This is a genomic window from Terriglobia bacterium, assembly GCA_020073185.1.
GTDB lineage: Bacteria > Acidobacteriota > Terriglobia > Terriglobales > Acidobacteriaceae > JAIQGF01.
On sequence record JAIQFT010000001.1, the window covers coordinates 1 to 57,671 of the forward strand.

The 57,671-nt window shown below is 62.0% G+C and carries 52 protein-coding genes; 23 read left to right on the plus strand and 29 right to left on the minus strand.

Features of this window, described 5'->3' with window-relative positions; translation table 11 throughout:
- Window positions 1-209 (minus strand): transposase (locus tag LAN64_00005; GenBank protein ID MBZ5566209.1); only part of this gene is annotated, 209 nt, incomplete at its 3' end.
- Window positions 210-514: 305 nt separating this feature from the next.
- Between LAN64_00005 and LAN64_00010 the strand changes: the two genes are divergently transcribed.
- Window positions 515-994: a hypothetical protein gene (locus LAN64_00010; GenBank protein MBZ5566210.1), complete on the plus strand. Its 480-nt coding sequence runs from the start codon at window positions 515-517 to the stop codon at window positions 992-994.
- An 827-nt stretch (window positions 995-1,821) separates the two neighbouring features.
- On the opposite strand, the gene cmk is transcribed toward LAN64_00010, so the two are convergent.
- The 3 genes from cmk to mutL form a co-directional block, all read right to left on the minus strand.
- Window positions 1,822-2,502 carry a (d)CMP kinase gene (cmk, locus tag LAN64_00015; protein ID MBZ5566211.1) on the minus strand — a complete coding sequence of 227 codons (681 nt, stop codon included), beginning with the start codon at window positions 2,500-2,502 and terminating at the stop codon, window positions 1,822-1,824.
- 181 nt (window positions 2,503-2,683) lie between these two features.
- On the minus strand, window positions 2,684-3,559 hold the full coding sequence (locus tag LAN64_00020; GenBank protein MBZ5566212.1) for a hypothetical protein: 876 nt from the start codon (window positions 3,557-3,559) through the stop codon (window positions 2,684-2,686).
- A 46-nt stretch (window positions 3,560-3,605) separates the two neighbouring features.
- On the minus strand, window positions 3,606-5,645 hold the full coding sequence (gene mutL, locus LAN64_00025; GenBank protein MBZ5566213.1) for a DNA mismatch repair endonuclease MutL: 2,040 nt from the start codon (window positions 5,643-5,645) through the stop codon (window positions 3,606-3,608).
- Window positions 5,646-6,535: 890 nt separating this feature from the next.
- Between mutL and LAN64_00030 the strand changes: the two genes are divergently transcribed.
- Window positions 6,536-7,633 (plus strand): RES family NAD+ phosphorylase, encoded by a 1,098-nt coding sequence (locus LAN64_00030; protein ID MBZ5566214.1) that lies wholly within the window; start codon window positions 6,536-6,538, stop codon window positions 7,631-7,633.
- Between the two features lie 133 nt (window positions 7,634-7,766).
- On the opposite strand, the gene LAN64_00035 is transcribed toward LAN64_00030, so the two are convergent.
- The 3 genes from LAN64_00035 to LAN64_00045 form a co-directional block, all read right to left on the minus strand.
- Complete coding sequence (locus LAN64_00035; GenBank protein ID MBZ5566215.1) at window positions 7,767-8,093, minus strand: hypothetical protein; 327 nt, start codon at window positions 8,091-8,093, stop codon at window positions 7,767-7,769.
- 82 nt (window positions 8,094-8,175) lie between these two features.
- Window positions 8,176-9,810: a methylmalonyl-CoA mutase family protein gene (locus tag LAN64_00040; protein ID MBZ5566216.1), complete on the minus strand. Its 1,635-nt coding sequence runs from the start codon at window positions 9,808-9,810 to the stop codon at window positions 8,176-8,178.
- A 106-nt stretch (window positions 9,811-9,916) separates the two neighbouring features.
- On the minus strand, window positions 9,917-10,252 hold the full coding sequence (locus LAN64_00045) for a hypothetical protein (protein MBZ5566217.1): 336 nt from the start codon (window positions 10,250-10,252) through the stop codon (window positions 9,917-9,919).
- 170 nt (window positions 10,253-10,422) lie between these two features.
- On the opposite strand from LAN64_00045, the gene LAN64_00050 reads away from it, so the two are divergent.
- Both LAN64_00050 and glgC read left to right on the plus strand, forming a co-directional pair.
- The gene (locus tag LAN64_00050) at window positions 10,423-10,680 is read left to right on the plus strand and encodes a hypothetical protein (protein ID MBZ5566218.1); all 258 of its coding nucleotides are present in this window, start codon (window positions 10,423-10,425) and stop codon (window positions 10,678-10,680) included.
- A gap of 156 nt (window positions 10,681-10,836) precedes the next feature.
- Window positions 10,837-12,087, plus strand: coding sequence for a glucose-1-phosphate adenylyltransferase (gene glgC, locus LAN64_00055; protein ID MBZ5566219.1), 1,251 nt, complete (start codon window positions 10,837-10,839; stop codon window positions 12,085-12,087).
- A 76-nt stretch (window positions 12,088-12,163) separates the two neighbouring features.
- Here glgC and LAN64_00060 read toward each other — a convergent pair whose 3' ends face one another.
- The 4 genes from LAN64_00060 to LAN64_00075 all read right to left on the minus strand — a co-directional run bounded on the left by LAN64_00060 (window position 12,164) and on the right by LAN64_00075 (window position 14,439).
- Window positions 12,164-12,430, minus strand: a complete 267-nt coding sequence (locus tag LAN64_00060) for a hypothetical protein (GenBank protein ID MBZ5566220.1) — start codon at window positions 12,428-12,430, stop codon at window positions 12,164-12,166.
- A 109-nt stretch (window positions 12,431-12,539) separates the two neighbouring features.
- A complete protein-coding gene (locus LAN64_00065) occupies window positions 12,540-13,067 on the minus strand; it encodes a GNAT family N-acetyltransferase (GenBank protein ID MBZ5566221.1) in 528 nt (175 codons plus the stop codon).
- A complete protein-coding gene (locus LAN64_00070) occupies window positions 13,068-13,469 on the minus strand; it encodes a hypothetical protein (GenBank protein ID MBZ5566222.1) in 402 nt (133 codons plus the stop codon).
- Window positions 13,470-13,719: 250 nt separating this feature from the next.
- Entirely contained in the window at window positions 13,720-14,439 is a 720-nt protein-coding gene (locus LAN64_00075; GenBank protein MBZ5566223.1) for an energy transducer TonB, read from the minus strand.
- 147 nt (window positions 14,440-14,586) lie between these two features.
- Here LAN64_00075 and LAN64_00080 point away from each other — a divergent pair, with 147 nt between their 5' ends.
- The 5 genes from LAN64_00080 to LAN64_00100 are packed head-to-tail and all read left to right on the plus strand — an operon-like array spanning window position 14,587 to window position 18,434.
- The gene (locus LAN64_00080) at window positions 14,587-15,186 is read left to right on the plus strand and encodes a sigma-70 family RNA polymerase sigma factor (protein MBZ5566224.1); all 600 of its coding nucleotides are present in this window, start codon (window positions 14,587-14,589) and stop codon (window positions 15,184-15,186) included.
- The gene (locus tag LAN64_00085) at window positions 15,186-15,914 is read left to right on the plus strand and encodes a zf-HC2 domain-containing protein (GenBank protein MBZ5566225.1); all 729 of its coding nucleotides are present in this window, start codon (window positions 15,186-15,188) and stop codon (window positions 15,912-15,914) included. The genes LAN64_00080 and LAN64_00085 overlap by 1 nt, the downstream gene beginning before the upstream one ends.
- A complete protein-coding gene (locus LAN64_00090) occupies window positions 15,911-16,603 on the plus strand; it encodes a B-box zinc finger protein (GenBank protein ID MBZ5566226.1) in 693 nt (230 codons plus the stop codon). The genes LAN64_00085 and LAN64_00090 overlap by 4 nt, the downstream gene beginning before the upstream one ends.
- Window positions 16,604-16,651: 48 nt before the next feature.
- Window positions 16,652-16,906: a DUF5668 domain-containing protein gene (locus tag LAN64_00095; protein MBZ5566227.1), complete on the plus strand. Its 255-nt coding sequence runs from the start codon at window positions 16,652-16,654 to the stop codon at window positions 16,904-16,906.
- Complete coding sequence (locus tag LAN64_00100) at window positions 16,899-18,434, plus strand: DUF4097 family beta strand repeat-containing protein (GenBank protein MBZ5566228.1); 1,536 nt, start codon at window positions 16,899-16,901, stop codon at window positions 18,432-18,434. Before LAN64_00095 ends, LAN64_00100 begins: the two co-directional genes overlap by 8 nt.
- Before the next feature lie 76 nt (window positions 18,435-18,510).
- On the opposite strand, the gene LAN64_00105 is transcribed toward LAN64_00100, so the two are convergent.
- Window positions 18,511-19,047 (minus strand): hemerythrin domain-containing protein, encoded by a 537-nt coding sequence (locus tag LAN64_00105; GenBank protein ID MBZ5566229.1) that lies wholly within the window; start codon window positions 19,045-19,047, stop codon window positions 18,511-18,513.
- A gap of 294 nt (window positions 19,048-19,341) precedes the next feature.
- Here LAN64_00105 and LAN64_00110 point away from each other — a divergent pair, with 294 nt between their 5' ends.
- Genes LAN64_00110 through LAN64_00120 form a run of 3 tightly spaced genes read left to right on the plus strand, consistent with a single transcriptional unit; the run spans window position 19,342 to window position 20,938 of the window.
- Window positions 19,342-19,530 carry a hypothetical protein gene (locus LAN64_00110; protein MBZ5566230.1) on the plus strand — a complete coding sequence of 63 codons (189 nt, stop codon included), beginning with the start codon at window positions 19,342-19,344 and terminating at the stop codon, window positions 19,528-19,530.
- Window positions 19,530-20,423, plus strand: a complete 894-nt coding sequence (locus LAN64_00115) for a 3-hydroxyacyl-CoA dehydrogenase (GenBank protein ID MBZ5566231.1) — start codon at window positions 19,530-19,532, stop codon at window positions 20,421-20,423. The genes LAN64_00110 and LAN64_00115 overlap by 1 nt, the downstream gene beginning before the upstream one ends.
- 20 nt (window positions 20,424-20,443) lie before the next feature.
- On the plus strand, window positions 20,444-20,938 hold the full coding sequence (locus LAN64_00120; GenBank protein MBZ5566232.1) for a hypothetical protein: 495 nt from the start codon (window positions 20,444-20,446) through the stop codon (window positions 20,936-20,938).
- 6 nt (window positions 20,939-20,944) lie between these two features.
- Here LAN64_00120 and LAN64_00125 read toward each other — a convergent pair whose 3' ends face one another.
- Window positions 20,945-22,384 carry an amino acid decarboxylase gene (locus LAN64_00125; protein MBZ5566233.1) on the minus strand — a complete coding sequence of 480 codons (1,440 nt, stop codon included), beginning with the start codon at window positions 22,382-22,384 and terminating at the stop codon, window positions 20,945-20,947.
- A 129-nt stretch (window positions 22,385-22,513) separates the two neighbouring features.
- Between LAN64_00125 and LAN64_00130 the strand changes: the two genes are divergently transcribed.
- Together LAN64_00130 and LAN64_00135 are read left to right on the plus strand one after the other, a co-directional pair.
- Entirely contained in the window at window positions 22,514-22,837 is a 324-nt protein-coding gene (locus LAN64_00130; protein MBZ5566234.1) for a hypothetical protein, read from the plus strand.
- Window positions 22,834-23,973, plus strand: coding sequence for an SAM-dependent methyltransferase (locus LAN64_00135; protein ID MBZ5566235.1), 1,140 nt, complete (start codon window positions 22,834-22,836; stop codon window positions 23,971-23,973). The genes LAN64_00130 and LAN64_00135 overlap by 4 nt, the downstream gene beginning before the upstream one ends.
- 110 nt (window positions 23,974-24,083) lie before the next feature.
- Here LAN64_00135 and LAN64_00140 read toward each other — a convergent pair whose 3' ends face one another.
- Complete coding sequence (locus tag LAN64_00140; protein ID MBZ5566236.1) at window positions 24,084-26,159, minus strand: tetratricopeptide repeat protein; 2,076 nt, start codon at window positions 26,157-26,159, stop codon at window positions 24,084-24,086.
- 353 nt (window positions 26,160-26,512) lie between these two features.
- Between LAN64_00140 and LAN64_00145 the strand changes: the two genes are divergently transcribed.
- Entirely contained in the window at window positions 26,513-27,532 is a 1,020-nt protein-coding gene (locus LAN64_00145; protein ID MBZ5566237.1) for a VWA domain-containing protein, read from the plus strand.
- A gap of 67 nt (window positions 27,533-27,599) precedes the next feature.
- On the opposite strand, the gene lpxB is transcribed toward LAN64_00145, so the two are convergent.
- From lpxB to LAN64_00160, 3 genes are read right to left on the minus strand one after another with little or no spacing between them, the layout of a single operon-like run.
- On the minus strand, window positions 27,600-28,727 hold the full coding sequence (gene lpxB, locus LAN64_00150) for a lipid-A-disaccharide synthase (GenBank protein ID MBZ5566238.1): 1,128 nt from the start codon (window positions 28,725-28,727) through the stop codon (window positions 27,600-27,602).
- Window positions 28,728-28,749: 22 nt separating this feature from the next.
- Window positions 28,750-29,448 carry a CoA transferase subunit A gene (locus LAN64_00155; protein ID MBZ5566239.1) on the minus strand — a complete coding sequence of 233 codons (699 nt, stop codon included), beginning with the start codon at window positions 29,446-29,448 and terminating at the stop codon, window positions 28,750-28,752.
- Complete coding sequence (locus tag LAN64_00160) at window positions 29,445-30,860, minus strand: aminotransferase class III-fold pyridoxal phosphate-dependent enzyme (GenBank protein ID MBZ5566240.1); 1,416 nt, start codon at window positions 30,858-30,860, stop codon at window positions 29,445-29,447. Before LAN64_00160 ends, LAN64_00155 begins: the two co-directional genes overlap by 4 nt.
- A gap of 87 nt (window positions 30,861-30,947) precedes the next feature.
- On the opposite strand from LAN64_00160, the gene LAN64_00165 reads away from it, so the two are divergent.
- Window positions 30,948-33,146, plus strand: coding sequence for a M28 family metallopeptidase (locus LAN64_00165; protein ID MBZ5566241.1), 2,199 nt, complete (start codon window positions 30,948-30,950; stop codon window positions 33,144-33,146).
- Here LAN64_00165 and LAN64_00170 read toward each other — a convergent pair.
- Window positions 33,130-35,124 (minus strand): ABC transporter ATP-binding protein/permease, encoded by a 1,995-nt coding sequence (locus LAN64_00170; protein ID MBZ5566242.1) that lies wholly within the window; start codon window positions 35,122-35,124, stop codon window positions 33,130-33,132. The genes LAN64_00165 and LAN64_00170 overlap by 17 nt on opposite strands.
- Before the next feature lie 147 nt (window positions 35,125-35,271).
- Here LAN64_00170 and LAN64_00175 point away from each other — a divergent pair, with 147 nt between their 5' ends.
- The 3 genes from LAN64_00175 (at window position 35,272) to LAN64_00185 (ending at window position 38,499) form a co-directional block, all read left to right on the plus strand.
- Complete coding sequence (locus LAN64_00175; protein ID MBZ5566243.1) at window positions 35,272-36,633, plus strand: coproporphyrinogen III oxidase family protein; 1,362 nt, start codon at window positions 35,272-35,274, stop codon at window positions 36,631-36,633.
- A gap of 219 nt (window positions 36,634-36,852) precedes the next feature.
- Window positions 36,853-37,938: an aminotransferase class I/II-fold pyridoxal phosphate-dependent enzyme gene (locus tag LAN64_00180; protein MBZ5566244.1), complete on the plus strand. Its 1,086-nt coding sequence runs from the start codon at window positions 36,853-36,855 to the stop codon at window positions 37,936-37,938.
- A 102-nt stretch (window positions 37,939-38,040) separates the two neighbouring features.
- The gene (locus LAN64_00185; GenBank protein ID MBZ5566245.1) at window positions 38,041-38,499 is read left to right on the plus strand and encodes an SRPBCC family protein; all 459 of its coding nucleotides are present in this window, start codon (window positions 38,041-38,043) and stop codon (window positions 38,497-38,499) included.
- Window positions 38,500-38,538: 39 nt separating this feature from the next.
- Here LAN64_00185 and LAN64_00190 read toward each other — a convergent pair whose 3' ends face one another.
- The 8 genes from LAN64_00190 to LAN64_00225 are packed head-to-tail and all read right to left on the minus strand — an operon-like array spanning window position 38,539 to window position 46,437.
- On the minus strand, window positions 38,539-39,012 hold the full coding sequence (locus LAN64_00190) for a chemotaxis protein CheX (GenBank protein ID MBZ5566246.1): 474 nt from the start codon (window positions 39,010-39,012) through the stop codon (window positions 38,539-38,541).
- Complete coding sequence (locus tag LAN64_00195) at window positions 39,009-39,455, minus strand: response regulator (protein ID MBZ5566247.1); 447 nt, start codon at window positions 39,453-39,455, stop codon at window positions 39,009-39,011. The genes LAN64_00190 and LAN64_00195 overlap by 4 nt, the downstream gene beginning before the upstream one ends.
- A 25-nt stretch (window positions 39,456-39,480) precedes the next feature.
- On the minus strand, window positions 39,481-40,530 hold the full coding sequence (locus tag LAN64_00200) for a chemotaxis response regulator protein-glutamate methylesterase (GenBank protein MBZ5566248.1): 1,050 nt from the start codon (window positions 40,528-40,530) through the stop codon (window positions 39,481-39,483).
- A gap of 41 nt (window positions 40,531-40,571) precedes the next feature.
- The gene (locus tag LAN64_00205) at window positions 40,572-42,677 is read right to left on the minus strand and encodes a chemotaxis protein CheA (GenBank protein ID MBZ5566249.1); all 2,106 of its coding nucleotides are present in this window, start codon (window positions 42,675-42,677) and stop codon (window positions 40,572-40,574) included.
- Window positions 42,674-43,552: a protein-glutamate O-methyltransferase CheR gene (locus LAN64_00210; GenBank protein MBZ5566250.1), complete on the minus strand. Its 879-nt coding sequence runs from the start codon at window positions 43,550-43,552 to the stop codon at window positions 42,674-42,676. Before LAN64_00210 ends, LAN64_00205 begins: the two co-directional genes overlap by 4 nt.
- 32 nt (window positions 43,553-43,584) lie before the next feature.
- Window positions 43,585-44,040 (minus strand): chemotaxis protein CheW, encoded by a 456-nt coding sequence (locus tag LAN64_00215; GenBank protein MBZ5566251.1) that lies wholly within the window; start codon window positions 44,038-44,040, stop codon window positions 43,585-43,587.
- Between the two features lie 9 nt (window positions 44,041-44,049).
- A complete protein-coding gene (locus LAN64_00220) occupies window positions 44,050-46,050 on the minus strand; it encodes a HAMP domain-containing protein (protein ID MBZ5566252.1) in 2,001 nt (666 codons plus the stop codon).
- Between the two features lie 27 nt (window positions 46,051-46,077).
- Complete coding sequence (locus LAN64_00225; protein MBZ5566253.1) at window positions 46,078-46,437, minus strand: energy transducer TonB; 360 nt, start codon at window positions 46,435-46,437, stop codon at window positions 46,078-46,080.
- Between the two features lie 295 nt (window positions 46,438-46,732).
- Between LAN64_00225 and LAN64_00230 the strand changes: the two genes are divergently transcribed.
- From LAN64_00230 to LAN64_00240, 3 genes are read left to right on the plus strand one after another with little or no spacing between them, the layout of a single operon-like run.
- Window positions 46,733-49,549, plus strand: a complete 2,817-nt coding sequence (locus tag LAN64_00230; protein ID MBZ5566254.1) for a PAS domain S-box protein — start codon at window positions 46,733-46,735, stop codon at window positions 49,547-49,549.
- Complete coding sequence (locus LAN64_00235; protein ID MBZ5566255.1) at window positions 49,546-49,935, plus strand: response regulator; 390 nt, start codon at window positions 49,546-49,548, stop codon at window positions 49,933-49,935. The genes LAN64_00230 and LAN64_00235 overlap by 4 nt, the downstream gene beginning before the upstream one ends.
- Window positions 49,932-51,362: a sigma-54 dependent transcriptional regulator gene (locus tag LAN64_00240; protein MBZ5566256.1), complete on the plus strand. Its 1,431-nt coding sequence runs from the start codon at window positions 49,932-49,934 to the stop codon at window positions 51,360-51,362. The genes LAN64_00235 and LAN64_00240 overlap by 4 nt, the downstream gene beginning before the upstream one ends.
- Window positions 51,363-51,559: 197 nt before the next feature.
- On the opposite strand, the gene LAN64_00245 is transcribed toward LAN64_00240, so the two are convergent.
- Window positions 51,560-53,281 (minus strand): winged helix-turn-helix domain-containing protein, encoded by a 1,722-nt coding sequence (locus tag LAN64_00245; protein MBZ5566257.1) that lies wholly within the window; start codon window positions 53,279-53,281, stop codon window positions 51,560-51,562.
- A 298-nt stretch (window positions 53,282-53,579) separates the two neighbouring features.
- On the opposite strand from LAN64_00245, the gene LAN64_00250 reads away from it, so the two are divergent.
- Entirely contained in the window at window positions 53,580-54,206 is a 627-nt protein-coding gene (locus LAN64_00250; protein ID MBZ5566258.1) for a hypothetical protein, read from the plus strand.
- Between the two features lie 129 nt (window positions 54,207-54,335).
- On the opposite strand, the gene LAN64_00255 is transcribed toward LAN64_00250, so the two are convergent.
- Together LAN64_00255 and LAN64_00260 are read right to left on the minus strand one after the other, a co-directional pair.
- Entirely contained in the window at window positions 54,336-56,366 is a 2,031-nt protein-coding gene (locus LAN64_00255; GenBank protein MBZ5566259.1) for a hypothetical protein, read from the minus strand.
- Window positions 56,278-57,075, minus strand: coding sequence for a hypothetical protein (locus LAN64_00260; protein ID MBZ5566260.1), 798 nt, complete (start codon window positions 57,073-57,075; stop codon window positions 56,278-56,280). Before LAN64_00260 ends, LAN64_00255 begins: the two co-directional genes overlap by 89 nt.
- Window positions 57,076-57,671: the final 596 nt, after the last annotated feature.

The window sequence follows — 57,671 nt, forward strand, 5'->3', positions numbered from 1 at the left end:
TCCAGTGCACGCAGCCTCCGCGCCTCGCTCACCTCCATGCCGCCGTACTTCGCCTTCCAGCGGTACAGGCTGCCACGCGTGATCCCGTGCCGCCGGCACAGTTCGCCGGGCTCTACCCCCGCTTCGGACTCCTTCAGCACCGCGATGATCTGTTCTTCGCTGAATCGACTCTTGCGCACGACTCCTCCTCCTTGCCCCGAGCGGGGCATCGTAAATGGAGAAGTCACATTTCCAATGGACTAATTCTTGGGGAGCAGGTCAGTTTTGTATCGATCGATGCATCAACTTCGGCGATCCCGAGGAAGAGATAACCAATTGTCTAATTTATTATCACTGTGATGACTATTACAATACATGTGTCGCCAATTGCCCCTAGCAGTTGTTATGACGTTTAGGCCTGACCATTCCTCGCGCTCTTGAGTTCAGACGCGAGGAATGCTCGTCTCTTCAGATTCTCGGGACCGGGGGGCCTGTATGGCAGACAATCTGTAGTGCGATAGGAAGGCTGATCAGGATGAGACGTCTCGAAGTTGCAGCGAATATACTGTTGATCATTGTTACGATTATGGTAGGTTTTACCTTAGTTGTTAATTATCGTGCTCGGCGGCCAGTGTCCAGGCCATCACTAACAGGGCGAGAGCTTCCAATTCATGACATCGCATGGTCTGACTACTCTCGTACCTTGGTGCTGATTCTAAGGAAGGAGTGTCGCTTCTGCCGCGAAAGCTCGCCTTTCTACCGTCGCCTTGTCTTGCAAGCCCATGCAAGACATGTGCGCGTAATTGCGATTTTGCCGGACTCGCCAGCGGATGCGCGCCTGTATCTTGCTGGAGAGGAGATTGCAGTGGATTGTATCGTACAATTACGAGCAAATGATGTTCGCGTAGCAGGAACACCAACGCTACTTACGGTGAATCGGCAGGGCGTCGTCGAAAAGGAGTGGGTAGGTAAAGTGCCTTCGGAAAAAGAGGAAGAAGTTATCCGGTCCTTGTGAGAGCGTGCTCCTTCGTGCTGGACGTGTGGGTCCCAATTGCTAACGGCACAGCGCCACTGGCCGTGTAACCCGACTCTAACGGACTGTCGGTGCATTCACGGTGGTAGCTGGGCGGAACGGAATGAAGTTATGCACAGTGTCTGTATCTTGCTATTGTTGTCGGTAATGCAGCAGGCGTCTAGTCTGACGAGCGACAGTATTTACGCCGAGGTTCAGAAGGAGATTTCCTCGAGCCGTTCGCATGTAGGCGATGCTGTCCAAATGACCGTGTTGGAGGAAACACACGTAAGTGATGTCATTCTTCCTGCCGGCGCGAAACTCAGTGGCAGAGTAGTCACTGCGCGTAAGCGAAGCGCCGGCTCTCCTGCTATGCTTTCGGTGTCCATTGATGAGGCCACGTGGGAGACCGGCCATATGGCTCTGAACGCTAGAATCTCGCTATTAGAGCTGATGGGAATGCGCAGACGGGAGCAGCCCGTAATGCCTTATCTCCGAGGTAGGGGAGGGGTAGCAGTCCCATCGGCTGCAGCAAACTTTGACGATGATCCTGCGATCGTCCCCAAGGATTGTCGCGTGGAGGCCGTCGGGATGGAGGGTTCAGACATTGCAGCGGTGTGCCGCAAGCGCGAAGTCGTGTTGAAACGAGGTGCTCGTGTCTACCTCAAACACACCAGTCTGGGCACGAATTGATCGCTCGTGTATCTCCGGCGGCGGGTGGGCGAGTGCCGTACCTTGACCCGGGTGGGAGACGAGCGGCAGACCTGACGAGGGCGTCGGCCGAGCGCACAAGGGAACTGGAACCGGGAAAACGAGAACTAAAACTGAATTTACTCCCTGATCGCCTTCCTTACCAACTCCACCGCCCGCTTTACCACCTGATCGATGGTGAGGTGTGTCGAATCCAAAATCACCGCGTCCGGCGCGGGTACCAGCGGCGACGCCGCGCGCGTCCGGTCGCGCTGGTCGCGTTGTTGCAGCTCCGCCGCCACCGTCTTTGCCTTGCCCGCATCCGCTCCGCGCTGCTTCAAGCGCCGTTCCACGCGCACGTCGGGCGTGGCCTCCAGGAATATCTTCACCTCGGCCTTGGGGAACACTACGGTTCCGATGTCGCGCCCTTCCATGATGACACCACCCCGCTTGCCCATCTCGCGCTGCCGATCCACCATCCATGCCCTCACCGCCGGATGCACCGATACCCGCGACGCCGCCTCGGTCACATCGCGCTCCCGAATCCGCGCGCTGACGTCGGCGCCATCGAGCAGCACGCGGTTTCCGTCCAGCCGCGGCTTCAAACTGATGCGCGAATTCCGGGCCAGTTCCAACAGCGCGCTATCGTCGTCGAACGACACATCGTTTTGGATCGCCTTGAGCCCCAGTGCGCGGTACATCGCCCCACTCTCCAGGTTCACGTACCCGAGTTTGCGCGCCAGTCGCGCCGCAATCGTGCTCTTGCCGGCTCCCGCCGGCCCATCAATCGCGATCGTTAGCTTGCCTTTCTTGCTCGCCATCTCAGTAAAGGGTAGTCCGTAGTCGGTAGTCCGTAGTCCGGGGTGGACAGGGCGTACGTTACGGACTACGAGCTACGGCTAACAGCTACGGTAGAGATGTAGTCCGAAGTCGGTAGTCCGTTGTCCGGGATGAACAGGGTGTACGTTCCGGACTACCGGCTACGGGCTATGGACTACCCCCCTAGCCCCTGACTGTCCGCCGAGGCCTGGCCACATACGCCTCTCGCTGCGGCGCCACCTGCAACATGCTCTTTTTTCCGACCGTAACAAAACTCAACTCGCGCGCCGCCAGCAGCGCATTCACCGACTCCTTCACCCGCGACTTCGGCACCAGCCGCCCGAAAAATTCCTCGACCTCAGCGCTCTCCGCCGCCACCACCGTCTCCAGATACTTCGACAGGAGCCCCGACAGCGCCTCCGGTTGGGACATGTGGAGCCCGCGCTGCACCTGCTCCGGCGCCCAGCGATACAGCGCATCCCACTTCGCGCCTTCTTCCGGCGTGTAGTCCACGCGCGTGATGCGCAGCCGCGACCACAACTCGTTCAGCGCCCGGTCCAGCGCCGGCGCCGATGGCTCACCGCCGACTAGCTCGCGCAATTGCGGCTTGGAAACCCCGCCATGTGCGCGGATTACCTCGAAGGCGTCGCGCGCCAGCGGTGAGTATTCCGCGCGCGCGCCCGGCGTCGGCATGTGCCGCGGGTTCTTGTCGCCGACCACGCCATACAAGTACGGAAACACTGCCGCCGAGACCAGCCATCCCGCCTCGCCGAACACGTTCGCCTCGAACGCCGTCTTCTCGCGCAGCAAGCGGACCATCATCTCCGTCGCCTCGCGCGCTCGCGGATCGGCAAACGCCTGCCTCACCGTCGGCAGGTCATCGTCGATGCCGGCGTACGCGCCCAGAAACGTCGGCGCCAGCACCGGCGGTTTGGTCGGGTACAGCAGGCACATTCCAACCGTCTCCACGAACGCGCGCGCCTCCTCCAGCGTGCGCGCGCCGCGCCCGTCAAGACCCCATTTCTGGCGGCGTAGTTGGTGGAGTTCCTGTTCCGTCATGGAGTGTTCTGGCGATCGTGCGATCCGCCCCGCGATCGCCGGATCGTCAGATCCTCTTGAACGCTTTCTGAATGTCCTTCACAGAATACCGCAACACCACCGGCCTTCCGTGAGGGCACGACATCGGACATTCGGTTTTGGCCAGTTCGCGCAGCAGCCACTCCATCTTCTCCGTCGTCAGCGGGGTATTGACCTTGATGGCGGCGTGGCACGCGATAGACGCAGCGATTCGGGTGCGCGCGATCTCCAGGTTCAGCGCCTGCTCCTCACGCTCGAACTGCGTCAGCAACTCGTGCAGCATGCGCTCCACGTCGCTGGCGTCCACCCCGGCGGGCGCGGTCTTCACCGCAATGGTGCGCGAGCCGAAAGGCTCCGCGTCGAAGCCGTTGTGCCGCAGCTCATCGCAGATTTCCGCGAAGATCGCCTGCTGCTGCGGCGACAACTCAATGATCAGAGGCATCAACAATCGCTGCGACTCCACCCGCTCCGCCGCGCGCTGCCGCAGCACTTTCTCGAACAGCACGCGCTCGTGCGCCACGTGCTGATCCACAATCCACAGCCCCTCTTCGTTCACCGCCAGAATGAACGACTCGCGCACCTGGCCCAGCGGCTTCAGCGATTCGAAGGGCGGCGCATCGCTTGGCGGCGGCTCGGAAATCTCGCGCGAACATCCCCCATCCGGCACCACGGCCCGCGATCCGAAACGCGCCACCGGCACGGCCGCATTCGCCTCGACATCGAGCGAACCCCGAAACTCCAGGCGCTGCGAAACCGGCGGCAGCGCCGGGGCGCTCAGCGCAAAATCCGCGTCCGCCTGCGTGATCGCGAGATCGTCGGGGTAGGGACGTGCGGATGCCGTAGCCGCCGGTGTCAACCCCGGCGACGCCGTCGGCTGCGCCGTAATTTCCCGCGTGAATTGCGGCACCGGGCGCGCCTTCATCAGCGCCGCCCGCACCGAGTCGCGCACAAAGTCGTGCACTACCGACTGCTGCCGGAACCGCACCTCCACCTTCGACGGGTGCACGTTCACGTCCAACTCGCCGCTCGGCATCTCCAGAAACAACAGCACCACCGGGTACACCGTCGGCGGCAAAATATTGCGATACGACTCCGTCAGCGCGTGCTGCACCACCTTGTCGCGGATCAGGCGTCCGTTGACGAACACGAACATCGAGTTCCGGTTCAGCTTCTGGATTTCCGGCTTGGACGCAAACCCGTGCAGCCGCAGCTCACCCGGCGTGGCGCGGGCGCCCTCGCCCGCGTCATCTTCTTCCTTGCGCGCCCACGGCGGTGGCTGCGGAAGTCCCACCCGCGCCAGCGGCAGCATCGCCGCCAGCGGCAGCAGTTGGTCGAGCGTCTCGCGCCCGAACACCTGGTAAATCCGTTCCTGGTGCGACGCCACCGGCGCCGCGATCAGCATCGCGTTCACCGACGAGTGCAGCTCGAAATGCTTGTCCGGATGCGCCAGCGCGTAGTGCGTTACCAGCGACGCGATCTGCGCCAGTTCGGTGGATTCCGCGCGCAGGAACTTCCGCCGCGCCGGCACGTTGAAGAACAGATCGCGCACCGTAATCGACGTCCCCGCCGGCAGTCCAGCTTCCTCCACCTTCAGGATTTTTCCCCCGGCGATCTCGATCACCGTGCCCGTTGGTGCCATCGATCGTGCCGTTGGTGCTGTGGGTGCTGTCGGTGTCCCATATCTGCCCGGTTTTGGCAGATGTGGGTCTGCGCGACTCTCCGCCGCACAGGTTTCCAGCCGTAATCTTGAAACCGACGCGATCGACGGCAGTGCCTCGCCCCTGAACCCCAGCGTCGCCACCGTCAGCAGGTCATCGGCAGTCCGGATCTTCGATGTGGCGTGCCGCTCAAATGCCAGCAGGGCATCGTCGCGCACCATCCCGCAGCCGTCGTCGGTAACCTGGATCAGCTTCTTGCCGCCACCCTCCACTTGCACCCGAATGCGCTGCGCGCCCGCGTCCAGCGCGTTTTCCAGCAACTCCTTCACCACCGACGCCGGACGCTCCACTACCTCGCCGGCGGCGATCTTGTTGGCAACGTGTTCCGGGAGAACGTGAATGCGGCCCATGGCAAGAGTGTGTCCCGCATCGGGCGCATTGGCCGATGCGGGCGGTCATCCGCAGATTATCTGAAAACACCCTGACTTTCGAGTTTCAGTTTCGGTGTTCGCTAGTCAGTGATCTGGTCGGCCCGGCAGAAAGCCGCATTCTGCGGCGAACTTCATGGCCGCGTGTGATTGCTTCAACCTAAACCTACATAAGTAGTAATTACATTCAATCAAACTATCAACGTAGTAATCGCAGATGCTGCGCGAACTGTCGGTTCCACCTGCGTATCGAGTCCCGCTACCGGTAATCTGCTGAAAGTTAAGGACCCGCGATCTTCGCACCCTCCGAATTTCCGGCGCAGAAGCGGTGATCAACAGAAGTTTTGGCATAACAGGGCCGGGTGAGACGCCACAAATCGCGGCCACAGCCGGAAGGAATTGAGTATGAACGGCACGTTGCAACTGTAACCGGTATATGGGTGTTTCGGCGGTGATAATTTCGAGGCCACCCTAAGCAAATCCCCGGACGCGGCACCCGGCGATGCGGCCTCGCGTGTGCTCAGCGCGCACCGCGCGATCGAGAGCAGCCCGGGGCTGGCCCTGGTCGGCGAAAAGCGAGACCGCAGGTGTTGATTGGGCGCTCTCGCACCCGACACGGGGTCGGGTGTCCGCATTGAAGAATCATGGCCGAGGCAATAGGCCGAATCGATGGTTGGTCCAGCGACCGTAGGGTGATTCGCAACGTGGATTCTGCCAGATGTCTCCAGACCTCAACCACGGACGCACAGCGGTGCTTACGCACCGCCCAGGATCAGTGTGCTCTTGACAACGCCTTCGCTCTTATCGAGGGCCAGCCCCCCTTTTGAAAACTGAAGGTGTGTGCTGCGCCCCTTGCAAGCGATAATTCCGCAATGGAAAGCAAGAACCCATCGCTCCCAGACCTGGGTAACCTCTACGTCAACTTTACAAAGGACGTCTCCCTGCTACATGAGCAAGTCTGTTCCGATTGCTTCGCTGACCACGGCTTGCGAGTAACTGCGACGATTTACGGTGAAATTGCCGAGTCGCAGTGCCCGCGTTGTGGGTCCACCACTGGACGCCGATTGAATTCCTCCGTGTTGGGCTATGTAGTTCAGAAGTTCTTCGTGGATGGCACAAGACCTGGCAGGCACATGCCAGCCGTACTGATCCCAGGTACCTCGTGGCCCGATGACGACATCATCTTTACACCACAACTCCGACGCGATTACGAGTTGTTGAAGCAGCTCACGGGTTTTCAGCTAATGCGCAGCGCACCTGATCTTATTCCGATGGGGATCACTCCCCTTCGTCTCACGCTCGAAACTTGCCTTGGAATTCATGATTGGGGCGACATGGCAGAACCGAAAAGTGCAGCAGAGGCTTTCGCTGAAGTGCTCGATTTCCCGGTAGAGTACACGCTTGCACCAACACAGCTAGTTTTCCGCGTTAGGCTCTCACCCCGGACGCCGTCCGAACCTGGGGAGTACGATTCGCCGCCTGTAACCTCTGCGAGAGCGAACCGATTGAACCGCGACGGCTTTCGTGTGTTCTATGGCGCGCTGGATTTCGAGACGTGCGTTTTCGAAGTCAAACCCTCGCTTGAGCAGATTGTGCACGAGGACATCTATGTTGCAACCCTGAGGGCGCGGCGACCATTAAAACTGTTTGATCTGTTGAATTTCCCGTTCGACCTCGATGGACTCAACGGCCCAGGAAGCATGTACCATTTCTTGCGCAGCCTATTTTTTCCTGCCGATCATGATTACCGGATCACTCAGGAACTGGGCGAACGGATTGCAGCGAGGGGTTACGAGGGAATTCTGTACCCTAGCGGTTTTTCTTACGTGCGAAGTGCGAGTGCGTACCCGAACGTGGCATTATTCGGATCACCACTCGCAAGTGGAGCCGTGATTTTAGTCTCGATAAACCGTTTATGTTTTAGGGATATCGCCTACTCGTGCAATCTCGGTCCAGTAGTCGTCGAGTGACGAACCACTATGCCGCCGTTGCCGCTGGCTTTCCCGGCGCTATTTCGTCGAGCTTCATTGTGCAAACCCAACCCACTATTGCACCCCATATTTCGCCCGCATATTTTGAGGCGGTGGGCCATCAAGTGAATGATCAGTAGTTACCCAAAATTGCGCGCAAACAGTAGTACTCGTTCAGCAGTTCTCCTGGGATTTCTCGCGGCGGTTTGCTGGCTGTTAGCGGTTCCGGCGGGTTTGGGAACAACTGCTCTCGAAGTTCATCTACTCTCGCTTTAATCTGCAGCAACGTATCGTCATCCCGGGACAGACCGTAATCTGCGACGAGCTTGTTGATCTGATTCTGCAACAGCTGAACTTCTTTCGCATCGGCACCCGCACCTTGCGCGGTCAGTACTTTAACCTGTGCTGTCGTGAACGCATCACAAATCTTGCCTAATTTTTTCTTGAGTTCCGGGTTCACGAAATACCTCCATGACGGTGCGCCAGCTTACGATATGCACGCTACCAAGGCCTCGAGTTGCTTTCGTCTGCGCGCAAAGAGCCTAAATCACCACCGCTTCCTTGTACTCCCCAAACACCCGCCGCAGCGTGTCGCTGATTTCGCCCACGGTCGCGTAGCTCTCCACGGCGGTAATGATGGCGGGCATCAGGTTGGTGCCGGAGTGGGCGGCGTCCTCCACGGCTCTTAGGGAAGTCTCCCACGGGCCTTTATCGCGGCGGGCGCGCAGTTCGCGCAGGCGCTCCACCTGCTGCCGCTCCAGGTCTTCGTTGGCGTGGAAAATGTCGATCGGTTTTTCCTGCTCTTGCTCGAAGCGGTTGACCCCGACCACGACTTGCTCCAGTCGGTCCACTGCCTGCTGATACTCGTAAGCGGCGTTCTGGATTTCCTGCTGCACGAAGCCGCGCTCGATCGCCTTCAGCGTGCCACCCATGGCATCAATCTTGTCGAGGTAGCTGAGAGCCTGCTTCTCGATCTCGTTGGTCAGCGATTCGACGTAATACGACCCGGCGAGCGGGTCAATGGTCTGCGGCACGCCGCTTTCGTAGGCGATGATCTGCTGCGTGCGCAGTGCCACCCGCACGGCCTGCTCGGTCGGCAGCGACAGCGCTTCGTCGTAGGAATTGGTATGCAGCGACTGCGTGCCGCCCAACACCGCCGCCAGCGCCTGCAACGCGGTGCGCACGATGTTGTTTTCCGGCTGCTGTGCAGTCAGGCTGGAGCCGGCGGTCTGGGTGTGGAAGCGCAGCATCCAGGAGCGCGGATTCCTGGCGCCGAACTGCTCGCGCATAATGCGAGCCCACATGCGGCGCGCGGCGCGAAACTTCGCCACCTCTTCCAGGAAATTGCTCATCGAGTTGAAGAAGAACGAGAGGCGCGGGGCGAATTTGTCCACGTCGAGTCCGGCGTCAATCGCGGCCTGCACGTAGGCCATGCCGTTCGCGAGCGTGAATGCGACCTCCTGCACCGCGGTGGATCCGGCCTCGCGCATGTGATAGCCGCTGATGGAAATGGTGTTCCACTCGGGCACGTGCTGGTTGGCGTAGGCGAAGATGTCGGTGACGATGCGCATCGCCTGTTTCAGCGGATAAATGTAGGTCCCGCGCGCGATGTACTCCTTGAGAATGTCGTTCTGCACCGTGCCGCCGAGCTTGCGGGGATCGCTGCCCTGGCGCTTGGCCACCGCGATGTACAGCGCCAGCAGGATCGCCGCCGTCGCGTTGATGGTCATCGAGGTAGTGATTTTTTCCAGCGGGATGCCGTCGAAGAGGCGCTGCATGTCCTCGATGGAATCAATCGCGACGCCGACCTTGCCGACTTCTCCCATCGCCATGGGGCTGTCGGAGTCCATGCCGATCTGGGTGGGCAGGTCGAAGGCGACGCTCAGCCCGGTGGTGCCGGCGTCGAGCAGGTACTTGTAACGTTTGTTGGACTCCTCGGCGTCTCCCATGCCGGCGTACTGGCGCATGGTCCACAGTCGGCCGCGGTACATGGTGGTCTGCACCCCGCGGGTGTAGGGATACTGGCCGGGATAGCCGACGTCGCGGTCGTAGTCCAGGCCGGATAGATCGGCGGGCGTGTAGAGCGGGTGAACGGAGATGTGGGAAGAGGTTTGCTGGTCGGAGGTTTTCGGCGGGCCGGTTTTCTTTATCTCGGGGAGAACATCTTTGTCGGCCATCACAACACCTCGCTTGGAGTCCCGTCAGGGACGGCCCGCTAGTAGCCCAACACGGCAGTGCTGGGTAAGCTCTATTCGGTGTGCCGAGTCCCGCAGGGACGACACGTTATCCGCTGCGTCGCCTCGCTCTCCAGAACGAGCTCACGCCAAACCACAAGAACACCAGGGCAAAGCACGCGGCCAAGGCCATCCTGCCCGGGCCGAACTTTCCTGCCTGCCAGGCGTGATACTCGCGCCAGCACGCCACGCCACCCGCCAGGGCGAAAAACAGAAAAAAGACCCCTGTAATTTCCAGCCATAGCAGGTGGAGCACGCGCCCGAAGTGCCGCAACGTGATCTGCAGGGCGGACCAGCCGGCGCGCAGCCATCGGTTCTGTCCGGCCTGGCGCGCCGCCACGCGTCCGAAGATGCCCAGCTTGCGGGCGGTAGAGATCCCTGGCACGGACACATTCTAGCAGCGTGTAACCCGCGACCTGGGTCATAAATCACATAACCGTGTGATGCAGCCGGGCATCCAATCAATGAGGCGCACGCGGCAAGGCGGCAAACCTCCTGTGGATGACAGCGCGTGCCTGAAAAGGGGTTCTCGTGGACCAGCAACTGAAACAACTGATGAAAGAGCTCGGCGAAGCCATCAACGAATCACTCTCGGAGAGCGAACCCATTGCCGAGGCGATTTCCAAGATCAAGGCCGGCGGCTATGACGTGTTCCTGGTGCTGGAGGCGACCATCGGGTTCAACAAGAAAGAAGAACCGGGGGAACGGCCGTCACTGGTCCCCACGCGTCACGGCGAACCCGATTTCAAGATCAATGCGCAGGACGCGAAGTTCTTGAAGTCGCTGCGCATCCGCATTGACGACGCGGCGTGAACCATCGGCGATCCCGCGGTCTGTGACATGGTGAGCGAAAAGCCGGCCTTCGCCCGATCACCGGATCATCCAATCATCCGATTCGTTGTGCTACTATCAGACTCTCGCGTAGGGCTTCCTGACCGCCATTAACCAGACCTGATTCGGGATGATGCCATGAAAGACACCCTTGGAGTCCTGTTGGCAGGAGGGGCAGGTGAGCGCCTCTATCCCCTGACGCGGGACCGCGCCAAGCCGGCGGTGACCTTTGGCGGCATCTATCGCATCATCGACATTACGTTATCGAACTGCATCAATTCCGACATGCGGAAGGTGTACATCCTGACGCAGTACAAGGCGCTGTCGCTGAACCGCCACATCCGCGAGGGCTGGAACATCGTGGCGCGAGATTTGGGCGAATTCGTCGAGATCCTGCCGCCGATGAAACGGGTCAGCGAGAACTGGTATTTGGGCACGGCCGACGCGGTCTATCAGAACATTTATTCCATCGGCGCAGAGCAGCCCAAGCACGTGCTCATCCTGTCGGGCGACCATATTTACAAAATGGACTACTCGCGGATGCAGCGCCAACACCTCGAGTCGGGCGCGGACGTGACGCTGGCGACGATTCTGATCGAGCCGGAGGAGACCTACCGGTTCGGGGTGGTCGACATCGACCGCGAGGGCAGGATTGTCGGGTTCCATGAGAAGCCGCAGGTCACCGACATCCGCTCGCCGTATGAGCCGCGCAAGGTATCGGCTTCGATGGGCGTGTACCTGTTTAACACCGACGTGCTCATCCCGGTGCTGCTCAAGGACGCGGAGGACCAGAGCTCGTCGCATGATTTCGGGCACGACATTCTGCCCAAGATGATGGAAGACTACCGCGTGTACTCGTTCAACTTCATCGATGAGAACAAGAAGGAAGCGCTGTACTGGCGCGACGTGGGAACGATGGAGGCTTACTACGAGGCCAACATGGACCTGGTGGCGGTGTCGCCGGTGTTCAACCTCTACGATTCGAGCTGGCCGATCCGCACCCACCAGCGGCAGTATCCGCCCGCCAAGTTCGTCTTCTCCGATCCCGGGCGCCTGGGCGCGGCGTTTGATTCGATCGTGTCGTCGGGGTGCATCGTTTCCGGCGGCACGGTGCGCAACTGCATCATCTCGCCGGATGTGCGCGTGAACTCGTATTGCGAGATTGACAGCAGCATCATCTTCAGCCACGTCAACATCGGCCGCCATTGCCGCATCCGGCGGGCGATTGTGGATCGCGACGTGCATATTCCCGAGGGCACCATCATCGGCTACGACACCGAAGCCGACCGCCAACGGTATTTCGTTACCGACAGCGGGATCACCGTGGTGACCCGCGACTACTCGCTCTTCGAAAGCCCGGTCACGGTGGATTATTTCACCTTGGAATAGCTTCAACTCTCAGCCTTCGGCTTACGGCAATCCGCTACCGGCGCCGCATTCGCTAGGAGGATCCGGCCATCGTCAGCTATCTCCGCCGCACTTCAACCGAAACCTGGGGCACGCTGTTCCCGTCGGCCATGTTGCACGGCATCTGGTCAAGCAGGCGCAAGGTGCCGGCTTTATCCTCGAAGACCAAGCCGGACTTGGAAAGGCCTTTGAACTCTCCCCAATCCCGCGGCACCACCACCACGCAAGGTGACCCTAGCATTTGCGGCGTTGCCTTCAGTTCATGAATGCCGATGGTGCCCGCAATCGCGAGCATCCCGATACCCAGTGCCCAACGCAGTCTCATAAGAAATTACCTCCCGATGATCTTGCTCAGTGTATCGCTTCACGGTCCGTCACGAACTCATGTACACACGTACTCATGGGCTCATTGGGAGGGGGCAGTTCCGTTGCTCTCATTCTGTGCCGAGCGATTCAGACGCGGCCTTGACAGTCCTCATGTCCAGGTACATTCGTGCCGACCCGCCCTTGCTGCCCTCGATGGGGATGAAGCCGTAGCGTTGATACCACGCCACGGCGGTGGGGTACGCGTCCACAAGAATGCAGCGGCACCCAACTTGCTCGGAGATGCGCAAGCTCAGCTTTAGAGCCTCTGACAAGAGAGCATGTCCCAAGCCTCGCCTGGCAAAATGGCGGTCCACGGCCAAGCGGGCCAGCAGAATCATCGGGAGGTCATAGGCGGGGAGTCCGCGGACATATTTTCTCGGCATGGCGTTCCGTGGAACGCTCGACATAGCCAGCGTGAAGTAACCGATGACTGCCGCCGGTGCGATCTCCTCAATGGCGACATAGGTAACGCCGATCGAGCTCTTCTGCTGATTGTTCCAGGCGTGTTTCTTTAAATAGTTATTGAGGGGTTCGTCGCCGCAGTCGAAACCTTCGACCGAATCTCTCTCCTGCAATCGCCGGATGACAGTTGCCAACTATCTGCCCCTCATTGCGCGAAGTAGAGCTACAGTCGGTTCGGCAGGTCCTGCACTGGCAAGTTGGGAGAGACTGTCCAACTCCTTCTCGGTCCAGTCGATCCTGACATGCGGCAGTGCGGTTTCGGGCGCTACTCTTTCCAGACGAGGAAGTACCAGCACCTTTCTCTCGCCGGTGGCGCTTTCGCTGACGATTTTGTTTCCCCGCTTGCGTTCGGAAACGGCCCATTGGAATAAGGCAACCGCCTCGGTCAGGAAATCGGAGTTGCTGGCTAGCTGCAATTCATCCTTCAGGGCACGAACCGTCTTGTCCTCAAAAGGCGCCAGATCGGCCTGGAACTTCGGCTTGCGGGCGGACTTGCCGCGCTGTTTCGTCCTTCGGTGCTGAGCCGTGGAGGGCATCTTGACTCTCCTTTAACTCCTAAAATAATACATTCTGGATGCAAAAGCGAGTACTAAGGATCGGTCGCCGCCTTCTCGCTCTGAGCCCTGGGGCGACGAAGGTGGGGCGGCCACGGACCCAGGAGCGACACCGTCAAGCAAGCGTCAGAAGAAGACTGCGGGGGAGACGTGAAAGCGGGCGCTTCAATTGCCGGATCTGTTCCTTGGCGAGTTCTCGTTTTGCCTCGATTACAATCGGCCTGGCTCAGCACTACCGCAGCGTGAAATGGACGGTAATCTGCGTCTGCACGTTTACCGCTTCACCTTTAAGAAGAAAAGGCTTGTAGCGCCATTGCTGTACCGCGCTCACCGCAGCCGGGATAAGTTCCGGGGGGCCACTGATTGGCTCAAGCTCGTGCACCGCCCCGTCTTTTCCGATGACAGCGCGCAACACTACCGTTCCCTGAATTCCCTTACTTCTTGCCTTTGGCGGGTACACCGGGCTGACCTGGTGGATCAGCCTTCCCTGGGCAACTCCCGCTTCGATCGGAACACGTGAAGCTTCTCCGGCAGGTGAAGTCGCCGGAGTTACCGGTTTTTCCTCCTGCATGTCCTTTGTGGTTCCCGGGAACCCGAAATTGAAAGCTTTTTGCGCGCGCACCGGTATTACCGTTCCGTTCAAAACGTATGGCTTGTACTTCCATTTCTTCACCGTGGTGACCACGGCGCCTGTCAGCATTGGATCGCCGGAAATGACGTCCACCCTCTCTACCTCGCCCGAGGTGGAAACAATGAATTGCACCACTACTTGGCCCTGCACTCCTGCATCTCTTGCTTCTGAGGGATAAGGCGGACTAGGCGTCTTGATCGGCTCCAGGGCTCCTACGCTGACGAACAACGGCGAAGGGTTCACCGGTTCGCTTTGGGCAGCAGCCAATGCGGTGAGCGCAAGGAACACCAATACCGCCGAAATGCCTCTTATGCTTGTCACCGAGAATGCGTCTTATACCACAGGTGTCATCGTTCAAACCTGCTAAAATCCTCTGTTTTCCCTCTATTTGCGGGCGGAACATTCTGGTCCAGCGCTGCGTATTTATCCCCAGGGGTCGTGTGACCAGGGGTTCCGCAGGAGTGCTGGTTGGACGACAATCAAGTCGTGGCCTCTCTGGTCCGTCGCTGCGCCGCTGGCGACGCGGTCGCGTGGGAGGAGATTGTCCAGCGCTTCAACCGCCGTATCTACAACATTTGTTATAGGTTTACGGGCTCGCAGCACGACGCCGAGGACCTCGCCCAGGAGGTCTTCATCAAGATTTACCGCACCCTGAAAAGCTACGACACGGACAAAGGAGCGTTCATGACCTGGGTGGCGACCCTGACCCGCAACCTCCTGGTGGACCATTTCCGCAAGAGCAAGCAGGACCGGGTGACCGATTCCATGGACGAGCCGATCACGGCGGAACAGGACTCGATAAGCGTGGCCGAGCGGCTGGAAGACGTCGGGCCATCCCCCGACGCTCGGCTGCAGACCCGCGAGACCCAGGAAATGGTGCACAAAGCCCTGCAGAAGCTGTCCCCGGAGCTGCGCGAGGCGGTCATCCTGCGCGACCTGCAGGACCTGGACTACCGCGAAATCGCCCTCGCCCTGAAGGTTCCCGAGGGAACGGTCAAATCCCGCATTAATCGGGGCCGGACGGAACTTGCACGGCTGCTATCACGTACTTATAGGCAGGTGACCTGATGTCCGAGGAGAGCAAATCCGGAATGCAGTGCCTGGAGTTCGACGCCCTGCTCAGCGAGGCGATTGACGGCACGTTGAGCGGCGCCGAGCTGGAGCAGTTCGAAACACATCGCAAGTCGTGTGCGAGCTGCGGGCCGATGTTCGCCGAAGCCCAGCACGGCATGCATTTGCTGCGCGGGCTGGCGGAGGTGGAGCCTCCGGCAAACTTCGTGCACAACATCCTGACGGCGACCATCGGGCGCACGGAAACCGCGGTCCAGACGGAGCGTCCGCGGGAAAGCTGGTGGCAGAAGCTCCGCAGTGGCCTTCGGCCGGTGCTCGGCCCGGTGTTGCAGCCCAAGTTCGCCATGTCGTTCGCCATGGCGTTCTTCTCGATTTCGCTGGTGCTCAGCCTGGCGGGAGTGAAGCTGGGCAATGTGCGCCATCTTGATCTGAGCCCCAACGCCATCATGCGTGGCGCCTACGAGGCACAGGCCCGGGTGGTGAAGTACTACGAGAACATCCGGTTTGTTTACGAGATCGAATCGCGCGTGCAGGAGTTGAAGCGCGCGACCACGCCGGAGGAGAGCAATCCGCCGGCGGAGAGAGAGAAAGACCGCAAAGACCGCAGCGACAAACCTGATCGCAAGTATCAGAACTACAGCCGGGAGCAGGAGGCCGTCACCATGGCGCGCTTATTCGATTCCCCTCCGCTGGCTGACCAGGTTTTCGCCAGGAGAAACTCATGAATTGCACCGTCCATCCCGACGTCGCCGCCACATCGTATTGCCGCACCTGCGGCAAGCCGATGTGCGACAAGTGCTCGCACTCGGTGCGCGGCGTCGTCTACTGTGAAGACTGCATCGCGACCCGGCTGCACGACACCATGCCGGCGGCTGCGACCATCGTGCCGGGCGCTCCGGGCACTCCGGTGGCTCCGATGGTCGTAACCAGCGGCCCCAGCCCGGGGCTGGCCGGCGTGCTCGCTGGATTCTTTCCCTTCGGCGTGGGCGCGGTCTATAACGGCCAGTACGCCAAGGGCCTGGCGCACATGCTGATCTTTGTCGCGCTGGTGTTCGGCGCTTCGCAGACGGGTGACACCTACGGGCCGATCTTTGGACTCGGTATCGCGTTTTTCTATATCTACCAGATCATCGATTCCGTCCGTTCCGCGCACGCTATTCGCGCCGGGCAGCCCGCGCCCGATCCTTTCGGGTTAGCGAAAGCGTTCGGCAGCGGCGAGCGCGTCGACTTCAACCGCGTACCGGTCGGAGCGCTGGTGCTCATCGGCCTGGGCATTCTGTTCCTGCTGAACACCCTGGGACTGTTCCATACCTACTGGATCCACCGGCTGTGGCCACTGATCCTGATCGCCATCGGAGTGTGGCTGTTCGTGAAGCGCTTCTCACCCCCGGGCGGCGCAACGAGGGAGATGTAGAGGAGGCGAACCATGGATACCTATCAGCCCAACCGAAGTTGCTACTGCATGCGTTGCCGGAGCCGCGGCCTGATGGGGCCGGTGGTGCTGGTCACCCTGGGCGTGCTGTTTATGTTGAACGAATTTGATGTCGCCTCTTTCCACCGCACCTGGCCTGTCCTCCTCATCGTGATCGGCCTGGTCAAAGTGCTGGCCGGAAACCTGGACACTGCGGGACACGTTGAATACAGCGCGCCGCCTCCTCCCGGAACTCCGCCGGCGCCTCCACAGAATCCTGAAACGCGGCAGGTGGACCATGTCTAGCCCCGCACCGCAGATGCACTATCATCGTCGCCGCTCGCTGGCCGGGCCGATCGTGCTGATCACCCTCGGGGTGATCTTCCTGCTCGGCAACATGCGTATGATCTCCTGGCCGTCGCTGCGGCATTACTTCGCGCTCTACTGGCCGGTGCTGCTTATCCTGTGGGGCGCGGTCAAGCTGCTGGAGCACTGGCGCGACAACCGCGAAGGCGTGCCCTCGCGGGGCATCGGCGCCGGGGGCGTAGTGCTGATCATCTTCCTCGTCCTGTTCGGCATGGGTTTCACCGCCACCGACCGCTTCAATTGGGGAGCGTTGCGCAATGAAGCCGATCTTGACGGCGATTTCGGCAGCCTGTTCGGGAACTCCTACACCTACAGCGCGACCGTGGAGCAGCCCTTTGCCGCCGGTATCGACCTGCGCGTCGTGTCCGATCGCGGCGACGTAGTGGTAAGCAACTGGACCGAACCGAAAATCAAGGTGGTAGTGCACAAGAAGGTGGTCGCCGAGAGCGAAGAGCAGGCGAAGAAAGTCGACAGCCAGACGCAGCCGAATTTCAACACTGCGGGCACGGTGATGACCCTGAATGCCAACACTGGTGGCGCAAGCAACCATTCCGTCGCCAGTGATCTGGAGATTTACCTGCCGCCGAAGGCCAACGTCGAGATTTCCACCCGCCGCGGCGATGTCCGGATTGCCGCGCGTCAGGGAAGCATCACCACCAACTCGCGTGGCGACGTGACCGTCTCCGACAACGCGGGCAACGTCAACATCAGCCTGCGGCGCGGCAACGTGCGCGCGTCCAACATCAAAGGCGATGTCACCGTGGACGGCCGCGTGGATGACACCACCATCAGCGACGTTAGCGGGCAGGTGCGGCTGAGCGGCGATTTCTTCGGGCAGATGAATTTGTCGAAGGTCGGCAACGGCGTCAGCTTCCACTCCTCGCGCACCGACATGCAATTGGCGAAGCTGGACGGCGACTTGGTGATGGAGTCGGGCGACTTGCGTGCCAACGCCATTGTCGGCCCCATGCACCTGGCCACCCGCGCCAAAGACATCCACCTGGAGAACGTCTCCGGCAGCCTGAAGGTGGACAACACCAACGGCATGGTCGAGCTGCGCGCCGGCAAGAACCTAGGCGACGTGGAGATCAACAACCAGCGCGGCACGCTCCAGGTGACGCTACCCAAGAACGGCCCCTTCCAACTTGACGCGCACACTACGCGCGGCGATATCGCCAGCGAATTCTCCTCCATCCAGGTCAGAAGCGAGCGCAACTCGCAGTACGCCAGCGGAAGCGTCGGCAACGGCGGCCCGCAGGTGAAGCTGACGAATGATCGTGGCGATGTGCAGATTCGGCAATCCTCGGGGCTGCCGTTCGCACCCGTGCCGCCGCAAACTCCGAAGGCGCCGAGCGCGCCGGGCGTGCAGCGCGGCGCACTCGTCCGCCCCGGACGCGTCGTCGTTTACCGGGACCAGCGTACGTCGGTCAAGAGCGAACCGCGCAACTACGAAGAGGGAACGCTGTAGGCCCAGGACTACCGCGGTTCCGCGGTGTAGCCGCATGTCCCACGGTGGAAGCACCGGCCTTTTAGGCCCGCGTTGATCAGCGGCTATTTTTTTCTGGTCTCAACGCACAGCTTGCGCCGGGCATTCCGCTGTGCAGGAAATACGAATCTAGTTCCGCGCCCGCCTTCGCCAATTCCTCGCCCGAGAAAAATTCCTGTATGCCCTCGAATAGCCGGCGTTCTTCCTTGCGCACGTGGGCCGCGAGGCTGGCGGCGAAGAGCTGAAGCTCGGGCACGGAGAGACGTCCCGCGGCAGCGGAGGCGGCGTACTGGCGCAGGGACGCGTGCTCGATGCGCAGCTCATCCACCAGGTCACGCAGCGACGGCGCGCGCTCGGCGAATGGGAACAGCACCTTCTCTTCGGCCTCGAAGTGGAAGCGGATTTCGCTCTCGAACAGCCGCGCGATCTCCTGTTGCCAGTGCTGCGCGGCATCCCCGGCACGCGCCGCTTTTGCGCGTGCTGGGGTGGTGAGGTCGGGTTTCTCCAACCGCAGCCCGCGCTCGATCTGCACGCACAGCGCGAGCGCGTGCTGATGCTGGTGGGAAAGCGGGATAAGGTTGCGGTCGCGCAGCATGTGTCTATTATGCCCGTTCCGTCGCCTATGAGATTCCGGGATTTCTCATACGAAATTCCTGGCACCGGCGTGCCGCGCTACTTTCATTCAGAGGACGCAGAGAAAAACCTGTATCCTCTGTTTCCTCCGTGTCTTCCTCGGTGACCCTGTGGCTAAGCCTGAAGCCTGTGCTGCCGCTTTACTAAACCCGCCCGCACAGCGGAGAATGGTCGTTTCCTTAAGCGCCCGCAGCGCCGTGTGCCGCGGGCTTGCCATCATCAATCGTCAATCCAGCCCAGAAAGAGGATGCCACTTATGCCCGCAACCGGTGAACTGATCCGGATGATGAACTATGTTGACGACATAACCGCCACCTTGCGCCGTGTCATCGCCAATGTCCCGTACATGACCGATGATGAAAAGAGGCGGCTGGCCGAGTACATGCGCAAGGCCGACCCCAGCTTCGATGGCCTGATGCAGCGGCTGGAGAAGGAGTCCACGTAATGGAGGTCCGCTCCGTCGCGGTGATCGGCGCCGGGATCATGGGACGCGGCATTGCGCATGCTGCCGCGCTCGGCGGCTATCGCACGATTCTCGAAGACATTCTGCCCAGCGCCCTGCGCCGCGCCGGCGATGAAATCCGCACCCACCTGGACAAGGCGGTCGAACTCGGCAAAGTCACCGCCGGCGAAGCACAGGACGCGATGGGCCGCATCGAGTACGCCGGCGCGGTGGAGGAGGCCGCGCGCGCCGCCGACCTGGTCATCGAGGCCGTCCCCGAGGAGCTGGAGTCGAAGATCGAGATCTTCACCCTGCTCGACAAAATCTGCCGCCCGCATACCATTCTCGCCTCCAACACCTCTTCGCTCAGCATCACCGAAATTGCCTCCGTTACTTACCGGCCGGAAAAGTGCGTCGGCATGCACTTCTTCAACCCGGTACACAAAATGAAGCTGCTGGAGATTGTGCGCGCGCTGGAGACCAGCGACGACACGCTCAGCACTGCGGTCGAGGTCGGCCGGCGGATGAAAAAAGAAGTTGTGGTGATCAAGGAGTCGCCGGGATTTGTCACCAGCCGCATCAATGCCATGATCGGCAACGAGGCGTTCAGCATGTTGCAGGAAGGCATTGCCAGTGCCGAGGACATCGACAAGGCCGTCAAACTCGGGCTCAACCACCCCATGGGTCCGTTCGAACTAGTGGACCTGGTGGGTCTGGACACCCGTCTGCACATCCTCGAGTACCTGCACAAGACGCTCGGCGAAAAATACCGGCCGGCGCCGCTGCTGGTGCAATACGTCAAAGCCGGGCGCCTGGGACGCAAGGCGGGACGCGGGGTTTTCACCTACTCCGAGGAAACGCCCCGCCCGGCGGAGGCGGCCACGGAAACGAAGTAGAACGGCCGAGAGAACACGCAATGGGTTTTCATTGGAAGAAGCTCTGGATCATTTTGCCCATATTGTTTTGCGCCTTCTCCCTGCTGTTTATACTGAGGTTTGTCGCATTCGAGGGGCTGGGTATCATCCGGAAGTTCATGGAGTCCCCGGCCGGGGATGTGCATCGGTACCACATTGAGAAGATGATGACTTGGGAATGCCTTCCCGAACTGACGGCTCTCCAACAGAAGACTGGAGATGTGGTGCCAGGCGGACAAGCGGTGCGGTTTCGTTTCGTCGAAGACCCTCATTACGAGGTTGTTCAATTTGGGCGAGGGCTGTGCGATCGGCTAAAGGGTGCTTCCAAGCCCGCGGTTTCCGTTGACTTTAGAGCATGGGGCAGTTCGAAACACGGCCTGATTGGGTTCAATCCCGAATCCGTGGATGGTCAGCCGATCATAAACGCGGGTGGGATGGGCTCAGCAGGGTCGACCGATGCAATCGGTCCGCATCCTCTTTCGAAACCGTTCAAATGAACATCGCTACTGTCGGGGCAGTTTTTCCTGCAACAGCTCCCACGCCCTCTGCACGTCGTCCCACGTCGTTCCCAGGTTCCCGATCGCCAGCCGCAGGGCCACCTGTCCGTGAAGCACGGTATGCGAGAGAAAGACTTCGCCGGTAGAGTTCACCGCCTCCATCAGAGCGCTGTTTTGCTCGTTGGTTCCTTTGTAACGGAAGCAAACCACGGAAAAGGGCACGGGCGCGACCACCTCGAAGTGCGGATTGCGCCGGACCAGATCCTCAAACCGTTTGGCCCACGCGATATGCGAGCGCAGGATTGCCTGCATGCGCTCGCGTCCAAAGTAGCGCAGGATGAACCACAACTTGAGCGCGCGGAAGCGCCGTCCCAGCGGCACGCCGAGGTCGGAGGCGGTCAGGTTCAGTGCGCCCGGGCCGCCGGCGGCTCGCAGGTAGTCCGGAATCAGCGAGAACGCGCGTCGCAGAATCTCCGGGCGCCGCGTATAGAAGGCGCTCAAGTCCACGGGTGTGAACAGCCATTTGTGCGCATTCACCACCAGCGAGTGCGCGCGCTCGGCGCCGCGCAGAATGTGCTGATATTCGGGCAGGATCGCTGCCGCGCCCGCATAGGCGCAATCAATGTGCAGCCAGAGGCCATATTTTTCCGCGATATCGGCCATGGCAGAGACCGGGTCCACGCTGGTAGTGGATGTGGTTCCGACCGTCGCCACCACACAGAACGGACGCTTGCCGTCGGCGAGGTCCTTCTCGATTGCCTCCACCAACGCCTCCGGGCGCAGCCGGAATTCAGCGTCAGAAGGGATTTTGCGCACGTTGTTCTGCCCGACGCCGAGGGCGATTGCGCCCTTCTCCACCGACGCGTGCGATTCCTGCGAGGTGTACAGCGTCAGGATCGGCCGCGCACCATCGGTACGCACGCTTGGGTCGGCCATATCGCGAGCGGCGGCGATCGCGTGCAGTGTGCTGATCGACGCAGTGTCATAAATGATGCCGAAGTAGTCGTCGGGCAGGCCCATCCACTGTCTCAGCCAGCCCAGCGCCACCTGCTCTAGTTCGGAAATCGCTGGTGAACTCTTCCAACTCAAGCCGTTGGTGTTCAGCGCCGCCGCCAGCGCCTCGGCGAGGATCGCGGGTGCGGAACCGGTGCAGGCAAAGTACGCCATGAAACGTGGATGGTTCCAGTGCGTAACCGCCGGCAGAACGACGCTCTCAAAATCCTTGAGAATCGCGCTGTAGGGTTCGCCCTTATCGGGCGCGGAGCGCGGCAGCGCGTCCGTCAATTCTCCCGGCTTGACCTTGGGCAGCACCGGGTAATCGCGCGTGTGCTCCAGGTAGTGTGCGATCCAGTCAACGACTTCGTGGCCGGCGCGGCGGAAATCCTCGACGTAGGCGGTCCAGTCTTGCTCCTGCGTGGCGGCCGCGCCCGGGTGAGTGCTCGACATAAGGGCTCCTGAATGCTGGGCGAAAACTACTCATTGTAAGTCAGCCGCCGCGTGGGTAGTCGGTAGCCCGCAGCCCGCAGTCCGGACTACCGACTACGGGCTACCCTACGAGCACGGTAAAATCGCTTCGTGGCTTCTGCGCCGAATCCGCGCCTGCAACGCGTCCTCGACCAACTTCGCTTGTACGAGCATCCGCTGCTGGTGTTCGACGCGCGCCAACAGGGAGACGGCGTGGAGGTGATCATCAACTTCCGCAATCCCGCGGTGCCGGTGCATACCTACTACTTCACCATGCATCCGCGCGACCTCGACCACGCACAATTCGAGTGGACCTTTCAGAACCAGTTCTTCGCCTGCCTGCACGATTACCTGATTGAGATGTTCGTGCGCACGCCGCAAACCCAGATAGCCGACGCGCGCGTCCGTGCGCTCGAAGAGGACATCGGCAGTTGACCCTCCGCGAGTACATCGAGCGGGAAATCCGCGAGCGCGGACCGCTTCCGTTCTCTCGTTACATGGCACTGTGCCTCTCCGGCGCACCTGCCGGCGATCCGCCCGGATTCTATTCCCGTGCGCGAGAACAATTCGGCAAAGCGGGAGACTTCTACACTTCCAGCGACGTGCACGCCGTTTTCGGGCGCCTGCTGGCGCGGCAGTTCGACGAGATGTGGCGCGCGCTGGATTCTCCGCCACGCATTGATCTGGTCGAGCTCGGGCCGGGGCGCGGTTTGCTCGCGCAGGACGTGCTCGACTGGACCGCCAGGAAATTCCCCCATTTTGCTCTCGCTCTGCGCTACACGCTGGTCGAGGGTTCGCCCGAACTGGCGCGGCGATTGCAGGAGCGCTTCGCGGATCGCATCGCGCGCGGCAAAGTGGAGGTGCTAACCGGCTTCGACGATTTTCGCCGCCACTATGACCATGCCATCGTCTTCGCCAACGAATTCTTCGACGCGCTTCCGGTGGAAATCGTCTCCGATCGCGGGCAGGTGTACGTCGGAGCGGCGAAGGGACGGTTCGAGGAGATATTTCGGCCGCTGGCGCCCGAGGTTGACGAGTTCCTCGACCGCTACGGCGTGCGTCCGGAAGCCGGCGAGCGCGTCGAAGCCTGTACCGAAGCTGTCTCATGGATGAAAAGACTGGCTGCCGTCATGCGGCGCGGGTTCGCCGTCTTCATTGATTACGGCTACACGCGCGAAGAGCAGCTTGCCGGCCGCCATCGCGACACCCTGATGACTTACCGCCGGCACCAGGCGGGAACCAACCCCTACGAAGCGCCCGGCGAGCAGGACATCACGGCGCACGTAAACTTCACCGCGCTTAGCGAGTCCAGCGCCGCCCTTGGCTTCGATCCCCTGGCGCTGGTGACGCAGGCGCAATTCTTGATGGGCATCGGCGAAGAGAATCAATTCGCCGACGCGTTCGAAGAATGCCAACTGCCGCAGGAGCGGGCCAAGGTCGCTCTGCAACTGAAGCACATCGCGACGCCGGTGGGAATGGGAGAGGTCTTCGACGTGCTGGTTCTTGGGCGAGGCGTTACTAAGGAAACCGCGAGAGGTTTAAGCGGACTGAAATTTGCGAAGGGTTCGTGATACGGAAGGTAGGTCGAGAGAATAGATCCTTTGCGCGTGCGCTGGAAAGCATGGCGTACGCGCTTTGCTCCCGAACTCACAATGAAACTGGCTGGAATTGAAACTGAAACTTACTGTCCCTCTTTCGCCGCTTCCTTCCGTTGATATGGCGCCGAGAGATATTTCCGCGCTTCTTCCATGGCGCCCTGGGTGTTGTCGTTGGTCTGTAGCGCCAGGCGATACTCGTTAGTGGCGCGGTCGCGCTGCCCGGTCACGTCAAAAATCTTGCCGAGTTGGATGTGGCTCCAGACTTCAGTCCAGCGCGGTTCGCCATCGCCATCCAGCGACTCGCGATAAGCGTTCGCGGAGGCCTGGTAATTCTTCTGCAAAAAGAACACCTCGGCGATGCGGTAATGCGCCAGCGAGCTGTTCTTGTTGGCGTCGAGCGCCTTCTGGAACTCCTGCAGCGCGGCGGCCAGGTCACCCTGCTCCACCAGGCCCTGGCCGCGCATGATGGAAGCGCGCACCTTCAGCTCGGTTGAGTTCTTGAGCACGCGGTTGTCGGGATCGATCACGATCCGCCGCGGCTTGCCGAACGTCTCCACCTGAAACGCGGAATTCGTGCCCACTACCTCGATGCGCTTGCTCTCGCTCTGGCCGTCGGTGTCGATCTTCAATTCCACCGGCATGCGGAACAGGTCGAGGTCCTGCGCAATCTCGCCCACCACCCTGAAACCCTTGGCGACACGGTACACCGTGTATTTGGCCTTAAACTCGGGTGCGCCGGTGGAGTCGATCCACTGCGAGAAGAACCACGTCAGTTGTTGGCCGTAGTTCTGCTCCGCGAGCTTGCGAAAATCGTCCACCGTCGCGGGCTTGCCCCCGTACTGCTGCAAGAACGTGCGTATAGTCTTGTCAAACGCAGCGTCGCCGATCACCCAGCGCAGCATGTTGAGGATGATGGCTCCCTTGTCGGTGACCAGCGCCTGGAACTCCGGCGCGAAGGTGTCGAGACGCCCGACGCTGGACAGGGGCACGGTGTCGTAGGCCAGCGCCCCCACTTCCAGGTCCTTGATCGCCTCGTTAAACGCTGCCTCCCCCGCCGCCGACTCGACGTAGCGCGCTTCCGCGTAGCGCGCGAAGCCGTCACTCAGCCACCAGTCGCTCTTGGTCGCGGGGCTGACGTCGGCGCCCCACCACTGATGCGCGATGGTGTTGGCCAGCAGGCGATAGTTCAATTTCCCCGTCAACGAGCGCGACGATATCGCCGCAACTTCCGGCGCCCACGCGCTGGGAACGGTGTCGTCGGGAATTTCCACGATGTTCAGATTGTTCGTCAGCGGCGGGCCCAGGTTCGCGCTGAAGAACTGGAACTCGCGCACCGCCGTTTCGGTGTAGTTGGACACCAGGTCCTTGTGCGCCGGCTTGAGGAACACGCGTAGATTCAGCCCGACCGCGTTGCTGCTGCTTTCATCGAACTTGCCCGCGATGATCGTTCCCGGGAAGCTCGGTTTGTCCCAGGCGAAGGTGAAGGTCTTGCCGCCTGGCAGGGCGGGCAACTGCGGTTCGGGCGCTGGCACAGCCGCGCGTCCGCGCGCGCGCGCTGGCAGAGGCTCCTTCACCGGACGCGCGGGCGCAGTCGCCGCAGCGGAACCCTGCGCGCCACTGCCGATCACGCTCCATCCCGCGGGCACGGTGATCTTCATCGTGGCCGTGAAACGGTTAGTGCCGTAGCCGCTCAGCGGGAACCAGCGCCCGGCGTACAGCAGGTAGCTGGTGTCGTCGCCGACGTAGGCGAGCTTTAGCCCTTGCACCGGGCTGTCCTCGCCGGAGGAAAGCGTGCCTTCGTAATCGATCTGCAGCGTGGTGCTGGCGTCCTTCGCCAACCCGCTGGGCAGCGCGATGCGGATGGAATTGTCCTGCGTGATGCGTTCGGCGGAGAGCGCGTGTCCCTCGCCGTCGGTGATGCGTGTCGGGCGCAGCGCGTTGTGCAGCTCGAAGGTGGCGAAGCTGAGGTCTTCCAGCGCGGTGAACTTGACGCGCGTGTGGGCGATCAGGCGGTGCGTTTTCGGCTGCAGCTCGGCTTCGATCTGGTAATCCTCCACCCGCAGGCGCGCTCGCTCGGCGGCCGCGGCGGGCAGCGCCAGCGCCGCAACGCAGACCAGTAAGGTAAGGGCGCGCCTTAGGGGACGTGGTGCTAAGAGCATGAAAAATCTCCGGTCCCGCTGATTTTCGATGAACAGGCGGGCAGAAAAGATGCGCTCAGCCCAGTTCCGGGCAGAGCGGCTGGCATTACGAACGGATGTGTCCGACTGCTGAATAGGGGAAAATAAACATCTGAGCGGCTGCTGGCCCACTACTACTCTAACCCAGCCGAGCCCCGTTCGTCGCGCTGCGCCCGAGGATTCAGCGGCGCTGAGTTGTGGGTTCGTCCCAAATTCCTTGTCAGGAGCGCGGAACGGAGTAAAATTCGGGCACGCTATCTGTGGGGTTCTCCACGGTCTTGATTTCGGCCTTGTAATCGTTCAGCCCCCCGGCTGTCTTCTGGGAGGAAGTCGGAATGCCCTTTCTGACCAAGTTCCGCGCATGGGCGCAGATCGCGTGCCTGCTTGCGTTCGGGGTGATTTCATTCGCGCAGGCGCCACCGGCCTCCCAGGACACTCTTCTGCCGCCTGAGAACCCGCCCACAGCGCTGGCGTTGCCGCAAGACGACACCATCCGCACGCGCGTGGACGAAGTCAACGTGATGTTCACCGTCGTCAACCGCGCCGGCAAGTTCGTGAGCAATCTTTCGCTCAGCGACCTCGACGTGCTCGACAACCAGCGCGCCCCGGAGCGGATCAGCTACTTCCAGCAGCAGAGCGACCTGCCGTTGCGCGTCGGGTTGCTGCTGGATTTGAGCTCTTCTGTGACCGGCCGTTTCGAATACGAAAAAAAGGCCGCCATTACCTTCCTGCAAAAAGTGCTGCGGCCAGATGTGGACGAGGCATTCCTGGTAGGCTTCGCCAGCAACGTGAACTTGCTGCAGGATTTCACCGGTGACGTCGGCGCCCTGTCGCGGGCGGTGCGGCGCATGAAACTGGGGGGCGACACGCGGCTGTACGATGCCATCCGCTTCGCGTCGGCGAAGCTGAGCACCGCTTCCGGTCCGCCACTGATGCGGCGCGCCATCATCATCATCAGCGACGGCGAGGACACGCGCAGCAAGACGCTCATGTACGACGCCATTCAATCGGCGCTGCACGCCGAAACCGTGGTCCTGGCTCTCAGCTCTAACGACCTGACCGATCGTGAATACCCGCACGGGGAAGCTGTTCTGGATTTGCTCACGCGTCCCACCGGGGGCGGAGTTCTGCCGGCGCACAGCAACTCCCAAATTGGCCGCGCGTTCGACAAAGTCAAGGAAACGCTCCACAACCAATACGCCATCGGATACAAGCCGGCCGAGTTCAAGCCCGATGGAAGGTTTCACGCCATCGAAATCGTGGCCCGGGCCAAGCGACTGCGCGTGCAGTGCCGCCGCGGATACTTCGCGCGGCGCGAAGACCAGGAGAGCGCTTTTCACGCAACCGCCCCGTGAGCGGACGGGAAAGACACTCTGGCGCGGTGCACCCGGTTCTTCAGTCTGCCATCTTCAATCTGAATTCTTAAATTCGGCGGACCGCCGCCAGCACCGCTTCGGCCGCGCGGTCTGAGGCGGTAGACGACCCTGCCGGTGCGGCCAGTTTCGCGCGCACCTCTTTCAATCCACCGAGCATCGTTTGCCGCGCGGGGCCGTCGGGAAGGATTTCGTTCATGCGCGCAACGATGTTTTCGGCAGTGAAGTTGTCCTGCACCAGTTCGGGGATTACTTCGCGTCCGGCGATCAGGTTGGGCATGGCGAAGAAGGGGACACTCACCAGCGGACGGCCGAGTTTCCAGGTCAGCGGCGTTACCCGATAAACCATCACGAAGGGTGTGCCGATGAGCGCCGCTTCCACGGTTGCGGTGCCGCTCGCCACCACCGCCGCGCGAGCTTGCGAAAGCGCCAGGCGCGCGTCGCTTTCCAGCTTGAGATTTATGCCGGGGTCCTGCCCGACCACGCGGTGAATCAGGTCGACCATCCATTTTGAGCTGACGGTGGATGCGACGGGAATGATGAACTGGTATTGCTTGCCCAGCGCGCGCGCCGCGTGCAGCATCGCCGGGAGATTGAGCGCGATCTCTTTCTTGCGGCTTCCCGGCAGCAGCGCAATCGGGATTTGCGGCGAGCGCAGCGGCGGTGCCGGTCCGGGTGCGGGCAGGTCGGCCAACGGATGTCCGACGTACTCGGCTTCAACCCCGCGCTCCCGATACCATCGCTCTTCAAATGGAAAAATCACCAGCATCTTGCGCACGTGGCGCTTGATCTGCTCGATGCGCTTGGGCCGCCACGCCCAGAGCTGCGGGCTGATGTAATAGACGACTGGAATGCCGCGCGCGTGCAGTTCGCGCGCCAGGCGGAGGTTCCAGTCGGGGAAATCAATGAGCACCGCAGCGTCGGGTTTCTGCGCATCCACCGCGCGCAGCAGCCTGCGAAATTCGCCCCAGATTTTCGGTAGGCGCGTGGCCACCTCGGCGATGCCGACGACGGCTATGTCCTTCGCGTCCACCGCCGTGCGGCAGCCCGCCGCGCGCATGGCCTCGCCGCCGACGCCGGAGCAGTCAAGTTCCGGCTCGCGTTTTTTCAGGGCGGCGATGAGCTGCGCGCCATAACTTTCGCCGGAGGCTTCCCCGGCCGAGATCAGCAGTCTCACGGTTCCTGAAGCATAGCAGCAGCTAGCTTGCCCTCCGCACCGTCCGCTTCTCGATCAACTTCTCGTACGACGGCCCCTGGATGATGCGCTGTACGTAGATGCCTGGCGTGTGTACCTGGTCGGGATTCAATTCTCCTACCGGAACTAACTGCTCGACTTCGGCGATGGTGACTTTGGCCGCGGCAGCCATTTCCGGATTGAAGTTGCGCGCCGTTTTGCGGTAGACGAGGTTGCCGTGCGCGTCGCCCTTCCATGCCTTTACCAGCGCGAAGTCGGCGCGCAGCGCGGTTTCCAGCAGGTAACGCTGGCCGTCAAAGTCACGGGGTTCCTTGCCCTGTTCTACGACCGTGCCAACCCCGGTAGGAGTGTAAAACGCGGCGATGCCCGCCCCTGCCGAGCGTATGCGCTCGATGAAGGTGCCCTGCGGGATGACCTCCAGCTCGATTTCGCCGCGCGCCAGCAGCTCCTGGAGAAGCTGGTTGTCGCCCATGAACGTGCCGATATGTTTGCGGATCTGACCATTGCGCAGCAGCAGTCCGACGCCGAATCCCTGCACTCCGACGTTGTTGCTGATGGTGGTGAGTTTGCGCGCGCCCCGGCGCACCAGCGCGGCGATCAGATTTTCGGGAATGCCGCACAGGCCGAAGCCGCCCATCATCACGCTGCAACCGTCGGCGATGTTGGCGACGGCCTGGTCGGCGCTGGCAAAAACTTTATTCACGACGCCTGGACCTCATAGATAGCGCGGCGCAATTCGGCGATGCCGTCGCGGATTTCATCGGGCGATGCGACCGCCGGCGGCGCCAACAGCAAGTGGTCGCCGCGCGTGCCGTCCACGCACCCCTGCATAGGGTAAACCAGCACCCCGCGCCGCTGGGCGGCTTCGAAAACGCGCGCCGAGAACACGGATTCCGGATCGTAGGGCGTCTTGCTCTGCCGGTCGGCGACAAATTCCACGCCCCACAGCAGCCCCAGCCCGCGCACGTCGCCGACGCAGTCGCAATCGCGCAGCGTCTGAAGGGCCGCGGCGAATTCCGATGCCAGCGAGCCGGGGGCGTTGCTATCGGCAGCCTCGACGAGCCGAAGTTCCCGGACTCGGTTCAGCACCGCGCGTCCTGCCGCGACCGAGACGGGATGCGCGTTGTAGGTAAGCCCGTGAATGAAAGCGCCGGAACCGGCGGCGATTGCCTCGACCACGCGGCGCGAAGCAATGACCGCGCCCAGCGGCGCATATCCCGCCGCAAGCCCCTTGCCGGCGACGACGATGTCCGGCGCGGTTGCCGCGGTTGCCCCACCCTTATCGGTCGCCGGCCTTGCGACCGATAGGGTGGGGACATTGTCCCAATGCTCCCACGCAAGATTCCGCCCGGTGCGTCCGCATCCGGTCATGACCTCGTCGGCGATCCAAAGCAGGCCGTGAGCATTGCAGATGCGCCGGATTTCCTGCAAGTAGCCGCCCGGCGGGACGGCTGCGCCCAGTGTCGCGCCCGAAATAGGCTCACAAATAAACGCCGCCGCCGTGCCACCAGATTCGCTGATGGCGATTTCCAATTCGCGGGCGTACTCCGCCGCGCAATTGTTGCAGCCGTAGGCGCAGCGATAGCAATACGGCGTGTTGATGTGGCTGAACTCGCGCAGCATCGGGAGGTACGGCTTGCGCCGGCGCAAATTCCCCGATACCGCCATCGCCCCCAGCGTCGCGCCGTGGTAGCTCTGCTGGCGGCTGATGACCTGGTAGCGTTCGTCGTGGCCGCTCTCGACCTGGAATTGCCGTGCCAGCTTGAGTGCGGTTTCCACGGCCTCGCTGCCGCCGCTGGTGAAGTACACCGCGCCGCCGCCGAATTCCGCGCCGGCAAATTCCAGCAGTTCGCGCGCGAAATCTTCCGCGATCGGGGTGACGAACTGGCTGGTGTGCGCGAACTCGATAGCGGCGACTTGGGCCGCCATGGCGCGCGCGATCGCGGGGTCGCCGTGTCCGAGAAAGGAAACAGCGGCGCTGCCGGCAAGATCGAGATACTTCTTGCCGTGCTCGTCGAAGATCCACGCTCCTTCTCCGCGCACCGCGCGCGGATACTGCTTGCGGAAGGAGCGCGGGAATGCCGCCGGCCAGGACGCGTGCGCAGGGAAGTGCATGACGTTGGGATTATCCGGGTGGGGTAAGCGGGTGTCAAAAGCAAGTCAGCGGCTCTGTGCAGCCGGTACCTCATATAATGCCGGGCCATGATCCATGATCAACGGAAAGCACAGGCGGTCGCACGACGCAGCATTGCGCTGCTCGCATGGTTCGTCGTGACCATTGCCGCTGCCGGGCAAACGCGGCCCGCGGCGGCGATCACGGGCTTCACCAGCAAATCCGGGCAGAAACAGACTGCCATCGAACAGAAGTTCAAGGCGCGGATTTCGCGCGCTCAGGAAAACATTTTCCACCGTTTTCTGACTTCCGAGCCGCATCCTGCCGGGTCGGAACGCAATAACGAGCTGGCGCGCTACATCGCCGAGACGTGGCGGCGGCAAGGGCTCGAGGATGTCGTCATACGCGAGTACGACGTCCTGAATTCCTTCCCGCGCGAGACGTCACTGGAGATGGTGTCGCCCGTCACCTATAAGGCGGACCTGCGCGAGGCGCCCTACGCCGAGGATCCCGACACGCGCAACCCGCGCGTCAAGTCGGCGTACCTGGGGCTGTCGGCGTCCGGCGAAGTCACGGCGCCCATCGTGTACGCCCGCAACGGTAATCCCGAGGATTACGAGGTGCTGCGCAAGAACGGCATCGATGTGCGCGGCAAGATCGTGCTGGTGCGCTACTCGAATCCCTACAGCTATCGCGGCTTCAAGGCGCTGACGGCAGAGCGCGAGGGCGCGGCCGCGATGATCGTTTACTCCGATCCGGCGGAAGACGGCTACAAGCAGGGCAAGGTGTTTCCCGACGGCCCGTGGGGGCCGGAGACGCATTTCCAGCGCGGCGCCATCACCTACGATTTTATTGTCCCCGGCGATCCGCTGACGCCCGGGTGGGCCTCGGTGCCCGGCGCAAAACGCGTGGCGCCTGAGGAAGCGCGTTCGCTGCCGAAAATCATCGCGCTGCCGCTTTCCTGGCATGATGCCAAGCCGCTGCTCGAGCACATGGGCGGGCCGCCGGCGCCCAAGGACTGGCAGGGCGGGCTGCCGATCACGTATCGGCTGGGTGGCGAGGCGCGCGTCCATCTCAAGGTGGACATGGACAACCGCGTCGCGCCCAACTACGTGGTCGAGGCTCGGATTCGAGGCGCGGAGTTGCCGGACGAATGGGTGGTGCTGGGAAATCATCGCGACGCGTGGGAATTCGGCGGCGTGGACCCAAGCAGCGGAACCGCGTCCATGCTGGAAATGACTCGCAGCCTGGGTGCGCTGCTGAAGCAAGGAGTCCGCCCGCGGCGCACCCTGGTGATTTGCAGTTGGGACGGCGAAGAAGTTGGACTGACCGGCTCGACCGAATGGGGCGAACAGTTTGCCGACGAACTCAAGCGGAAGGCGATCGCCTACATCAACGTGGATTCCTCGGCGTCGGGCCCGGATTTTGAGGGCAGCGCAGTGGCCTCGCTGGCGCCGCTGCTGGTGGAGACGACAAAATCGTTGCGCGATCCTTCTGGCGTGTCGCTGTACGCGGCGTGGCTGCGCTCGCGCCGCACCAAGCAGCGCAGTGAGGGTGAGAAAGAAGAGAAGAAACCCATCACTGCGGCGACCCTGGCCGACGTGCGCATCGGCAGCGGTTCCGACCACACCGTGTTCCTGAATTTTCTCGGTGTGCCGGTCATCGGGCTGCAATTCGATGGGCCCTACGGCGTCTATCACTCCATGTACGACGACCATTTCTGGATCGAACATTTTGGCGACCCGGGCTTCCGCTATCACGCCCTCATGTCGCAACTCTGGGGCGTGTTGACGTTGCGGCTGGCCAATGCCGACGCGCTGCCGTTTGATTTTGGCGCGTATGCGCGGGCGTTGCGCGAGTTTGTCGAGGACCTGCAGAAGAAAAATCAGTTGCAAGGTCACTTGGATTTGGCGCCGCTGATGCTGGCCATCGCCAACTTCGAGCGGCAGGGAACCGAGTGGAACGCCGCGGTGCGCCGGAGGCTGGCGAGTGGGAACGCCGGCGTGCGCGTCCTCGAACCGCTGAATCGGGCCCAGACACGGGTGGAGGCGAACTGGCTGAATGAGGGCGGCATTCCCGGGCGCCCGTGGTTCAAGCACCTGTTGTACGGCGCGCGCTACACCTATGCGCACCTCGAATTGCCGGGCCTGACTGAGGCAGTCGAAAGTAAGAGCTGGCCCGTGGCGCAGCGGCAACTGGACCTGCTGCTACGCGCGGTTTCGCGTAATGCGGAACTGCTCGAGCGGACGCGCGGACTCCTCGGAGTGGAAGCTAATCGTCGGCGCTGACCTGCACGGTGGGACCGCCAAGCTGCGCGGCCGCGGCGCCGGCGGGAAATTCCTGGTCCTTGTACTGAAGCTGGTAGAGCTTCCAGTAGATGCCGCGCTGTGCCAGCAGTTGCTGGTGCGTGCCTATCTCGCGCAGCCGTCCTTTGTGCATGACGATGATTTTGTCGGCGCGCTGAATGGTCGACAGGCGGTGCGCGATGATCAGCGACGTGCGCCCTTCCACCAGGCGAGAGAGCGCTTCGCGTACGCGCAACTCGGTTTCCGTGTCCACGCTGGAGGTGGCTTCATCGAGCACGAGAATCTTCGGATTGTGCGCCAGGGCGCGCGCAAACGAGATCAGTTGCTTCTGGCCGGTGGAAAGCGTGCTGCCGCGCTCGTGCACCGGTTCCTTGAAGCCGCCGGGCAGCGAGCGGATGAAGTCGCCGAGGTTGACGTCCTCCGCGGCGCGCTCCACCTGTTTGTCGGTGACATGTTCCGAGCCGAGGCGGATGTTCTGTTCCACCGTGCCGGTGAACAAGAACGGGTCCTGCAGCACGACGCCGAAACGGCGGCGCAGCTCCGTCAGGTCCATCTCGCGCACGTCGGCGCCGTCAATTCGGATCGCGCCCTGCTGCACGTCGTAGAAGCGCAGCAGGAGCGAGATCATGGTGGTCTTCCCGGCGCCGGTGTGGCCGACGATGGCCGCCGTCTCGCCCGGCTCAACCGCAAAGCTCACGTCCTTTAAGATCCAATCCGGCTCGCCCGCGTTCGGGTTCGGCAGGCCGTCGGCGTTCTTCTCCGGCACGGTCCGGTAGTAGAACCAGACGTGCTCGAACTCGATGCGTCCCGGTCCTGTGACCTGCTTCACAACCGCGGGTGACTCGATCTCCACCGTCGTATCCAGCAGCTTGAAGATGCGCTCGCTGGACGCCATCGCCGATTGCAGGATGTTGTACTTCTCGCTCAGGTCCTGGATGGGCCGGAAGAAGCGCTGCGCGTACTGCATGAAGGCGACCAGCACGCCCAGGGTGACCGCGCCGGTCACGACGTGGAGCGAAACCAGCCTCGCGCGGCTGACCTCGAGCGCGAAGCCGTGCGTCGTGGCGCCGCGAATGACCTGGCCTCCGCCAAACCAGATGACGGCGGCGATCGCCATCGAAGACAGGATTTCCACCACCGGGTAATAGAACGCGTAGGCTAGGATGGCGTCCTTGAAGGCCTCCATGTGGCTGGCGTTGATCTTTTCGAAGCGGTCATAGGCGCGTTTCTCGCGGTTAAAAAGCTGCAGCACCAGCATGCCGCTGACATGTTCCTGGAGATAGGCGTTGATGCGCGCAATGGCGATGCGAATGCGGCGGTAACTGTCGCGCACAAACTTACGGAACACCATGGTCGCCAGCATGATCAGCGGCAGCACCGCGAACGTGATCAGCGCCAGCCGCCAATCCATGTTCAGCATGATTGCCAGGATGCCGATCAGCACGAAGACGTCTTCGAAGATCGAAACCACCCCGGCGGTAAACATTTCGTTGAGCGCGTCCACGTCGGTGGTAACCCGCGTCACCAGGCGCCCGACCGGATTCTTGTCGAAAAAGCCGACGTGCATGCGCTGCAGGTGCCGGAAGATCTGGCTGCGCAGGTCGAACATGATTTTCTGCCCGGTCCACTGCATGAGGTAGGTTTGCAGGAACTCAAGCAGAAAGCCGAAGAGCAGCAAGCCGACGTAAATCCCGCCGATCTGGGCGATGCCCGTGAGCGGAGCGCTGCTCAGCCAGCGGTCCAGTACCGAGGACGTTCCACGGGCGGGCGCCAGGTACTTATCAATCGCGATCTTGGTGATGTAGGGACCGACAACGTCGGCGGCGGATTTCAGCACAATCGCCACCAGCGCCAGCGCCACCTGCCACTTGTACGGGCGCAGGTAGCCGAGCAGCCGCTTCATCAGCCGGCTGTCGTAGGCCTTTCCCAGGACCTCTTCTTCGTGGATGTTGGCCGCCATCTGTGTCTAGGTTATCAGACGAGAGTGGGGGCGCTTAGGATGGAAAAAGTGGGACCGTAGTCCGTGGTCGGTAGTTCGTGGTCCGCTTGAATTGCGACGGACTGGCGGCTACCGGCTACCGACTACGCCGTCTGGGATAATGGCAATGTGGCGTTGGGCGTTTACATCTCGGTCCCGTTCTGCCGCACGAAATGCAGCTTCTGCAATTTTGCCTCCGGCGTAGTGTCGCGCGCGGTATATGTCCGTTACGTGGAACGCGTGTGTGCCGACATTGAAATCGCGGACCGGCTGGCAGCGGATATGGGCGCAAAGTTCGAGCGCGAAGTTGATTCCATCTATATCGGCGGCGGCACGCCGACGGTGCTCGAACCGGCCGATCTGGAGCAAATTGTCGGCGCGGTACGCAACCAATTCCGCGCGCGCCCGGATGCGGAGATCACCGTCGAGTGCGCTCCCGGAACGCTGCAGCCGGAGATGCTGAACACGTTGCTGCGCTGCGGCGTCAATCGCGTCAGCCTGGGCGTGCAGTCATTCGTGGATCGGGAATCGGCCAGCGTCGGCCGCCTGCACACGCGGGCGATTGTGCTCGATGACCTCTCGCGGCTGCGCTCAGCCGGAATCACAAATGTCAGCATCGACCTGATCGCCGGGCTGCCGCACCAGACGCGTGAGAGCTGGGAGTGTTCTCTGGCCGAGACGATCGCCACCGGCGTGCCGCATGTCAGTGTGTACATGCTGGAGGTAGACGAGGATTCGCGGCTGGGGCGAGAGTTGATCGCCGGCGGCACCCGTTATCACGCGCACTTTGTTCCCGACGACGAGGCCACCGCCGATTTTTATCTGCAGGCTTGCGAGCGGCTGAACACAGCAGGTATTTTTCAATACGAGATCTCGAACTTTGCGCGAAATACCGACCGCGGCGCCGCTGATCACCCGATCACCCGTTCGCCAGATCGCCCGATCGGCGATTACCCGAGCTTCGCCTCACGGCACAACCTCAAGTACTGGACGCGCCAGCCATACCTCGGGTTCGGCGTGGACGCCCATTCCATGCTGCCGGCGAATTCGCAACCGATGCCTGTGGCGATGGAGCGCGAGATCGGCAAGTACCTGGAGCATGCACCCAACTTCGGCGGCGCACCTGATTCGGAGAACTCGAATTTCTACACACGCATGGGCATCGAGTCGGTGCGATTTGCTACGCCCGATTCGCTGGAGGCCTACCTGTCGCAAAAGCGGCACCAGCGCACCGAGGTGACCTATGCGGACGCATTAGAGGAGGCGCACTTTCTCGGGCTGCGGCTGAACCGCGGCTTGCTCGCCGGCGAACTGGGGGAGCGCTACGGTCCGGAGGCGGCGACGGTGTTTCGCGAGCAGATTGCGGAGTTGAGAGCGTTGGGGCTGGTGGAAATCAGTGATGGCGCAGTGCGGCTGACCAGTCGTGGCCGGCTGCTGTCGAATGAAGTGTTTCAGAGATTCATCGGTGCTGCGGAAAAGGCGGCTTCGTGATCCCTCCCTCGCTGAGCAACACGAGGATGCCGGCCCCGCAGGGGCGGCAGAGAATAGCGCGGCACGTGAGTGCCGGAAAAGCCGTCCCGAAATCGAGAGTCCCGTAGGGACGGTACCAACTCAGACCAACCCCATTTCCGATAGCCTGTTGGCACAGGCTCAACGAATTCATTTACACTGGCCGATTAATTCTTGTCGTTGAGATCGGCGAGAACTTATATGAGCACCGCGACCTCCACCGGAACGCCGGAGAACACCGGGCAGCGCACGCGCCTCACCGTCGACCTGCGCAGCGACACCGTCACCAAGCCCACGCCGGAGATGCGGCGCGCCATGGCCGAAGCCGAGGTTGGCGACGACGTCTACGGCGAAGACCCCACCATCAATCGCCTGGAGCAGCGCGCGGCGGAGATTTTCGGGCGCGAGGCCGCGATCTTCGTGCCCAGCGGAACCATGGGCAACCAGGTCGCGATCAAAATCCACACCCGTCCGGGGCAGGAAATCATTTGCGAGGAGCGCTGCCACGTCTTCAATTACGAGATGGCGATGATGGCGCACTTCTCGGGCTGCCTGGCGCGGCCGATCCACGGCGAAGACGGCATCCTGCGCTGGGTCCAGATCGAGCGCAAGATCGCGCCGAAGACTTATTACTACGCGCAGACCGGGCTGGTTTCGCTGGAGAACACGCACAACATGGCGGGCGGCACGGTCTATCCGCAGCCGATTACGGACGAGATTTGCGACGGCGCGCATGCCGCCGCCCTGCCCGTCCACCTGGATGGCGCGCGCGTGTTCAACGCTTCGATTGCGCTGGGCAAACCGGTGGCGGAGATCACGCGCAAATTCGATTCCGTCATGTTCTGTCTGTCGAAAGGCTTGGGTGCGCCGGTGGGTTCGCTGCTGGTGGGAAGCGGGCAGTTCATCACCCAGGCGCGGATATATCGCAAATCGCTGGGTGGCGGCATGCGGCAGGCAGGCGTGCTCGCCGCGGCCGGGCTGATCGCGCTGCAGCAAATGCCCCACCGCATGCACGTTGATCACGAGAACGCGAAGTTCCTGGCGCAAGGTCTGGCGCGCGTGCCCGGCATCAAGGTTGATCCGGCGAAGGTGCTCACCAACATCGTGATCTGCGACATCAGCGGCGCCGGCATGGTTTCGGCTGACTTTTCGCGCAAGCTGGCGGAGAACAGCGTTCTCTGCGGCACCGTGAACACCGAGCTGGTGCGCTTCGTCACACACATGGATGTCGACCGGGCCGGCTGCGAGCGGGCGCTGGAGGCAGTCCGCGAGATTTGCGCGAAGTAGGCAATGAAGAATTGAGAATGAACCATGAAGAATGAAGACAGCGCGAATCGCCGCCATACTTCATTCTGACTTTTTCCTTCTTCATTTCTTCCGAGGGTGAGGATGCCGACAAGGCTGGAATACTCCGTAACCGCCAAGTGCAAGCCGGAGCACGTGTGGCGGAAGTTTCAGAAGCTGGAAGAGTGGCCGTGGTGGAACCGCGTCGTCGGTCAGGCGCGCTGGATCAGCGGCCAGCCCTGGCAAAAGGGCAGCGAGTTCGGCATGGAGCTGGTGTACCCGCGCAAGATGTCAATTAAGCCCGTGATTCTCGCATCGACGCCGCCCAACAAAATCGGCTGGGTGGGCAAGACCACCGGCTTCTCTGGCGAGCATTGGTTCAGCTTCGAGGCGCAGAACGACGGCACCACCCTCATCAAAACCTGGGAAGACATCTCCGGCTGGGCGACCGCGTTCTTCGGCAACCGCATGAAGCAATCGCTCCTGACCATGCACAAGGACTGGCTGGAAGCGCTGAAGACGGAAGCGGAGAGGATCGCGCGCGAAGAACTGGCGCGGTTGTGACGTGGCCTTTTAGCGGGGACGGTAAATTCCGCGCCGCCTTTACGCGTCGAACCTCGGAAACCGCAGCGCGATGTTCATGAACACGCTGCCGCTGGGTGTGTCGAAGCACATGACCAGGGCCTCGGTATCTTCGCTGTTGCCGATGCCGCGCTCGGCAGTGTGCACTTCGGGCGGCTGGACCCGGAAGTGAAAGCCCTGGTCGTTCAGGCACGTGATGGCGTTGCCGATCACCTGGTTGGCCAGTTCGCAGATGGTTTCGTGGACCATGCCGGCGTCTTGCGGGAGATCGCTGCCGGCCAGTGCGGACGCTATGCGCGCCGCGGTCTCGGTTTCGAGATCGAACACGATGCGCCCCTCGATGTCGCCCTTCATTGTGACAATCGCGGCGACCCCGCGGCGTCGGTACACCTCCTGCTCCATGCTCACGTTGGAAACGCGCGTTTGGCAGGCGAGGGTTTGCGCCAGGACGGCGTCGGCGGCATTAATAAACGGCTGAATCAGCTCCAGTTTCATCGCGCCGCTCCCGTCGCCGCCTCGGAGGCTGCGGTGGCGTCCTCGCCCATGACGTACTTCACGATGTCGTAGAGGATTTCCGGCTTGACCGGCTTCTGCACGAAATGGCGCGCGCCCTTTTGCAGCGCGGTGATGATGTTCTCCTGGTAGCCCACCGAAGACACCATGATCACGCGCGCTTGCGGGTGCATGCGGATGATGCGCTCGGCCGCCTCGATGCCTTCCATCTGCGGCATGATGATGTCCATCAGCACCAGGTCGGGCAGGGTGCGGCTGTACTCGGTGATGGCGGTGCAGCCGTCGCCGGCCTCGCCCGCCACCCGCCCACCGAACGATTCAATCATCCGTGACAGGTTCTTGCGCGCGAAGATGGAATCATCCACCACCAGGTAGCGAAGCGGCTGCTTGTCCTTGCTGCGCAGCAGCGGCGCAAATTGTTCCATGACCACCTCGAATCGTCGACCGACCTTACACCGCCGGTTGGGGCACGCTGTGCGCCATCGGCTCGTTCTGCGCGATTCCACATTGCGCTTGGAGCGTGTTGGCCAAGGCGTCGAGCGAGAGCACGCGCGCGGCGTGACCCCGTTCGATGGCCGCTTTCGGCATTCCAAATACGACGCACGATTCCGCGCTCTGCGCGATCGTCAACCCGCCGGCGGCCTTGACGGCGTACATGGCATCGGCGCCGTCGTCGCCCATCCCCGTCATCAGCACCGCGATCGCCCTCGGACCGAATTCTTGTGCGACCGAGCGAAACAGAACGTCCACCGACGGCCGGTGACCGTTGACCCGTTCTTCCTCCGACAGCACCGTCACTGCTCCCAGCGGCATGCGTCGCACTCGCATGTGACGGTTGCCGGGACAGATGAGCGCGCGCCCCGCCACCAGCAGGTCGCCGGAGCATGCTTCCTTCACTGCCATGGCGCAGGTCATGTTCAACCGGCGCGCAAACATCTCGGTGAACCCTTCCGGCATGTGCTGCACGATCAGAATCGATCCTGGGAAACCCGCCGGAAGCTGCGACAAAACGTATTGCAGCGTGTTCGGCCCGCCGGTGGAAATGCCGATGGCGACGATTCTAGTCGGCGCCTGCATGGGTCTTGACCGCGTCGGTTTGCTGGTCTGGGGCGCCGGCGCAATCGCGAGCGCAGCGCCGATGATGCTGTGCGCGGCAATCTTGATTTTCGCAATCAGCTCGGCGGCGATTTCGTCCATGTGCTGGGAAGCGGCGTCGGCCGGCTTGGCAACGAAATCCAGCGCGCCCATCGCCAGGGCTTTGAAAGTCGCGGACGCGCCCGCGGTCGTATGGGCGCTGACCACGATCACCGGTAGCCGGTGCTTGCGCGTGATTTCACGCAACGTCTCCGTGCCGTCCATGCGCGGCATTTCCAGATCGAGGGTGATGACGTCCGGCTTCAGCTCCCCAATTTTCACCAGCGCAAACGTGCCGTCCATGGCGGTGCCCACCACCTGGATGGAGCTGTCTCGCTCCAGCATCTGGGGGATGAGCTTCCGCATCAGCGCGGAGTCGTCAACCACCAGCACTCGGATGGGCTGCGTCACGCGGTCGCCTCCATCGAGCGCCCTTTCCCGTCGCCGGGGACTGCCGCCGGAGCCACGCGCGTACCGGAAAACTTGCGCATGGCTTCGTTGACGTTCAGGATCAACACCACCGTGCCGTCGCCCAGAATGGAAGCGCCGCTGACCAGCTCGCTGGCGACAATGGTTTCATCGAGCGGCTTAATGACCAGTTCCTCCTCGCCGACCAGCTTGTCCACCAGCAGCCCAAACTTGCGTTCCCCGCTGCTGATCACCATCACGAACACGCGCCCATCGCGGCTGTCGAACACCGCGGGCGCCAGCCGATGCAGGCGCACCAGCGTGAGTACCTCGTTGCGCACTTGCACAACTTCGTGGCCGTCCACGTGATGGATGTCGGCCTCACTGGCCCGCGTGATCTCCAGCACCGACTCCAAGGGCATGGCGTACAGCCGCTCGCTGACCCGGAACAACAGGGCGCGGATGATGGCCAGCGTGAGCGGAAGCCGCAACTGGAATGTCGTTCCCCGGCCGGGCTGCGTCTCCATCCGCACGCTCCCTTTCAGCTTGTGCGCCACCGACCTGACGATGTCCAGGCCCATGCCGCGCCCGGAGATTTCGCTGACCTGCTCGGCGGTGCTGAACCCGGGTTCGAAGATCAGGCCCATGACATCGGCCTCGCTCATACGCGACGCCTGCTCCTGGGGCAACATCCCGTGCCCCACCGCCTTGGCGAGAACGGCGGCGCTGTCAATGCCGCGGCCGTCGTCGCTGATCTCGATCACCACCTCGTTTCCCTGGTGGCAGGCGTGCAGTCGGATCACGCCCTGCTCCGGCTTGCCGGCGGCGCGGCGCTCGGCCGGTGTCTCGATTCCGTGGTCCACCGCATTGCGCACCAGGTGAATCATCGGCTCGGCCAGCGCGTCCAGCAGGGTTTTGTCCAGATCGGTGTCCTGCCCGCTGACGCTCAGCGCAGCGTCCTTGCCGCCCAGCTTGGCCAGATCCCGCACCAGCCGCGAGAACCGCCGGAACAACTGGTCAACCGGCACCATGCGGATTTTCATCGCCGAGCGTTGCAGCGCATTCAGTACCTGCGACTGGAACGCCATCGCGTCGGCAAGTTTGGCGCGCAGCGGGTCCTTGGGGAAGCGCTGCACGAATTCGTTCAGCGTCTGGTGCAGCATGGATTTGCCGATCACTAACTCGCCGACCAGGTTCAGCAGGTTGTCGATGCGCTCCGCATCCACGCGCAGCGTGTTCTCCCCGTTTGTGGCAACGCGATTCGCGATCGCGTCGGGCACATCTGCTGTGCTCTGCGTCGCGGCAGGTAAGCCCACCGTGGAGGGCGCGGTCGCGGTTGTTGCCGCGACTGCGTCCTCTTCGGTGAGTTCCAGCGCTGGGACAAACTTTTCAATTACGACCTGCGCCACCACGCCCGGAATGCGGCACTTCTGCGCCAGCCACCCCCGGTCGTGTTCGCTGGCCAGGGCAAACTCCACCTGGCTGGCTTGCGCCCACTCCGGTGCGGCCGGCGAGACGGCGAGCACGGTTCCTGCTTTCTGCAGAACCTTTTTCAGCAGCTCGATGCCGGCTGCGCGCATGGGCAGGTCGGGCGTGAGCGCGGCGCCGATTTCGTACACGTGCAGCCCGCGTCCCGCCGCTTCCCCCATGGCCAGTTGCTCGTACTCCGTCCACGAAAACCTTGGTTTGAATTCGCTGACGGCCTTGCACGCGGCCGCCTTCTGCGCCCGCTTCCATATCAGCGCGCGCAGCGGGTCTCCGCTCGGCGGATCGAGATGGGCGCGATAGGCGGCGCACATGGCGTCGAACATGTCGGCGGCGCTGAGCACGATTTCCGGCAGCGACGCCGCATTGGCCGCCGTGATTTCCGGCGTCAGCGCGTCTTCCAGTTCATGCGCCAATTTGCTCAGCTCGTGCATGCCGCACGCCGCCGAGTCGCCTTTCAGGGTATGCACGACGCGGCGGATCTCCTGCACCGCCGCGGCGTGTCCCGGATTTTTTTCTAGTGCCAGCCCCTGGTCGTTGAGCGCCTGCAACAGTTCCTGCGCGCTCTGGAAGAACATATCCCGCAGCTCCGATGCCCGTTCGTCTGGTTGCGTGCTCACTCTTGCACCTCGTCGCGCTGATACGCGGTCCCGTTGTTCTGGTGGATCATGCGGAATTTGTCGCTCAACCCGAATAGCGTTTCCGCGTGTCCCACGAACAGGTATCCGCCGGTGGTGACGCAGCGGTAGAGTTTCTCCACCAGCCGCTTCTGCTCCGGCTCATCGAAATAGATCATGACGTTGCGGCAGAAAATGACGTCGTTGCCCTGCGGCAGGTATTCGGTCTTCAGATTGTGGAAGTCGAACTTCACCACCTGCTTCACCGGCTGCTTGACGCTGTAATGCTCGCCGATCTTGTCGAAATAACGCAGGCGGTACATGTAATCCACCGGCTCCATCTGCTGCTCGCTGTAATTGCCTTCCTGGGCCGTGCGCAGCGCCGAGTAGCTGATGTCGGAGGCTAGAATCTCCACCTTCCACGGCGGCGGGACCAGCGGCTTGGCGAAGGGAAGATCGCGTTCCGGCGCATTGCGCAGCGTGAAGTACGCCAGCGCGTCGCACACCAGCATGGCCATGGTGTACGGTTCCTGCCCGGTCGAGCATCCCGCGCTCCACAGGCGGAGATTCCAGTCGCGCGCGCTATGCTTCCTCTGCAGCAACTCTTCCAGCGTGACCTTGTGAAACAGGTCGAGCTGTGGCTTGTTGCGGAAGAAGCTGGTCTCGTTGATCGTCAGGTTCTCCAGCAACGCGGCCAGTTCGGTGCGGCCCTCCCGGCTGGTCAACAGGCGGTAGTAGCTGTAGAACGACTCCAGCCGGCACGCGCGCAGGCGCCGCTGCAGCCGGTCCCGCAGGAAGTGTTCGCGCCGTTCGTCGAAGAACATGCCGCACTCCCGGTAGACCAGGGTCTGCAGCAGCTTCAGCTCGGGTTCGGACATCTGGATCGCCGGGCTCGCCATGCTCGTTGTCGTTACGCATCCACTGTCGGCAGGCGCAACTCGCCCGCTTGCAAAATCTTTCCCAAGTCCACCAGGATGATCAGCCGCCCCTGGTACTTGGCAACGCCGGTGACGTAACTCGTGGTGGCATCGGCGAACACGTTCGGCGGCGGCTCGATTTGCGCGTCGCTGATCTTCAGGACTTCCGAAGCGCTGTCCACCACCAGGCCGACCGCGTGCGACTCCACGTCCACCACCAGCACGCGGTTTTTTCGCTTGTTCTCGGTCACCGTGCTGCCGAAACGCCTCCGCAGGTCAATCACGGGGACGATTCGCCCGCGCAGGTTCATCACCCCTTCCACGTACTCGGGTGCGTGCGGGACGTTGGTGATTTCCGGCGGGCGTACGATCTCGTGCACCAGCGAGATGGGCAGCCCGAATGTCTCCCGCCCAATGCGGAATCCGACGATTTGTAGCTCTTTCACCATCGTCAGCCCCTACGAACGAGCGGCGCTCGCGCAGCTCACTGGGGAAGCTCGCTGCCTTTCAGCCGGCCCCGGGCGCGCTGGACGCCGGCCATTGCCGTTGTAGCCGTCGAGCACGAACCGGTCCATGGCTTCCAGCAGGCTGCGCGACATCTTCGACATCTGCTCCGACGACGCCGCCAGTTCCGTGGAGCCGGAGGTCGAGCGCTGCACCAACTCACGCATCCGTTCCATGGCCTTTACCACCCCCTGCGCACCGGAGGCCTGTTCCTCGACCGCGGAATTAATTTCGTGCGTGATCTCGTTCAGCCGCGTGGTCGCCCGCGCAATTTGCGACGAGCCATGCGACTGCTCGTTGGTGGCCGCGCCGATCTCTTGCGCGAACTTGTAGACCTCGGTGACCACGGTGGATATCTTCCTCAGCGCCAGGTTCAGATCGGCGCCGAAGCTGATCCCCTCGTTCACGATCCCCGTGCTCTTTTCCATGTTGTCCACCGCCTTGCGCGCTTCCTTCTGAATGCTGGCGATCAACTCGGCGATCTCCTTGGTGGACTGCGCCGACCTTTCCGCCAGCTTGCGTACTTCGTCGGCGACCACGGCAAAGCCCAGCCCGTGTTCGCCGGCGCGCGCTGCTTCAATGGCCGCGTTCAGTGCCAGCAGGTTGGTCTGTTCCGCCAGGTCGTCAATCACCTCCACGATCTTGCCGATGTCGTCGGCGCGTTGCCCGAGCGCCCCGATGATCTCGCCCGCGGAGGAGATGGACCGGTTGATCCGCGTCAGGCCGTCGGTGGCTTTTTCCATCGTGCTGATCCCGTTCTGCACCTCTTCCCGCGAGCGCTGGCTGATGTCGAGCAGCACTTTTGCGGTCTCGGCCACCCGCTGAATCGAAGTCACCATCTGATCGATCGAGGCCGATGTCTCGCTCACGCTCGAGGCCTGCACTTGCGTGTTCTTCACCATGTTCTGCACGTTGATCGTCATCTCGTGCATGGTGCTGGTGACTTCGTCAATCGCCGAAGCCGCATTCAGGCTGATCTTGGCCGACTCGTCCGAGGCGCCCGCCACCTGGTTCGACCCGCTGGCCACTTGCGCCGCACTGTCGCGCACGCTGCTCACTAGCGCGCGCAATCCTTCGATCATCTTCGCGAAAGCGTTGCCCAGCGTGTCGTGCGTCGATCGCGGGCGCACTTCCACCGCCAGGTCGCCGCCGGCGATCGACTCGGAAACCGCCGCCATCTCGCGCAAATACCTAACCATGGAACTGAAGGTGCGCGCCAGGTCGCCGACTTCGTCCTCGCGCTTGCTGTCCACTTCGTGGTCGAGATCGCCGGAATCGCCGATATCGCGCGCCATGCCGATCAACTGCCCCAGCGGATCGGTGATCGACTTCGCGGTTTTATAGGAGATAAAAACGCCCAGCAGGATGGCCAGCAGAGTCCCCATGATGCTGATGATCGTGGTGGCCTTGGTCGCGGCCTCGTCTTTCTTGCGCTCCGCCTCCAGCAGCTTGGCGTTGGCGGCTTCGCCTTCATCCAGAGAAGCGGTGGAGGTCTTCATCCACAGCGCGGGATTGAGTTGCAGGTAATAAATCTCGAGTTCGCCGACCGTGGTCGCGCCCGAGTCCACCTGCTTGCGCTTGTCCACCAGCGGACGCGCGAATCCGGACTCCCACTGCCGCTCGGCCACGTCCAGGCTTTGCAGCGCGGCGCGGTGGCCCTCGGAGTTCACCTTGGATTGCAGGGTCTTCACTACGCTATGTAGCCGCGCGATGCCCTCATCCATCTTGTCCACTTCACGCAAGTCGCCGCTGAGCAGATAATTACGCAGGTACAGCCGGTTCTGCATCATCTGGAAGCGTACCGATTCACCTTCCTGCGCCAGTTGCAGGGCGCGTGAAGCGGCGTCGCGCGCGCTGTGCTCGCGCTGCACCACGGTCATGTTGACGATGAACAGCAGCAGCAGCAGCGCCAGGATTGCCCCGAAATTCAGGTACAGCTTCTTGCTGATCGTCATGGGCTGCTCCTTGGCAGTCGCGGGCCGTTACCCGCCAGGACGAACCTTGAACTCCACAATCGTTGTCGTCTCCGGCCCGGGCGCATAACGCCACTTGCGCAGCGCTTCGCTCGCCGCCTGAATCAACAGCGGGTGACCTCCTAAAGGCTTCAGGCTTTTCACGCTGCCGTTGGCCGCGATCACCACGTCGATTTTGACCGTTCCGCTGACCTGCATCTGCCGCGCAAGTTGGGGATAAGCGGGCTTTACCTTGTTGACCGCCTTGCGGTCCGTTCCCGACCACCCGGCGAACGACGGGAGCAAGCTCGCGCCCAGCACAGCCAACCTGAGCCAACCCGTTTTCCGGATCCCGAGCATGGCTGTCTCCTGGGAAAAATCCGGCATCATGAATGCACGGTGGCTGCCAGCCCTGCCCAAGCCTCATCCCGATAGAAGAATGCTCGTGTAAGTAGTTGAAAGCAGGGGAAATATTCTCTCCCATGAGCTCAGGAGCGTAACTCGGATTCACCCCCCGGCGCGCGCCGCTGTCTCAACTTCGACACCGCCCCATCCCCACCAGCTCTCACTCTGAGATTTTCTCCGCACCAGACCTGGTTGGCTAGTTAGTAACCAGCGCGCATTTATCTTGACTCAAATTGAGATTACGTGATTCTCTCTCAGGTACGCTGCAATAAATCTGTTCATGGCCACTGGAGAAAAGCCGGTTGTGGTGACCTCTGCTTCCGCGGAGGGCAACAGCGCATTGCAGCGCCGGCGCGCCGAGATGTTCGACGAATACCTGGAAAATTTCGTCGTTCGCGCCGCTGAATTCCTGCATTTCCACCGCGCCTTTATCGCGCTCGCCGAAACTGGCAGCTACGAGATCCGCTGGATTGCCGAACACGGCCAGCCGCGTCCGGCCCGGGCCAAGCTGCCGGACCTGCTGGAACGCCGCGCCCTCACCAGCGACGAGCCTTTCTGGACCACCGACGTTGGCCAGTGGGCGGAGGGTTGCCCCGAGCCGTTTAGCGCGCTGCATGGGCGCCAATGCTTGGTGATTCCCTTGCTCGGTTCCAACCGGCAGCCGTTGGGGATTGTTGGCCTGCTGGAGCGTGCCGACGGCGGCAACGTCAATCCCGACGACCTGCTGCGCGCTGCCACGCTGGCGGCGGAAGCCGCCGTCGTGCTCGAGGCGACCGCCAACCTGTACGCCGCCGATCAGCATCGCCGCCGCTCCGAGAACCTGATGTCCGCCGCGCTGGAGCTGAACTCCACCGTGCGCCTGCCCCAGTTCATGGAAGGCTTCACGGTTCGTGCCGCCAGCATCCTGAAGGCGCGCGCGGCTGCGCTGGCGCTGGTCCAGGGCAAGCATCTCGATACCGCGGTGGTTTACGATCCGGGTGCGCACCACGACTCCGCTATCTACCACCGCCTCGATGTCGCCTTCTCCGATCTCGCCGCCCAGCACCTCGATCCCATTATCTCTGGAGTCGCCGCCGAGCTCCTCGGCGAGTCGTTGGCCGCGACTCTGGGCTGGAGAGATCTCGCTCTGGCCCGCCTCGCCGGCGGCGACGGCGCGTTCATGGGGCTGCTTTGCCTGATTGATTGCGGCGCGCCGCTGGTGCACGACGACCGCAATCTCCTCCAGGCTCTGGTGGCGCACGCCGCCGTGGCGCTGGAAAACGCGCGCTGGTTCACCCGCATGGACCAAGCCAACCGCCACTGGATGGAGATTTTCGATGCCATCACCGACCTCATCGTGGTTCACGACGAGTCCTACCGCGTGCTGCGCGTCAATCGCTCCCTGGCCGACTTGATCGGTGTGCGCCCCTCGGAGCTGATCGGCGTCAGCGTGCGCGCCCTCGTCGCCATGGCCGCCGACCAAAGCACGCAGGCCTGTCCTTTCTGCCGCGTTCGTCCCGATGGCGCCGACGAATACATCCATCCCGTGCTCGACCGCACCTACCTCGTTTCCACTTCGCGGATTCACGGCGCCTCCAACGAGGGCTTGCAGACCATCCACGTGCTCAAGGACATCACCGACCGCCGCGAGGCCGAGCGCCGCTATCGCGAGCTCTTCGACACTATCCAGGAGGGCCTGTTCTTCTCCACCCCCGAGGGCCGCTTCATCGAAGTCAACGACGCCCTCGTTCGCATGCTCGGCTACGGCAGCCGCCAAGAACTGCTGCAGGTGGACATTCACAGCCAGCTCCATGTCTCCTCCGAACAGCGCAATCACTTCCAGCAGGAGATCAACTCCAAGGGCGTGGTGCGCAACTACGAGGAACTGCTCCGGCGCAAGGATGGCTCCATCATCCACAGCCTGCAGAACGCCTTTGCCGTCCGGGATAGCCACGGCAACGTGGTGCAGTACCGCGGCCTGATGCTGGACATCACCGAGGTGAAAAATTTCCAGGCCGAATTGCAGCGCCAGCGCGACTTCAACAACAAGATCCTCAACAACACCCAGAGCATGATCCTGGTGGTGGACACCGCCGGGCTGATCAGCTACGCCAACCGCCGCTGCTTCGAAGCCGGCGGCTACACGCAGGAGGATTTGCTCGGGCGCAAGCTGGTGGAACTGGTCCCCCCGGGACGGCGCGAGGCCCTGTCCACGGCCTTGTCGGAGACCCTCGCTGGACGCCAGATTGACAATCTCGAGTTGCCGGTGCTGCTCGGTCAGGGTCGCGGCGGGCAGTTCTCCATCAATCTCAGCCCCATGCGCGATGAGCCCGGCAACGTCAACAGCATCGTGGTGGTGATGACCGACATCACCGACGCCGCCATGCTGCAAGCCAAGCTCATGCACACCGAGAAGATGGCAGCCGTCGGGCAACTCGTCTCCGGCGTCGCCCACGAGGTCAACAATCCCCTCACCGCGGTGCTCGGTTTCACCGACCTGCTGCTGGAGCGTCCGGAAATGCCGCCCGCCGCCAAGGAAGACCTCAAGGTCATTCTCCAGGAAGCGCAGCGCACCAAGCAGATCGTTCAAAATCTGCTCAGCTTCGCCCGCCAGATGCCGCCGCAGCGCGAATCAGTGCAGTTGAACACCATCGTGCGCCGCACCCTGGCCCTGCGCTCCTACGACTTCGCCAGCCACGGCGTCGAGATCGTGGAGCGGCTCAACGAGCGCGTGCCCGACATCATCGGCGATCCGCACCAGTTGCAGCAGGTCTTCCTCAACATTTTGAACAATGCCTACGACGCCGTGCGCGAAACCGGAGGCCCGGGGCGCATTGAGATCTCCACGAACGCCGCCGCCGGCTTCGCCGAAGTCGTATTCCGCGACAACGGCAACGGCATTTCCTTTCCCGACCGCATCTTCGATCCCTTCTTCACCACCAAGGACGTGGGCAAGGGAACGGGCCTGGGCCTGAGCATCTGCTACGGCATTGTGCGCGAGCACGGCGGCGAAGTCTTGTGCTGGAACAACAGCGATGCGACCGGCGCCACCTTCACCGTCCGCTTGCCCATCACCGCGGAGGCCCCCAACCCGGCCGCCGCGCGAGCCTTGCCATGAGCCCCAGCGGCAAATATCCGGTGCTGGTGATCGAGGACGAGCCCGCGGTGCTCTCTTTCGTCAAGGCCGCCCTGGAGCGCGCCGGATACGACGTCGTTCCCGTCGCTTCCGGCGCCGACGCCCTTGCCATGCTGGCCCACGGACGATTTCTCGGCGTCGTCTCCGACATGCGTACCCCGGGCGGCGTGGACGGCGCCGACGTGCACGACTGGATCGCCTCCAACCGCCCGGAACTGGGCTCGCGCGTCATCTTCATCACCGGCGACATCGTCAACGAGGAGACCGCCGCTACTCTGCGCCGCACCGGCGCGCCCTGTGTCGAAAAGCCATTTCGCGTCCAGCAACTCATTGCTGTCGTCGAGAAAGTCTTTGGGGGCCCGAAATGAACGATGAGCCTCGCGTTCGCTTCCTGATCGTCGATGACGAGCAGAGCATCCGCAAGCTCTGCATGACCATCGGCGCCTCGCTTGGCTTCGAGTGTGCCGAAGCGGAAAGCGCCGAAGCCGCGCTCGCCTACCTGGAGACCGAGTCGCCCGATATCGTGCTGCTTGACCGCCAGCTCGGCGCCATGAGCGGCGACGACCTGCTCCGCCAAGTCAAGTCTCTGCTGCCCCGCACCGAAGCCGCCATCATCACCGGCCACGGCTCGATTGAGTCGGCGGTCGAAGCCATGAAGATCGGCGCCTACGACTACATCACCAAGCCCTTTGGCGCCGGCCAGTTGAAGCTCGTCCTGCAGCGCATGAAGGAAAAGGTGCGCCTCGTCGCCGAAAACGAGTACCTGCGCGACCGCGTCAGCAACCAGCAGGAGCTCAACGTCATTGACGGTTCCTCCGCCAAGATCCAGGACGTGCTGCGCATGATTTCCCGCCTCAAGGACACGCGCACTCCGGTGCTCATCACCGGCGAAAGCGGTACCGGAAAAGAGCTGGTCGCGCGCGCCATCCATTTTCGCGGCTCCTTCCAGAAGCGGCCCTTCGTCGCCGTGGACTGTGGCTCCCTGGTCCCGACCCTGATCGAGAGCGAGCTCTTCGGCTACGAAAAAGGTGCCTTCACCGGTGCCCTCAAGACCAAACAGGGTCTCTTCCAGGCGGCCAACACGGGCACCATTTTTCTCGACGAAATCGGCGAGCTGCCCCTCGACATGCAGGCCAAGCTGCTGCGCGTCCTGCAGGAAAAAGAGGTTCGTCCCGTCGGCAGCAACGACAAAGTCAAGGTGGACGTGCGCGTCATTGCCGCCACCAACCGCGATCTCGAATCCTCCTATCGCGCCGGCACCTTCCGCAAGGACCTCTATTTCCGGCTCAACGTCGTGACCGTTCACGTGCCCCCGCTGCGCGAGCGCCGTTCCGACATGGTGCCGTTGGTGCGCTCGTTCCTGGCGCGCTACGCTCCCGACGAAAACGTGCTGGTTACGCCGCCCGCGATGAATTGCCTGTTCCAATACGACTGGCCGGGCAACGTCCGCGAATTGGAGAACTGCGTCGAGCGCGCCATTGCCCTCGGCAATCGCAAGACGATTGACCTGCAGGACTTGCCCGCCTCCATCCGCGCTGCCGGCTCCACCGTTCCCGTGCCCGCGGAAGCGCCGGCGCCGGGCGCGCCCGCCATCGGGCCGGGCTCCACTGACCTCGAGGACATCGAGCGCCAGACCATCCAGCGCGTCTTCCAGCAGGTCGGAGGCGACAAAGCCCGCGCCGGAAAGATGCTGGGCATCAGCCGCGCCACCTTGTATCGCAAGCTCAAGCGCTATCATATCGAAGCCGGCGAGAGTGTTGACTCCACGGCAGTCAGCGCCGCGCAAAACAACTAGTGTGGGCTGGCCTTGGGTGCGCGGCCTTCATGCTGCGGTGCGATGGTGCCCCACATCTGCCCGGTTTTGGCAAATGTGGCCGAGGGCGCTACGGGGCAAGGTTCATGCGCCGCAGCAGGGCCTGAAAGCGAGGCTCAAACCGGACAAAATCCAAGTCAGGGGCCACCTTCATCCAAACCATCTCTTCGTCACGCTCCTCAAACCCACGTTCCAGCCAACTGAGCACCTGGTTCTTGTCGCCGAGCCCGATATACGCGCCGGCAATATGGGTGGGATTCACATAGTGAAGCCGGGCCTTCGCCAGCATCATGGATTGTTCTTTCCGCTTCGTCTCTCCTCCCGGCACCACCGTAGGCCTCCGCCAGAAACGACAGCAGATTTGGGTCCGGGCCGACTTGTCTTATCTTGTTCTCTAACACGGCAATCGCTTCCGGGTACATTTGCTTCATCATGTAGGACCAAGCTAGGCCGATGCTAAATCCTCTGGCGCCTAACCCTCGATATTGCTCAATGGCACGGTCGTACTGCCTTGACATCAGTGCCAGCACGGCCAGTGCATTTCGGTAGTCGGCCCGCAAGGGATCCAGTTCGATCGCCTCCTCTATCTGGGTGCGGGCCTCGTCGTTTCGCCTCAGCGCCGCCAGATAAAGGCCGTAGTCCATGTGGCCCTTGGCATAGCTGGGACTCAGTTGCAGGCCCAGCCGGTAGTGCTTCTCGGCTGCCGCCCAATCCCAGTCCAACAAATTGACGATGCCGGCCAGAGCACTATGAGCTTCTCCCAGAGAGGGATCCAGTTCCAATGCTTTCTTCGCCATTGCCTTGGCCTGGGGCAAGGTTTCGATTGCGCGATGACGTCCACGGTACGGATCTCCCAGGTCGCGATAGGCGTCGGCCAGTCCGGCGTAGGCGCGAGCGTAGCGCGGGTCCTTGGCGATTGCTCGCTTGAAATGTCGAATTGCTGTCTGTAAGCCCTCTTCCGTCCCCGTGTTCCAGTAGAAACGCCCCAGCAGGTAATCGTCCTGGGCCTGTGGATCAACCGTTCCGGCTGTCGCCAGCCGACTCTGTTCCCGCGGAGTGAGCCGGGCAGCTATCTCTCCGACGATAGCCTGGGCCACCTCCGCCTGCAAAACCAATGTGTCGCTCAGGTCGCGTTCATAGCTGCTGGCCCAAATGTGCTGGTCGCTGGCGGCGTCGATCAGTTGGACGTTGATCCGCACCCGATTGCCGGAACGTTGCACCGAACCTTCGACCACGGTGTCGACGTGGAGCTCCCGACTGATTTCGGGAAGCGTCTTGTGCGTTCCTTTGTAATGTATGGCCGAGGTTCGCGACATGACCTTGACGGCGCTGATTTGCCCCTGTTGTGTGACCAACTCGTCGGACATTCCATCGGCGAAGTAGCCTTGCTCGGGATCATGCGAAGGATTCTCCAGGGGCAGCACCACCAACGCCCTTATCCGGGGAGTATGGGGGTCGGCAGTCGGCCTGGCTTTGAAATGTCGCCAGGCAAACCAGCAAAGCCCGATACCAAACAACGATATGAGCAAGACCCATGGGAGCGCGTTCCAAGACCCAGGGCGAGGCAGTGGGGCCGGAATAGCAAGGGTGGGTTCTGCGGAGGGGCTTGGGGGAATCTTTCCTGCGTCCACTGGCGCAACGAAGCGATACCCCCGCCGCGCCAGGGTCTCGACATAACGCGGAGACTCCGCCGAGTCGCACAGTGCGTCCCGCAAGCGCCGGATGGCGCTGTACACACCCTGGTCGAATTCCACGAACGTGTCGGCGGGCCAGACCCGGCTCTTCAACTCCTCCCTGGTTACCACTCGGCCGGGCTTTTCCAGCAGGATGCAGAGAATCTGGAAGGGCTGGTCCTGGAGCCTGATTCGCGCACCCTCTTTAAGCAACTCGCCGGTGTCCAAGTCCAGTTCAAATGGGCCGAATCGCACTACATTTCCGGACTCTGGATGCGGCTGTGCCATGGTCGCACCCCCATTATTGGGCCGAGAGTTCATCACCATTTAATCGACGTGTTGCTCCTCTTCGCAGAAGGGCCGCAGCACCAGGCACTTAGCTCGTGAGACTTGTTCCAGAGCGAGGTCAGACCCGCACCATTGACGGGCGAGCCCGGCTTGGCTGAATGATGCAACGTTCGCAGCCAAAGTCCTGCCGTCACGGCTCCGCTGCGGAGACGACCTAGAGAATTAAGGAGAAGCTAACATGCAAACACGGTTCACAACCTGGGCCACCCACCTGAATCAGCACCTGCATACTCTCGCCGACAAGAGCAAAGGTCTCGTCCGTGTCGCGCCTGCAGTTCTGGCCTGCTGCGTAATTTTCTCCTCCGCTGCCGGGGCCTCCTGTGACTCCCGGCCTGGGCAAGCAGGGGTTCGAGTCATGCCAACTTGGCAGGCGCCGGAAAACTCAGTGACAAAAAACGGAGCGACCATGGGCGAAGTCAGGCTGGCTTCGATCGTGGGCTTGTGGCATGTCCTCTTTGTATCTGACGGAAAGCCCTTTGATGAGGGTTTCGACATGTGGCTCAGCGACGGAACAGAAATCCTCAACGATACCGCGCCTCCGCAACCCGCGAACGGAGCCGGCACGGTGTGTCTCGGGGTCTTTCGGAAAACGGGGCCGAGGACCTACAAACTCAAGGACCCTTTCTGGAGCTTCGACCCTGGCGCCAATTTGGTCGGGACCGGCCTCATCACCGAAACTGTCACTCTTGATGCGGGCGGCGACAGCTATCACGGCTCCTTCAAGTTTCAGGTCTTTGACCCTTCCAAGGATCTGGTTTTCGAGGCCGCAGGTCACCTTACAGCCGAGCGGATTACCCCTGATTGATCGACTGGCGTCCCAGATGTGTGTCTTCAGTCCCGCGATGGCGCCCCACATCTGCCCGGTTTTGGCAGATGTGGGTCTGCCGCGTCCATACTGGTTTCCTGGACGCGGGCTCCAATTCAAACTCGCTCGTTACCGCTCTGCTGCAGGCTTGGCAGCCTCTCTTGCCCCTTTCGCGCTGAGCGATTCCGGTTGGCCGAACTCCTCCGGGTATAGGTACTTGCCGCGCTCGCGCCCCACCTTCTCTACTTCGACCTCCATGCGATGGGCTTCGGCGTAAGCATCATGGCGGATGCCGGTCACCTGCCAGGACACTTTCGCACCCGGTTTCCCACCAGCAATTTTGAAACGATTGCCGGTGATTTCCTTCGCAATGTAAACCGGCATGAATCGCCCGATCGATGTAAGTTGATAGCGAAAATCGCGGTTGAGCGCCTCAAACCACTCCGCCAGCGTTACCCAGGCTTCGCCATGCTTGTCTAACACGGCAGTCCCGGTATAGAGATTCATCACTTCAGAGCTTTCGATGGAGGCGTGATAGAGGTATTTGTTTGCCGGGTCGAGCGGGTGATCAATCTTGAAGTTCTTGGTTCCGCTGACGCTCAGGTTTTGGGCAAACAAGGTGCCGTTAATGTTCGCGCTGCCGGCGGTCAGCACGCCGCTAGGCATGCTCAAGCCCCCGTCCAACTGGAGGTTACCTGTAGTTACGGTGATGGTGCATGGATTACAGGGGCCAAAGTTCGCGATCGAGTTGGTGACGATGCCGCCATTGGCGTTGATAGCGCCCGTGGCGCTGATGTTGCCGACGTTGACGTTAGGGCCGTTGAAACTGCCGCTGGCGGTGATGTTGGTAGCGTTGATAGTCCCGCCGTTGATAGTCCCGCCGTTGAGGGTGCTGCCGTTGACACTGCTGTTGGGGCCGTTGGCGTTGATGCTGCCGTTGGCGTTGAAGTCGTTGCCCTGGACATTGCCGCTGCCGTTCACCTGGAAGACGGTCGTCGAGTTGCCGTTTGGACCCACGTCGGCTTGGATGATGTTTCTCGAAGGCGTGACCGCAAAGTCAAGCTCGATGCCGCCGGCGTCGGGGCTGGACGCCATGCCGTTAAACAGACTGACCTTTCCCGAGGTCGCCTGGCTCCAGGACAACATCACCGGAACCTCGTGGCCCACCGCTGAGGTACTAATAGCTACCACCCCTATGCCGTCGGCACTGGCCGTCTTGCCGATCACGCCGGCGGTGATTCCCGTTCCCGTACCCACCCCGACGACGGCTCCCGGTACGGTGTTTGGGTCGGGCGGACCGCCGCCCGTGTTGGTCGGACCGTTGGCGGTGTCGGTTACCTTGAATACGCCTTGGACCGTAGGCGGGGTGTCCGCGCCAGTCCCGGTGAAAGGGAGTGTCAATCCTCCTCCTCCCCCGCCGCCGACGCTGTTGCAACCCACCGTGCCGTCGATGCCGATCAATGCCATCGCCGTGCCCGATGCGCAGGTCCCCGTGACACGCTTCTGCACGGAACTGAAGTCGGCGCTCAGGCTGACGTTGCCACTGGTGCCGCCGCCCGCCAAACCCGTTCCCGCGGTAACCCCTGTGATGGTTCCAATGTTGGTGACCGCGGCAGAGCTCTGCGTGGTGCCGTCGGGGAATTTGAAGCCTCCAGTGGTGCTTTCCACCACGCCGGCCACACTCAGTTTGTTCGCGGGAGCAGCGACGCCGACGCCGACGTTGCCGGTCGGCGCGATGAAGAACGACTTGGCGGCCACGGCGCTGTTGCTTTCGTAGCGCAGAAAACCAAAGTTGTCGGGGAAAAACGCCGATTGCTGCAACTCCCAGAAGCTGTTGGGTAGCGTGGTGTCGATCAAACGTATGCGCGGCGAGTCGCTGTTGACCAGCAGCGTACTGGTGTTCACCATCCCGGCCACATCAAGCTTGAACCCGGGATTGATGGTGCCGATGCCGATGTTGCCGTTGGCCGCTACCAGGAACGATTTGCTGGGTACCGCAATGTTGTTTTCGTAGCGCAGAAATCCAAAATTATCCGCTGCATAGGCGGACTGTTGCAGCTCCCAGAAGCTGTTAGGCAGCGTGGTGTCGATGAGGCGCAGACGCGGCGAGGGGCCCTGCACGAACACGTACGGCGCATTGACGATGCCGCCCACGTCCAAGGTGTAAAGCCGGATTGCTGTTGTTGACGCCCACGAAGCCGTTGTCGAACAGCAGCGAGTTCACCAAGTTGGTGCCGGTGACGTCGAATTTGGCGAGGAAATTCTGCGTGCCGCCAGCGGTGGTGACCGGGGCCGAGGTGCCGGCGGGCGCGCTGGCGCTCTTTTTGGTTGTGCTTGAACCGCCGCTAGTCGTCGTTGAGCCGCCGGTGGTCGAACTTGCCGTGCTGCCACTGGCGCCGCTGGAAGCATCGGCGGCCGCGGTCATGACGAAGTCGCTCAGCGGGTGTCCGCCCACGGTCTCGGCATCACCGGACTTGAGCGCGTAGGGAACTGAGACGAGCAACACGCGCGGCTGCTCGGCTTCCTGCTCCACCTGCACGCCGAGCCAGCGCGCTTCGTTCGTCGTGAACAGCTCCGTCGGCACGCCGTCCTTGGAATTGGCGCCCAATAAAACGCTGTAGCTGCCGTTGGCATCGGGCGTGACGTTCTGTACTTCCTGCCATAGCGGCGTGCCGCCGGTTGCGTCCTTGTACAGTGCAAAGGTGATGCCGACAGTGCCGTCGTGTGGTATGGAGCCGCTGAAGCGTACCAGGCGCGGCATCTGGGCCTGCTCGGATGCTGATCCGGAGGCCGTGACTTGTGCGAGCGATGAGATTGTGAAGGAAAACAGCACCAGGATGAAAGCGCAGGCGAGGGGAGTTTTACGCAATTGTGGCCTCCGGTAAGGTGGAACGCGAGATGTAATGCCTGGCCCGACTGCTCGACCCATGCGAAAGGAGCATTAAGGGTAAGAATCGGCTGTATTCCGACCCTTCCGGTCGTAGACGTTGGCATGACAGCACTTGCTCCACCAAGTGACGCTGGGCCATGACCTCGCAGGTCAAAGACTGCGCACGACGGCCGCCAAGATGTCGAGTTCTTCGACCTATCTCACCAATTCGATGGCGATGCCGAGCAGGATCGTACCACCCACTTCAGCACTACATGGGTAGTAGGTGGTGTCTGGAGTTCCGGTTAAGCAGCGAAACCGGAAGCGACCCGACACCAGTTGGGCGGTCTACGAACCTTCCGGTCACGTCGTTGCCGGGCCAGCAGGCGAAGACTGGCACAATTGTTCGTTGCGCTCCCAGCGATCTCCTGCGGACACGCTGGTTTTTGAGACCGGGTTTCATCCTGAGACGGAGAATATCCTCCACGGTTATGGCAGTACTCTCGTCGCTTCAACAACTTAAGTCGAGTGCAGGTTTGGCGCAATCCGTGCACTATGGCAGACGGGCCGCAACCCAGCGCCCCTGGAGCTGCAAC

Bases quoted from the DNA above. Each gene is read 5' to 3' on its own strand.
- LAN64_00010 (MBZ5566210.1), top strand. From the start codon at position 515: ATGAGACGTCTCGAAGTTGCAGCGAATATACTGTTGATCATTGTTACG.
- cmk (MBZ5566211.1), bottom strand. From the start codon at position 2,502: ATGGCGAGCAAGAAAGGCAAGCTAACGATCGCGATTGATGGGCCGGCG.
- LAN64_00020 (MBZ5566212.1), bottom strand. From the start codon at position 3,559: ATGACGGAACAGGAACTCCACCAACTACGCCGCCAGAAATGGGGTCTT.
- mutL (MBZ5566213.1), bottom strand. From the start codon at position 5,645: ATGGGCCGCATTCACGTTCTCCCGGAACACGTTGCCAACAAGATCGCC.
- LAN64_00030 (MBZ5566214.1), top strand. From the start codon at position 6,536: ATGGAAAGCAAGAACCCATCGCTCCCAGACCTGGGTAACCTCTACGTC.
- LAN64_00040 (MBZ5566216.1), bottom strand. From the start codon at position 9,810: ATGGCCGACAAAGATGTTCTCCCCGAGATAAAGAAAACCGGCCCGCCG.
- LAN64_00050 (MBZ5566218.1), top strand. From the start codon at position 10,423: ATGAAAGAGCTCGGCGAAGCCATCAACGAATCACTCTCGGAGAGCGAA.
- glgC (MBZ5566219.1), top strand. From the start codon at position 10,837: ATGAAAGACACCCTTGGAGTCCTGTTGGCAGGAGGGGCAGGTGAGCGC.
- LAN64_00060 (MBZ5566220.1), bottom strand. From the start codon at position 12,430: ATGAGACTGCGTTGGGCACTGGGTATCGGGATGCTCGCGATTGCGGGC.
- LAN64_00070 (MBZ5566222.1), bottom strand. From the start codon at position 13,469: ATGCCCTCCACGGCTCAGCACCGAAGGACGAAACAGCGCGGCAAGTCC.
- LAN64_00085 (MBZ5566225.1), top strand. From the start codon at position 15,186: ATGTCCGAGGAGAGCAAATCCGGAATGCAGTGCCTGGAGTTCGACGCC.
- LAN64_00090 (MBZ5566226.1), top strand. From the start codon at position 15,911: ATGAATTGCACCGTCCATCCCGACGTCGCCGCCACATCGTATTGCCGC.
- LAN64_00095 (MBZ5566227.1), top strand. From the start codon at position 16,652: ATGCGTTGCCGGAGCCGCGGCCTGATGGGGCCGGTGGTGCTGGTCACC.
- LAN64_00100 (MBZ5566228.1), top strand. From the start codon at position 16,899: ATGTCTAGCCCCGCACCGCAGATGCACTATCATCGTCGCCGCTCGCTG.
- LAN64_00105 (MBZ5566229.1), bottom strand. From the start codon at position 19,047: ATGCTGCGCGACCGCAACCTTATCCCGCTTTCCCACCAGCATCAGCAC.
- LAN64_00110 (MBZ5566230.1), top strand. From the start codon at position 19,342: ATGCCCGCAACCGGTGAACTGATCCGGATGATGAACTATGTTGACGAC.
- LAN64_00115 (MBZ5566231.1), top strand. From the start codon at position 19,530: ATGGAGGTCCGCTCCGTCGCGGTGATCGGCGCCGGGATCATGGGACGC.
- LAN64_00120 (MBZ5566232.1), top strand. From the start codon at position 20,444: ATGGGTTTTCATTGGAAGAAGCTCTGGATCATTTTGCCCATATTGTTT.
- LAN64_00125 (MBZ5566233.1), bottom strand. From the start codon at position 22,384: ATGTCGAGCACTCACCCGGGCGCGGCCGCCACGCAGGAGCAAGACTGG.
- LAN64_00140 (MBZ5566236.1), bottom strand. From the start codon at position 26,159: ATGCTCTTAGCACCACGTCCCCTAAGGCGCGCCCTTACCTTACTGGTC.
- LAN64_00145 (MBZ5566237.1), top strand. From the start codon at position 26,513: ATGCCCTTTCTGACCAAGTTCCGCGCATGGGCGCAGATCGCGTGCCTG.
- LAN64_00160 (MBZ5566240.1), bottom strand. From the start codon at position 30,860: ATGCACTTCCCTGCGCACGCGTCCTGGCCGGCGGCATTCCCGCGCTCC.
- LAN64_00165 (MBZ5566241.1), top strand. From the start codon at position 30,948: ATGATCCATGATCAACGGAAAGCACAGGCGGTCGCACGACGCAGCATT.
- LAN64_00170 (MBZ5566242.1), bottom strand. From the start codon at position 35,124: ATGGCGGCCAACATCCACGAAGAAGAGGTCCTGGGAAAGGCCTACGAC.
- LAN64_00180 (MBZ5566244.1), top strand. From the start codon at position 36,853: ATGAGCACCGCGACCTCCACCGGAACGCCGGAGAACACCGGGCAGCGC.
- LAN64_00185 (MBZ5566245.1), top strand. From the start codon at position 38,041: ATGCCGACAAGGCTGGAATACTCCGTAACCGCCAAGTGCAAGCCGGAG.
- LAN64_00190 (MBZ5566246.1), bottom strand. From the start codon at position 39,012: ATGAAACTGGAGCTGATTCAGCCGTTTATTAATGCCGCCGACGCCGTC.
- LAN64_00195 (MBZ5566247.1), bottom strand. From the start codon at position 39,455: ATGGAACAATTTGCGCCGCTGCTGCGCAGCAAGGACAAGCAGCCGCTT.
- LAN64_00200 (MBZ5566248.1), bottom strand. From the start codon at position 40,530: ATGCGGAAGCTCATCCCCCAGATGCTGGAGCGAGACAGCTCCATCCAG.
- LAN64_00210 (MBZ5566250.1), bottom strand. From the start codon at position 43,552: ATGTCCGAACCCGAGCTGAAGCTGCTGCAGACCCTGGTCTACCGGGAG.
- LAN64_00215 (MBZ5566251.1), bottom strand. From the start codon at position 44,040: ATGGTGAAAGAGCTACAAATCGTCGGATTCCGCATTGGGCGGGAGACA.
- LAN64_00220 (MBZ5566252.1), bottom strand. From the start codon at position 46,050: ATGACGATCAGCAAGAAGCTGTACCTGAATTTCGGGGCAATCCTGGCG.
- LAN64_00225 (MBZ5566253.1), bottom strand. From the start codon at position 46,437: ATGATGCCGGATTTTTCCCAGGAGACAGCCATGCTCGGGATCCGGAAA.
- LAN64_00230 (MBZ5566254.1), top strand. From the start codon at position 46,733: ATGGCCACTGGAGAAAAGCCGGTTGTGGTGACCTCTGCTTCCGCGGAG.
- LAN64_00235 (MBZ5566255.1), top strand. From the start codon at position 49,546: ATGAGCCCCAGCGGCAAATATCCGGTGCTGGTGATCGAGGACGAGCCC.
- LAN64_00240 (MBZ5566256.1), top strand. From the start codon at position 49,932: ATGAACGATGAGCCTCGCGTTCGCTTCCTGATCGTCGATGACGAGCAG.
- LAN64_00250 (MBZ5566258.1), top strand. From the start codon at position 53,580: ATGCAAACACGGTTCACAACCTGGGCCACCCACCTGAATCAGCACCTG.